At 37.1% G+C, this 57671-nt stretch carries 55 protein-coding genes, 2 tRNA genes and 1 pseudogene (1 of these 58 only partly in view); 24 read left to right on the forward strand and 34 right to left on the reverse strand.

Annotation, left to right across the window (positions count from 1 at the left end):
• Nucleotides 1–236 (forward strand): annotated as a pseudogene (locus ACFSTE_RS14905) (transposase); the annotation flags it as partial.
• A 199-nt stretch (nt 237–435) separates the two neighbouring features.
• Nucleotides 436–903 (forward strand): DUF3592 domain-containing protein, encoded by a 468-nt coding sequence (locus tag ACFSTE_RS14910; RefSeq protein ID WP_378253671.1) that lies wholly within the window; start codon nt 436–438, stop codon nt 901–903.
• A gap of 155 nt (nt 904–1058) precedes the next feature.
• On the opposite strand, the gene ACFSTE_RS14915 is transcribed toward ACFSTE_RS14910, so the two are convergent.
• Nucleotides 1059–1274: a hypothetical protein gene (locus ACFSTE_RS14915; protein ID WP_378253672.1), complete on the reverse strand. Its 216-nt coding sequence runs from the start codon at nt 1272–1274 to the stop codon at nt 1059–1061.
• Nucleotides 1275–1286: 12 nt separating this feature from the next.
• Between ACFSTE_RS14915 and ACFSTE_RS14920 the strand changes: the two genes are divergently transcribed.
• Entirely contained in the window at nt 1287–1409 is a 123-nt protein-coding gene (locus ACFSTE_RS14920) for a hypothetical protein (RefSeq protein ID WP_378253674.1), read from the forward strand.
• Nucleotides 1410–1900: 491 nt separating this feature from the next.
• Entirely contained in the window at nt 1901–2458 is a 558-nt protein-coding gene (locus ACFSTE_RS14925) for an REP-associated tyrosine transposase (RefSeq protein WP_378253676.1), read from the forward strand.
• A 377-nt stretch (nt 2459–2835) separates the two neighbouring features.
• Here ACFSTE_RS14925 and ACFSTE_RS14930 read toward each other — a convergent pair whose 3' ends face one another.
• Complete coding sequence (locus ACFSTE_RS14930; protein ID WP_378253680.1) at nt 2836–4386, reverse strand: hypothetical protein; 1551 nt, start codon at nt 4384–4386, stop codon at nt 2836–2838.
• 466 nt (nt 4387–4852) lie between these two features.
• Between ACFSTE_RS14930 and ACFSTE_RS14935 the strand changes: the two genes are divergently transcribed.
• The 3 genes from ACFSTE_RS14935 to prfA all read left to right on the forward strand — a co-directional run bounded on the left by ACFSTE_RS14935 (nt 4853) and on the right by prfA (nt 8143).
• Complete coding sequence (locus ACFSTE_RS14935; protein WP_378253682.1) at nt 4853–5716, forward strand: hypothetical protein; 864 nt, start codon at nt 4853–4855, stop codon at nt 5714–5716.
• A 176-nt stretch (nt 5717–5892) separates the two neighbouring features.
• Nucleotides 5893–6792 (forward strand): hypothetical protein, encoded by a 900-nt coding sequence (locus tag ACFSTE_RS14940; RefSeq protein ID WP_378253684.1) that lies wholly within the window; start codon nt 5893–5895, stop codon nt 6790–6792.
• 274 nt (nt 6793–7066) lie between these two features.
• Nucleotides 7067–8143, forward strand: a complete 1077-nt coding sequence (prfA, locus tag ACFSTE_RS14945) for a peptide chain release factor 1 (protein ID WP_176027038.1) — start codon at nt 7067–7069, stop codon at nt 8141–8143.
• Nucleotides 8144–8513: 370 nt separating this feature from the next.
• Here prfA and lgt read toward each other — a convergent pair whose 3' ends face one another.
• The 4 genes from lgt to folE form a co-directional block, all read right to left on the reverse strand.
• Nucleotides 8514–9437 (reverse strand): prolipoprotein diacylglyceryl transferase, encoded by a 924-nt coding sequence (lgt, locus tag ACFSTE_RS14950; RefSeq protein WP_176027037.1) that lies wholly within the window; start codon nt 9435–9437, stop codon nt 8514–8516.
• A gap of 68 nt (nt 9438–9505) precedes the next feature.
• Nucleotides 9506–9754 (reverse strand): membrane protein insertion efficiency factor YidD, encoded by a 249-nt coding sequence (yidD, locus tag ACFSTE_RS14955; RefSeq protein WP_176031008.1) that lies wholly within the window; start codon nt 9752–9754, stop codon nt 9506–9508.
• 26 nt (nt 9755–9780) lie between these two features.
• Complete coding sequence (gene cysS, locus ACFSTE_RS14960) at nt 9781–11277, reverse strand: cysteine--tRNA ligase (protein ID WP_176027036.1); 1497 nt, start codon at nt 11275–11277, stop codon at nt 9781–9783.
• 42 nt (nt 11278–11319) lie between these two features.
• Nucleotides 11320–11997 (reverse strand): GTP cyclohydrolase I FolE, encoded by a 678-nt coding sequence (gene folE / locus ACFSTE_RS14965; protein ID WP_176027035.1) that lies wholly within the window; start codon nt 11995–11997, stop codon nt 11320–11322.
• 452 nt (nt 11998–12449) lie between these two features.
• Here folE and ACFSTE_RS14970 point away from each other — a divergent pair, with 452 nt between their 5' ends.
• Nucleotides 12450–13865 (forward strand): T9SS type B sorting domain-containing protein, encoded by a 1416-nt coding sequence (locus tag ACFSTE_RS14970; protein ID WP_176027034.1) that lies wholly within the window; start codon nt 12450–12452, stop codon nt 13863–13865.
• A gap of 64 nt (nt 13866–13929) precedes the next feature.
• Here the strand turns inward: ACFSTE_RS14970 and ACFSTE_RS14975 are convergent, their stop codons facing one another.
• Together ACFSTE_RS14975 and ACFSTE_RS14980 are read right to left on the reverse strand one after the other, a co-directional pair.
• Nucleotides 13930–15438: an OmpP1/FadL family transporter gene (locus tag ACFSTE_RS14975; protein WP_176027033.1), complete on the reverse strand. Its 1509-nt coding sequence runs from the start codon at nt 15436–15438 to the stop codon at nt 13930–13932.
• Nucleotides 15439–15580: 142 nt separating this feature from the next.
• Complete coding sequence (locus ACFSTE_RS14980) at nt 15581–16621, reverse strand: hypothetical protein (RefSeq protein ID WP_176027032.1); 1041 nt, start codon at nt 16619–16621, stop codon at nt 15581–15583.
• A gap of 99 nt (nt 16622–16720) precedes the next feature.
• On the opposite strand from ACFSTE_RS14980, the gene proS reads away from it, so the two are divergent.
• The 5 genes from proS to ACFSTE_RS15005 all read left to right on the forward strand — a co-directional run bounded on the left by proS (nt 16721) and on the right by ACFSTE_RS15005 (nt 19442).
• Nucleotides 16721–18199: a proline--tRNA ligase gene (proS, locus tag ACFSTE_RS14985; RefSeq protein ID WP_378253688.1), complete on the forward strand. Its 1479-nt coding sequence runs from the start codon at nt 16721–16723 to the stop codon at nt 18197–18199.
• An 83-nt stretch (nt 18200–18282) separates the two neighbouring features.
• A tRNA-Glu gene (locus ACFSTE_RS14990) sits at nt 18283–18354 on the forward strand.
• A 69-nt stretch (nt 18355–18423) separates the two neighbouring features.
• Nucleotides 18424–18495: transfer RNA gene (locus ACFSTE_RS14995), tRNA-Glu, on the forward strand.
• 36 nt (nt 18496–18531) lie between these two features.
• Nucleotides 18532–18780: a 30S ribosomal protein S20 gene (gene rpsT / locus ACFSTE_RS15000; protein WP_176027030.1), complete on the forward strand. Its 249-nt coding sequence runs from the start codon at nt 18532–18534 to the stop codon at nt 18778–18780.
• Between the two features lie 194 nt (nt 18781–18974).
• The gene (locus ACFSTE_RS15005) at nt 18975–19442 is read left to right on the forward strand and encodes a hypothetical protein (RefSeq protein ID WP_378253690.1); all 468 of its coding nucleotides are present in this window, start codon (nt 18975–18977) and stop codon (nt 19440–19442) included.
• A 9-nt stretch (nt 19443–19451) separates the two neighbouring features.
• On the opposite strand, the gene ACFSTE_RS15010 is transcribed toward ACFSTE_RS15005, so the two are convergent.
• Both ACFSTE_RS15010 and ACFSTE_RS15015 read right to left on the reverse strand, forming a co-directional pair.
• Nucleotides 19452–20444 (reverse strand): ornithine cyclodeaminase family protein, encoded by a 993-nt coding sequence (locus ACFSTE_RS15010; protein WP_176027028.1) that lies wholly within the window; start codon nt 20442–20444, stop codon nt 19452–19454.
• Entirely contained in the window at nt 20441–21523 is a 1083-nt protein-coding gene (locus ACFSTE_RS15015) for an alanine racemase (RefSeq protein WP_378253693.1), read from the reverse strand. Before ACFSTE_RS15015 ends, ACFSTE_RS15010 begins: the two co-directional genes overlap by 4 nt.
• A gap of 119 nt (nt 21524–21642) precedes the next feature.
• Between ACFSTE_RS15015 and ACFSTE_RS15020 the strand changes: the two genes are divergently transcribed.
• On the forward strand, nt 21643–22158 hold the full coding sequence (locus ACFSTE_RS15020) for a MarR family winged helix-turn-helix transcriptional regulator (RefSeq protein ID WP_378253695.1): 516 nt from the start codon (nt 21643–21645) through the stop codon (nt 22156–22158).
• Here the strand turns inward: ACFSTE_RS15020 and ACFSTE_RS15025 are convergent.
• The 3 genes from ACFSTE_RS15025 to ACFSTE_RS15035 all read right to left on the reverse strand — a co-directional run bounded on the left by ACFSTE_RS15025 (nt 22153) and on the right by ACFSTE_RS15035 (nt 25498).
• Complete coding sequence (locus ACFSTE_RS15025) at nt 22153–23391, reverse strand: glycosyltransferase (protein WP_378253697.1); 1239 nt, start codon at nt 23389–23391, stop codon at nt 22153–22155. The two genes, ACFSTE_RS15020 and ACFSTE_RS15025, sit on opposite strands and share 6 nt — an antisense overlap.
• Before the next feature lie 232 nt (nt 23392–23623).
• Entirely contained in the window at nt 23624–24400 is a 777-nt protein-coding gene (locus ACFSTE_RS15030; protein ID WP_176027024.1) for a zinc ribbon domain-containing protein, read from the reverse strand.
• Nucleotides 24401–24403: 3 nt separating this feature from the next.
• Nucleotides 24404–25498, reverse strand: a complete 1095-nt coding sequence (locus tag ACFSTE_RS15035) for a Nif3-like dinuclear metal center hexameric protein (protein WP_378253699.1) — start codon at nt 25496–25498, stop codon at nt 24404–24406.
• Between the two features lie 154 nt (nt 25499–25652).
• Between ACFSTE_RS15035 and lpxK the strand changes: the two genes are divergently transcribed.
• Complete coding sequence (gene lpxK, locus ACFSTE_RS15040; RefSeq protein WP_378253701.1) at nt 25653–26663, forward strand: tetraacyldisaccharide 4'-kinase; 1011 nt, start codon at nt 25653–25655, stop codon at nt 26661–26663.
• Between the two features lie 105 nt (nt 26664–26768).
• Here lpxK and ACFSTE_RS15045 read toward each other — a convergent pair whose 3' ends face one another.
• From ACFSTE_RS15045 to ACFSTE_RS15075, 7 genes are all read right to left on the reverse strand, one after another.
• Nucleotides 26769–28985: a response regulator gene (locus ACFSTE_RS15045; RefSeq protein ID WP_378253703.1), complete on the reverse strand. Its 2217-nt coding sequence runs from the start codon at nt 28983–28985 to the stop codon at nt 26769–26771.
• A 28-nt stretch (nt 28986–29013) separates the two neighbouring features.
• Nucleotides 29014–30018: a type I glyceraldehyde-3-phosphate dehydrogenase gene (gene gap / locus ACFSTE_RS15050; RefSeq protein WP_378253705.1), complete on the reverse strand. Its 1005-nt coding sequence runs from the start codon at nt 30016–30018 to the stop codon at nt 29014–29016.
• 33 nt (nt 30019–30051) lie between these two features.
• A complete protein-coding gene (gene lipA / locus ACFSTE_RS15055) occupies nt 30052–30924 on the reverse strand; it encodes a lipoyl synthase (RefSeq protein WP_176027019.1) in 873 nt (290 codons plus the stop codon).
• A gap of 192 nt (nt 30925–31116) precedes the next feature.
• Nucleotides 31117–31686 (reverse strand): RNA polymerase sigma factor, encoded by a 570-nt coding sequence (locus ACFSTE_RS15060; protein ID WP_254884068.1) that lies wholly within the window; start codon nt 31684–31686, stop codon nt 31117–31119.
• Between the two features lie 31 nt (nt 31687–31717).
• Nucleotides 31718–31924, reverse strand: a complete 207-nt coding sequence (locus ACFSTE_RS15065) for a membrane or secreted protein (protein WP_176027018.1) — start codon at nt 31922–31924, stop codon at nt 31718–31720.
• Nucleotides 31925–32040: 116 nt separating this feature from the next.
• Nucleotides 32041–33048, reverse strand: coding sequence for a UDP-N-acetylmuramate dehydrogenase (gene murB / locus ACFSTE_RS15070; protein WP_378258880.1), 1008 nt, complete (start codon nt 33046–33048; stop codon nt 32041–32043).
• Nucleotides 33011–34237 (reverse strand): pyridoxal phosphate-dependent aminotransferase, encoded by a 1227-nt coding sequence (locus tag ACFSTE_RS15075; protein ID WP_378253709.1) that lies wholly within the window; start codon nt 34235–34237, stop codon nt 33011–33013. Before ACFSTE_RS15075 ends, murB begins: the two co-directional genes overlap by 38 nt.
• 100 nt (nt 34238–34337) lie before the next feature.
• Here ACFSTE_RS15075 and ACFSTE_RS15080 point away from each other — a divergent pair, with 100 nt between their 5' ends.
• Nucleotides 34338–35711 carry an aspartyl protease family protein gene (locus tag ACFSTE_RS15080; RefSeq protein WP_176027016.1) on the forward strand — a complete coding sequence of 458 codons (1374 nt, stop codon included), beginning with the start codon at nt 34338–34340 and terminating at the stop codon, nt 35709–35711.
• A gap of 88 nt (nt 35712–35799) precedes the next feature.
• Here ACFSTE_RS15080 and ACFSTE_RS15085 read toward each other — a convergent pair whose 3' ends face one another.
• Complete coding sequence (locus ACFSTE_RS15085) at nt 35800–36180, reverse strand: DUF1573 domain-containing protein (RefSeq protein WP_176027015.1); 381 nt, start codon at nt 36178–36180, stop codon at nt 35800–35802.
• A gap of 126 nt (nt 36181–36306) precedes the next feature.
• Between ACFSTE_RS15085 and ACFSTE_RS15090 the strand changes: the two genes are divergently transcribed.
• Entirely contained in the window at nt 36307–38940 is a 2634-nt protein-coding gene (locus ACFSTE_RS15090) for a valine--tRNA ligase (RefSeq protein ID WP_378253711.1), read from the forward strand.
• 362 nt (nt 38941–39302) lie between these two features.
• On the opposite strand, the gene ACFSTE_RS15095 is transcribed toward ACFSTE_RS15090, so the two are convergent.
• The 6 genes from ACFSTE_RS15095 to rsfS form a co-directional block, all read right to left on the reverse strand.
• Nucleotides 39303–39578, reverse strand: a complete 276-nt coding sequence (locus ACFSTE_RS15095) for an acyl-CoA-binding protein (RefSeq protein WP_176027013.1) — start codon at nt 39576–39578, stop codon at nt 39303–39305.
• 5 nt (nt 39579–39583) lie between these two features.
• Nucleotides 39584–40231 (reverse strand): phosphatidylserine decarboxylase family protein, encoded by a 648-nt coding sequence (locus tag ACFSTE_RS15100; protein ID WP_176027012.1) that lies wholly within the window; start codon nt 40229–40231, stop codon nt 39584–39586.
• Entirely contained in the window at nt 40221–41024 is an 804-nt protein-coding gene (locus ACFSTE_RS15105; RefSeq protein WP_176027011.1) for a phosphatidate cytidylyltransferase, read from the reverse strand. Before ACFSTE_RS15105 ends, ACFSTE_RS15100 begins: the two co-directional genes overlap by 11 nt.
• Nucleotide 41025: 1 nt before the next feature.
• Nucleotides 41026–41637, reverse strand: coding sequence for an LUD domain-containing protein (locus tag ACFSTE_RS15110; protein ID WP_176027010.1), 612 nt, complete (start codon nt 41635–41637; stop codon nt 41026–41028).
• Nucleotides 41638–41755: 118 nt separating this feature from the next.
• Nucleotides 41756–43708, reverse strand: coding sequence for an ATP-dependent zinc metalloprotease FtsH (gene ftsH / locus ACFSTE_RS15115; RefSeq protein WP_176027009.1), 1953 nt, complete (start codon nt 43706–43708; stop codon nt 41756–41758).
• A gap of 18 nt (nt 43709–43726) precedes the next feature.
• Nucleotides 43727–44098, reverse strand: coding sequence for a ribosome silencing factor (gene rsfS, locus ACFSTE_RS15120; protein WP_176027008.1), 372 nt, complete (start codon nt 44096–44098; stop codon nt 43727–43729).
• Between the two features lie 90 nt (nt 44099–44188).
• On the opposite strand from rsfS, the gene ACFSTE_RS15125 reads away from it, so the two are divergent.
• A complete protein-coding gene (locus tag ACFSTE_RS15125) occupies nt 44189–44920 on the forward strand; it encodes a biotin--[acetyl-CoA-carboxylase] ligase (RefSeq protein ID WP_378253716.1) in 732 nt (243 codons plus the stop codon).
• Here ACFSTE_RS15125 and ACFSTE_RS15130 read toward each other — a convergent pair whose 3' ends face one another.
• Nucleotides 44921–45313, reverse strand: a complete 393-nt coding sequence (locus ACFSTE_RS15130; protein WP_176027006.1) for an SRPBCC family protein — start codon at nt 45311–45313, stop codon at nt 44921–44923.
• A complete protein-coding gene (gene pyrE / locus ACFSTE_RS15135) occupies nt 45314–45967 on the reverse strand; it encodes an orotate phosphoribosyltransferase (protein ID WP_176027005.1) in 654 nt (217 codons plus the stop codon). It lies immediately after the preceding gene.
• A gap of 7 nt (nt 45968–45974) precedes the next feature.
• On the opposite strand from pyrE, the gene ACFSTE_RS15140 reads away from it, so the two are divergent.
• Nucleotides 45975–46571, forward strand: coding sequence for an NUDIX hydrolase (locus ACFSTE_RS15140; RefSeq protein ID WP_378253719.1), 597 nt, complete (start codon nt 45975–45977; stop codon nt 46569–46571).
• Here the strand turns inward: ACFSTE_RS15140 and ACFSTE_RS15145 are convergent.
• Nucleotides 46563–48326, reverse strand: coding sequence for a M14 family metallopeptidase (locus tag ACFSTE_RS15145; protein ID WP_378253721.1), 1764 nt, complete (start codon nt 48324–48326; stop codon nt 46563–46565). The two genes, ACFSTE_RS15140 and ACFSTE_RS15145, sit on opposite strands and share 9 nt — an antisense overlap.
• A 298-nt stretch (nt 48327–48624) precedes the next feature.
• Here ACFSTE_RS15145 and ACFSTE_RS15150 point away from each other — a divergent pair, with 298 nt between their 5' ends.
• From ACFSTE_RS15150 to ACFSTE_RS15165, 4 genes are read left to right on the forward strand one after another with little or no spacing between them, the layout of a single operon-like run.
• Nucleotides 48625–50493, forward strand: coding sequence for a SulP family inorganic anion transporter (locus tag ACFSTE_RS15150; RefSeq protein WP_176027002.1), 1869 nt, complete (start codon nt 48625–48627; stop codon nt 50491–50493).
• A gap of 28 nt (nt 50494–50521) precedes the next feature.
• Complete coding sequence (locus ACFSTE_RS15155; RefSeq protein WP_378253723.1) at nt 50522–51262, forward strand: prolipoprotein diacylglyceryl transferase; 741 nt, start codon at nt 50522–50524, stop codon at nt 51260–51262.
• Entirely contained in the window at nt 51252–52646 is a 1395-nt protein-coding gene (locus ACFSTE_RS15160) for a radical SAM protein (RefSeq protein ID WP_176027000.1), read from the forward strand. The genes ACFSTE_RS15155 and ACFSTE_RS15160 overlap by 11 nt, the downstream gene beginning before the upstream one ends.
• A complete protein-coding gene (locus tag ACFSTE_RS15165) occupies nt 52643–52846 on the forward strand; it encodes a hypothetical protein (RefSeq protein ID WP_378253725.1) in 204 nt (67 codons plus the stop codon). Before ACFSTE_RS15160 ends, ACFSTE_RS15165 begins: the two co-directional genes overlap by 4 nt.
• An 84-nt stretch (nt 52847–52930) precedes the next feature.
• Here the strand turns inward: ACFSTE_RS15165 and ACFSTE_RS15170 are convergent, their stop codons facing one another.
• The 4 genes from ACFSTE_RS15170 to ACFSTE_RS15185 all read right to left on the reverse strand — a co-directional run bounded on the left by ACFSTE_RS15170 (nt 52931) and on the right by ACFSTE_RS15185 (nt 57063).
• Nucleotides 52931–54205 carry a T9SS type A sorting domain-containing protein gene (locus tag ACFSTE_RS15170; RefSeq protein ID WP_378253727.1) on the reverse strand — a complete coding sequence of 425 codons (1275 nt, stop codon included), beginning with the start codon at nt 54203–54205 and terminating at the stop codon, nt 52931–52933.
• A gap of 418 nt (nt 54206–54623) precedes the next feature.
• Nucleotides 54624–55445 (reverse strand): class I SAM-dependent methyltransferase, encoded by an 822-nt coding sequence (locus ACFSTE_RS15175; protein ID WP_176026997.1) that lies wholly within the window; start codon nt 55443–55445, stop codon nt 54624–54626.
• Between the two features lie 131 nt (nt 55446–55576).
• Nucleotides 55577–56032 carry a pantetheine-phosphate adenylyltransferase gene (gene coaD, locus ACFSTE_RS15180; protein WP_176026996.1) on the reverse strand — a complete coding sequence of 152 codons (456 nt, stop codon included), beginning with the start codon at nt 56030–56032 and terminating at the stop codon, nt 55577–55579.
• 59 nt (nt 56033–56091) lie between these two features.
• Entirely contained in the window at nt 56092–57063 is a 972-nt protein-coding gene (locus tag ACFSTE_RS15185) for a D-alanine--D-alanine ligase (RefSeq protein ID WP_378253730.1), read from the reverse strand.
• A 183-nt stretch (nt 57064–57246) separates the two neighbouring features.
• On the opposite strand from ACFSTE_RS15185, the gene ACFSTE_RS15190 reads away from it, so the two are divergent.
• A protein-coding gene (locus ACFSTE_RS15190; RefSeq protein ID WP_176026994.1) for a PASTA domain-containing protein crosses the window boundary here: on the forward strand, nt 57247–57671 show its 5' portion. It continues 151 nt past the right edge of the window; the window shows 425 of its 576 coding nt (coding positions 1–425); the start codon lies at nt 57247–57249; its stop codon lies off the right edge, out of view.

Raw genomic sequence — 57671 nt, forward strand, 5'->3', positions numbered from 1 at the left:
AACGTGCAGGCAAAAAGAATGCTACCACAAGTAACTATCAATTTTGGCAACATCATAATAAACCTATTGAACTTTGGAGTGAAGCAGTTATAAAGCAAAAAATAGATTATATTCATAATAACCCAATAGAAACTGGTTTTGTTACCGATCCGACACATTGGAAATATAGTAGTGCTAGAAACTTCCATGAAGATCATAACGTATTGAATATTGATCATTCTGGATTTTTAAGGTAAAAATCATATAACAAATGCTAACTCTTGACGCCACTAGCAAATGCTAGCGGTAGCGGGGGAGATGTAAGTAACGCTATATGTAAAAAAATAGAATGCTGAAGAATAGAATTGTGATATGTTTTTTTTGAACAAAAAAACAAGATATTTGTATTAATAGATAGACTATAACACCTAATAAACCACAACAAATATAAAATATATGACACTTTTGCCAGGATATATACTACTAATAGTAGCTGTGATTTTTATGATAGTTGGTATAAGACATTTGAGAAGATTGTATCGTATGATCAAAAAAGGTACAATGGTAGATGCCAAAATCATAGATTATGTAGAGCATTATATGGGAGATGATGACCTTAAGTACTTTCCAAAAGTTACTTTCAAGACTAAGAAAGGAAAAAGCATTACAACACGATTGGAAACTGGATATGGACCTAGTGCACGAAAGAAAGAGATTGGTTCTACCGTAAAAGTATTATATACTATGGATGAGTCAGGACATTACGATGTATTACCCTCGCTTCGAGGATGGAAATGGTTTGGGTATGGTTATATGATCTTTGGGCTTATCTTTTTGATATGGGGGCTTTGGACAGTATATGTAGGAATTTTGGAGTTGGAAGTAATAGAGGAGAGAAGGAGAGATGGGGTAAATTTTTGGTGATTAAAAATCACCTGCAGGCGCTAGTATAAGCTCCCGCTAGTTTTCAAAACTAGTGGCGGTACAGCTTGGCAGCATATCAGTAAGCGATAAGAGTAAGAAAATATAGTAGCAAGAACCACGATTTATTTTTTATAATAGATTGTGGTTTTGTTTTTTTATAAAGTTTTAAGTTTAGCAGCTTTAAGGAAGTTGTCCAGCGCATATAGGATACCGTTTTTATCTTCTATGGGCAGACTATCAATATCCTGTAAACGTTTAAGCATTGTAGGGTCTTTAAGGAGTTCTGCATTTTTGTTTTCTCCAAGTAAATAGCCAACGGTAGTATCTAATAGTTTAGCTAGTTTTACAGCAGCTTCGATACTGGGTGTCATTTTAAGAGACATATGTCCAAAAAAGTGATAGAAGCCATTGAAGCAAATCCACAAGAAAGTAGAAAAGAATGGCTACTGTGGATATTTAGACGTGCAGGCAAAAAGAATGCTACCACAAGTAACTATCAATTTTGACAACATCATAATAAACCTATTGAACTTTGGAGTGAAGCAGTTATAAAGCAAAAAATAGATTATATTCATAATAACCCAATAGAAACTGGTTTTGTTACCGATTCGACATATTGGAAATATAGTAGAGCTAGAAACTTCCATGAAGATCATAATGTATTGAATAGTGATCATTCTGGATTTTTAAGGTAAAAATTGTATAACTAATGTTAACTCTTGACGCCACTAGCAAATGCTAGCGGTAGCGGAGTATTCAAAGGGGGGCTGAAAAAGTAAGGAAGATGAATAAAAAAAGAGCTGAGAACAACTATGTTCTCAGCTCTTTTTATTCCAGTAGATTAAAAGTATAAATGGTATTAGTTTCCCTGATACCGCTAGCATTTGCTAGTGGCGGCAAAGATTGGAAGGGTTTGAGTAAGCAGGTTCAAGTAAAAAATAAAATCAAAAACAGTCATGTTTGTAAAAAATGTGACTGTTTTTTCTATTTTAGACGTATGAGCAGAAACTACAAATTTCATAATAAAAAAGGTTTATACTTTGTCAGTTTTGCTACGGTCAATTGGATAGATGTTTTTACAAGACAGGTCTATTTTGATGTATTGGCAGATAGTGTAAGCTATTGCAGAAAACACAAAGGTTTTGAATTATACTGTTATTGCTTTATGCCGAGCCATATACACTTTATTTTTCGTTCCACAAATGATCAGCCATCAGAGTTACTTAGAGATTTTAAGCGACATACGTCCAAAAAAGTGATAGAAGCCATTGAAGCAAATCCACAAGAAAGTAGAAAAAAATGGCTACTGTGGATGTTTAGACGTGCAGGCAAAAAGAATGCTACCACAAGTAGCTATCAATTTTGGCAACATCATAATAAACCTATTGAACTTTGGAGTGAAGCAGTTATAAAGCAAAAAATAGATTATATTCATAATAACCCAATAGAAACTGGTTTTGTTACCGATCCGACACATTGGAAATATAGTAGTGCTAGAAACTTCCATGAAGATCATAACGTATTGAATATTGATCATTCTGGATTTTTAAGGTAAAAATTATATAACCAATGTTAACTCTTGACGCCACTAGCAAATGCTAGTGATAGCAGGGGGAATTACAATATCTGAGTATAAAACAAAAAAGAGGGTGATGATCAACTATTGTACAATATTTTTTTGAAACCTGTAAAGTAGGAAATGGATTATATAAAAATATAAAAAAGAACCTTTTTTTAGTGGTTTTAGCTCAGAATGAGTGCTGAAATACGTCATAAATCTCCTGTTTTTTTATGGAGAAATAAGGTGGTTTCTGGTCTGTATTCAAAGGGAATTTTCCAGAAAAAGTATATAGAAGTAGCCTTCGAACTCGTTCCGAACAATAGAGAAAGCAATAGAAACCGATTTTGTTTTATGAGGTAAGCATACCAGAATCAAAGTCGTACAACTGCTACTTTTTCTACAGCAATAAGAGAGATTGGGGAAAGATCCGGAATGGTAGGATTATTCATGGTACGGCTATCATCTTCCAGTGTGGTAAATGTATAGACCGGATTTGTTCCCGGGTTGCTATCGATCATATTAATGACGACAGTACTTCTCCCAGAGTAGGTACTACTATTATCCAAGAATTTTTCGCTTCCTTCTCCTATTTGAACACCATTTCTGAATACTCTGACATGAGGTAGTGGCCAGTGATTTCCGGTATTATTGGCTACTGCCATAAGATTGATTTTTACATGATCCGGAGTACCGGTATAAGTAATGGTACTGGGAGCGGCAAAAGTCCACCCTGTATCGCTTCTGGTTTGAGTAACATCCAGGGTAGCATTGCTGTGAATGTCTGCATCATCTACCTGCCCAGCCCAGATAAAAGATTGATCGACCAGTATGGTCGAAGTCGTCGTTACAGTTCCGGTATTTCCGATTTGTTGCCAGTTGGTTCCGTCACTTTGCAACCACAAAATACTGCTTCTTGGAACCGTCGTCTGAGCAGTATTGTTCGCATCCCGATAGCTGCTGATTGCCTGGGTAGTAGCTGTGGTGTTTTTGATTACATAAATACGACCGTTGACAGTATTCGCAGCAGGAAGGGTAGTACTGAGGGTGGTCGTAATAATCACTGTGTGATGATCTTCGGTCAGTGTAATATTGGTTGTAGGAGTGACAATCGAGGTAGCTACGGATCCTGCGACTTGTAGGGTAGAATTAGGCAGCGTTCCTGTATTAATTCCTACCCGGGGTTTGGCAGTGAGGGCATTGGCACTTCCCTGAATGCGCATTAATTCTTTTTTGGTTCTATCCCGGTAATCATACCGCTTAAAAATAAATGGTTCAGCCCCATCATCCCCGATAATAAATTCTAGTTCTCCATTGTTGGATACTCCGTTAGAGCCTACCTCAAAAAAGTCTGTACCGGCAGCACTTCCCTTTAGCCGGAAGTTCCCATCACTATTGGTAAAAAACATAGGTTTGTAAAAAGAAGCTGCATTGGCTTGAAATTGTAAGGCAGAAACACCATTATTCCCTTTTACATACGTAAGATATTGATCGGGATCATCATAGTCTTCAAATGCTTGTTCCAGTCCCAGTGTTTGCCGCCTTCCAAATTCCAGGATGCTGATATTATTGGATCGGATATCCATCGCAATATCATCCTGTGTTCCCAGAAAAGAGGTCGAAGCAATGCCATTATTTCCATCAATTAACCAGTTGTCATTCGTAGTAGATACCCAGTTGGTCCCATCGAATATATAGATCTTTTTGGTTTCTATATTGTACAATAAAGAACCTTCTGCGGCACCAGTAATCCCATTCATTTCCACAGTGGTGGCAGTAGTGGGCAATCCCATAACAGAATTCGCGTCAATTTGCGCAGTTGCCGAAAATGTGTAAAACACAAATACAGCCAGTACATATATTTTTATAGCTGATATAGAGTAATTCCTATTCAAAAATACGGATAAGGAGGAAAGTGATAGCATATGGTTGATTACAAATGGGTTATTGGGTTGATGTTAAGTTACTGAATTCTTCAGACTTTTGAAAATTACGGATTTACCTTTGTATCGTTTTTTTTGTAAAAAAAATGAATTTTTCCCTTTTTCAGCACAGAAAATAAGTCCTCACTGACGATTAATAAGTGAGGGGGGATAGTTTCAGCAGATTGTTGTCTATTTGTATACAACGGTTCCCCGAGTATTAAGCGGTACAGGGCTACCCCTCCGAAAAGGAGATTCATTACATACGTTTTAAAATGCTTCGGCAATCCGTGTCGAATATTTATAATAGTTCCCTTTGGATGCCTCATCAGCTTGCTGCGAGGGAGTTAACTACTTTGTATATCTGTATCGGGATGGATAGGGAATAGTACTGTTGACGAACACAAGAATTGACCGTTTTTGCTATAGCACATTTCGGTTTTATATCAATACTAAACAATAATATATTATGAAGCACTATTACAAACCATCAGGGAAGTTTTCGATTTTGTCGATTCTCTATTTTTTGATACTGTCGGTAACGGCATTTCCGATATTAGGTGTTATATATGCCTACTGTATCCGGTACATTCCATTTGTGTACATCAATTTTTTAATTGCTGCCGGTTTTGGTTTCGGGCTTGGTTTATTGATAAATATTGTGGTGATTAATAAAGGAAAGAACCGAAATCCGGGAGTATCAGCGGTGTTGGGGACACTAGGAGGAGCAGTTGCATTATATGTACATTGGGCGGTATGGGTGCAGTTAGTGATTGCAGATGGAACTCCTGATGCAGGAATGGGGCAATTATTCACTTTGGTAACTGATCCGGGAATGCTGGGAGAATGGATTGCAAAAATAAATGAAGTAGGTACCTGGGGCATTAGAAACAATGCAGTACATGGCACTTTCTTATCAGTTATTTGGGGAATAGAAGCACTGATTGTTATAGGAATTAGTACGTTGATATCATTTCCGAGAGCCAAACAGCCTTTTTGCGAACAGGATGGTGTATGGTTTGAAGAAACTGTATTGCCGACATTGAATTATATAGGCGATGCCCCAAAAATGGTTGCCGAATTGGAAAAAGGGACAGTTACCGCTTTTGATGAGATAAGTCTGGCAGCGACGGAGGAAAAAGATCACAGTGTAATTACGGTGTATGCTTCTAAGCGGGGAGATTGTTATGTAACTGTACTAAATAAGAAAGCAAAAATAACAGATAAAGGAAAGATAGAACATACAGATGAAGCCGTGGTTTCTTATATCAGACTTAATCAATCATTAAAGGAACAGCTATTGAAATTTCAAAGCCATACAACCACTTCCTAATTATTATAGGTAGTCGGGGGAATTATGGCATATATTGGGGGTGAGGTTGAAGCGGGGGAGACCCCGCTTTTTTTATGATTTTTTTAAAAAGATTAACGAAAGTCTAACAGTTCATCGTGTCAGGAGACCGCTTTGCATTGCGTCTAACCGCGGTATTAACCTAAAACGATGTTAGTATGTTACACAAATCAAAACAAAAGTGGCTGGTATTGATGGGAGTTGTTTTTCCATGTATATGCATAGCACAAACAACAATTAGTGGTTTTTTTTCTAAAAAAGAACAACTTACCGTAGCGAGTAGTTACACCTACAAATTTTATGAACGTTATTATAGCGGAACCCGATTGACAGAGAGGAACCCCCCGGGTTTTGACCGGATTTCCTCTACGCTGGTTTCACTATATGGAGAATACGGACTTACGGATTGGTTATCCTTCACGGCTACATTGCCTTATATCAGTATAGGGAGTGAAGGAGGAGCCTTAGACCCTTATCAGCAAAAAGATCGGATAGAAGGGCTCCAGGATCTCGGTTTTTTTGCAAAAGCCAGGGTTGCCAATGTTTATTTTACAAACGGAGCCTCCCTACAGGCAGGAGTAGCTGCCGGAACCTTTCTCCCGGTAGGGGATTATGAAGGAAGAGGATTGTTATCACTGGGGACCAAGGCGACAACTATGGATGGAATAGGAGTGCTACAGTTTACCACCTCCTTTCGCTTATTTGCAGAGGTGCAGGCAGGGTATAGTTATCGTTATCATAAGGAATACACCGTGCCAGATGCCTTCTTGTGGAGTGCAAAACTAGGGTATTACAACCGTTTCTTTTATACCCATGCAAAAATAGGAGTGCAACAATCCGTTTCGGGTTATGATATCGGGTCTCCGCAGTACCAGGAGGCAGGTCCCGATGGATTGCCTGAAACCCGGGTGAATTATACCAATCTCTCCTTCGATCTGTATATACCTGTATATAAACAAATACTGGGGGTCTCCTCAGGATATAGTACGACAATTGATGGTCGGAATATGAATAAAGAACGCTATTTTTCCTTTGGATTGGTCTATAAACAAGGCTAGTGTTTATGTTTAAGGGGGGTAGTGCAAAAGAGATTTGTACAGTAGTAAAGGCATCATAGGTAAGTGTTGTTTCATATCGTAGTAGAAACCATCACGGGGCAAACTCATGAGGCATTCGCTGGAAACAAATTTTTTAATTTCAAGCTTAGCCTAGGGGATTATCCCCTTTAGCGATGCCAATAAAGTGATTGAAGGAGAATCTTGTAAATGCCTGATGTCTTTTTCATAAAAAAGCTTACTTTTGCGTATTCTACGTACAGTATCTAAGTAAACTATGATTGATAAATTAAATATCGTGAAGCAACGGTTCGATGAGGTGAATGATTTAATCATTCAGCCGGATGTGATTGCGGATCAGAAAAGATATATTAAATTAAATAAAGAGTATAAAGATCTTAAAGCCTTGATGGAGGAGCGGGATCGATATATCGAACTTACGGATAACCTGAAAGAGGCAGAGGAAATAATTGATGACGGGAGTGATGCGGAGATGGTGGAAATGGCAAAACTTCAGTTAGAAGAGGCCAAAGAAGAATTACCGGCATTGGAAGAAAAAATCCGGATGATGTTGGTGCCAAAAGACCCTGAGGATGCGAAGAACTGTGTGGTAGAAATTCGTGCAGGTGCCGGAGGAGATGAGGCGAGTATTTTTGCAGGAGATCTATTCCGTATGTATACCAAGTTTTGTGAAAGCAAAGGATGGACAACCAGTGTGGTAGATCTGAATGAAGGAACCAGTGGAGGATATAAGGAGATTATCTTCGAGGTGAATGGAGAAGATGTATATGGAACCCTGAAGTTTGAAGCAGGAGTACACCGGGTACAACGAGTGCCTCAGACAGAAACTCAGGGGCGGGTACATACCAGTGCTGCTTCTGTTATTGTATTGCCAGAAGCCGAAGAGTTTGATGTAGAGCTGGATATGCAGGAAGTACGTATCGAACGTACGACTTCTACCGGTCCAGGAGGGCAGTCGGTAAATACGACATATTCTGCGATTAAATTACACCACGAGCCTACCGGTATGATTGTCAGTTGTCAGGATCAGAAATCCTCACATAAAAACCTGGAAAAAGCCCTGAAAGTACTTCGATCCAGATTGTATGAGATGGAATTAGCAAAGAAACAGGCAGCAGATTCTGAAAAGCGAAAGAGCATGGTTTCTTCCGGAGACCGATCTGCGAAGATCAGAACCTATAACTATCCGCAGGGAAGAGTGACGGAGCACCGTATCGGTCTTACGTTATACGATCTGGGGAATATCATTGATGGAGATATCCATAAGATCATAGAAGAATTGCAATTAGTAGCAAATACAGAAAAATTAAAAGAATCCAGTGATTTGTTCTAATTAATAGCATACCCATTTTCTACAGAAAGAAAATGATATGAGTATATAAAAAACCAATTCTTTTTAGAATTGGTTTTTTTAGTATTGAAGTGGTTTAAACTTTTTTGATTTAAGTGAAAAGTAGTGGTTTTGTGTTCAGATGAAGTAATTTTTTAGCTGTATAGCAGAGCTACGGAAGTCAAAAACTTCATTGTATATAATCTAACCTTGTCGCTGATAGGAACTCCTCTTTAGGTAGCATCTATTAATAGGTTATCAGCCATGAAGTATTCCCTAAGTAAATTTTAAATACTCCCGTACTGGGAAATATATTTATGATCATTTCCTTAGAGCTATTCATATGATCGCAATCACAGGATGGGACTGGAAATTAATCGGTTGCTTTTTGCGGTCTGAAAATAAAGTATAATCCGGCAATAATAAATGGAATACTCAGCCATTGCCCGGTAGATAAGATATCTCCAAAAGCGTCTTCGAATCCTCCCTGACTTTTCTTTACATACTCTACGATAAATCGCACTACCCATATAAGGATGAGGTACATACCAAATAAGAATCCTCGATGGTTTCTTTTGTTGGTTTTCCAGTAAAGATACCATAGGATAAGAGATACAAATATATATCCGAATGCTTCGTATAATTGAGCGGGATGTCGATATGGAATTGCTTCCAGCAGTTCAGCAAACTTAGGGTTTTCTACTACTGCTGCATAGGCTTTATTAATGTGTTTGATACCGGTTTCTCTGACAACTTCATTTTTAGACAATCCGTCCCGAACAAACTTAACACCAAAGGCAGAAGTGGTCGGTTCTCCAATGATCTCCGAATTAAAGAAGTTTCCGATACGAACAAAAATTCCTCCAAAAGCAGCAGGAATCGTTACTCTGTCCAAAATCCATAAGGGATGCTTTTTTAGTACTTTCTTAGCGTAGTAGTACATCGCAATAATAAAGGCGATAGCAGCTCCGTGACTGGCAAGTCCCTGAAAACCGACAAAACTAAAAGAAGGATCAAACCGGAAGGGAAGAAAAATCTCCATAAGATTATTCTTGTAATAATCCCAGTCATAAAAAATCACATGACCTAGTCGTGCACCAATCAGGGTTCCTAATACCGCATAGATAAATACAGCATCCAGTTTTTCCATGCTGATGTTTTCCCGAATGTATATTTTTTTCATCAAATACCATCCGACGGAGAAGGCAACAACAAACATAAGGCTGTAAAATCGTATCATAAAGAAACCGAGGTCGATCCCTTCGGCAGGGTTCCAGATAATTGTAGTAAAGGTCATTTTGGACTAAAAAGTTTTTTCTAAGGGTAAATATACTTATTTATATGTACTCGAATGATAAAATCAAGTTAACACTTTGGTTTATCGTCTTTGGGCTCAGGAACGGGATCATAGCCACTGCCACCCCAGGGATGACAACTAAAAATCCGTTTTACAGAAAGCCAGCTTCCTCTAAAGACACCGTGTTTTTGCAATGCTTCTATAGTGTATTGAGAACAGGTAGGGTGGTACCGACAGGTAGCAGGAGTCAACGGGGAAATAAATTTTTGATAGCCCCTTACCAATACAATGAATGGCAAGGCGGCTATTTTTTTTATGGAAGTCCTGGCAGCCAAAATACAGATTAATTAAGGGAGAAAGTAGTGCCTTCTCTTCCGTCTTTTAACTGGATTCCAATAGCTTGTAATTCGTCCCGGATTTTATCACTGGTCGCAAAGTCCTTATTAGCTCTGGCTTCTGCCCGTAACTGAATTAGTAATTCGACAGCCCCGGATAATTTATCACTGGTATCAGAAGAGGTTTCATTGATATCAGCCAATCCTAATACATCAAAGACAAAATCATGCAGGGTTTTGGTTAGTAAAGCTAAATCAGCGGCACTAATAGTGGCTTTCTGTTCCTTGACCGTATTGATGAATTTAACCGCTTCAAATAATTTGGCAATAAGAATAGGACTGTTAAAATCATCATTCATGGCGTTATAACATTCCTGTCTCCATTCGGAAACATCAAATGTACTGGTCGCCTTGGCAGGGGTGATTCCTTTGAGCGAATGTATTGCGTCAAATAATTTATAGAATCCTTTTTCAGAAGCTTCCAAGGCATCGTTCGAAAAGTCCAGAATACTTCTGTAATGTGCCTGAAGCATAAAAAAGCGTGCTACAGCTGGCGGGAATGTCTTTTTAAGCAAGGGGCTTCCTCCTGCAAAAATCTCCGCAGGAGAAATGATGTTTCCTGTAGATTTTGACATTTTTTTTCCGTTTAGTGTCAGCATATTGGCATGCATCCAGTAATTAACAGGTGATTTTCCGCAAGCGGCTTCTCCCTGGGCAATCTCACATTCGTGGTGTGGGAATTTGAGATCCATTCCTCCTCCGTGAATATCAAATTGCTCTCCCAGATATTTAGAACTCATAACAGTACACTCCAGATGCCATCCCGGGAAACCATCACTCCAGGGAGATGGCCATCGCATGATATGCTCAGGTTCTGCTTTTTTCCACAACGCAAAATCCTGTGGGTTTTTCTTATCAGATTGTGCTGTTAGTTCTCTGGTATTGGCAATCATATCCTCCAGGTTACGACCGCTTAGTTTTCCGTAGTCATTGGTTTCATTGAACTTAACTACATCAAAATAGACAGATCCGTTAGAGACATAGGCATATCCATTGTCTATAATGGTCTTGATAATCTCGATTTGCTCGACAATATGCCCGGTGGCAGTAGGTTCTATACTTGGAGGAACCGTATTGAATTTAGCCAGGATGTTATGAAAGTCCAGCGTATATCGCTGTACAATCTCCATAGGCTCCAATTGTTCCAGCCGCGCTTTTTTGGCGACTTTGTCTTCTCCTACGTCCGCATCGCTCTCCAGATGTCCTGCATCTGTAATATTTCTCACATATCGTACTTTATACTCTAAATGTTTCAGGTATCTGAAAACAAGATCAAAAGAGATAAATGTGCGACAATTACCCAAATGTACATTGCTGTATACTGTAGGACCACAAACATACATTCCTACATATCCTTCTGTAATGGATTGGAATGTTTCTTTCTGACCTGAAAGTGAATTGTAGATCTTTAATTCTTGATTTTTGTACAATGGATGTATTGCCATGATTGATGCGTAATTTTGTGTTTTTACAAGTTAAATATAGTATTAAAAAGTTGTGTCTAATCTGATGTAATCCAAAAATTCCTGACGTACTGCTTTTTCTTTGAACTTACCTCCGAATTCACTAGTTACCGTACTGCTTTCGATATCTCTGATTCCTCTGGAGTTTACGCAGAGATGTTTGGCATCGATTACACAGGCTACATCTTTGGTTCCCAGTACTTCCTGTAAGTCCTGAACAATCTGCATAGTCATTCGCTCCTGTACCTGTGGTCGCTTTGCATAATAATCCACAATGCGATTCATTTTGGATAGACCAACGACAGTACCGTTAGAAATATAAGCCACATGTGCTCTTCCTACGATAGGTAGTAAGTGGTGCTCACAGGTAGAATACACGGTTATATTTTTTTCAACAAGCATTTCCCCATACTTATAGGAATTATCAAAAGTTGAAGCTTTTGGTTTATTCTTAGGATTGAGTCCGGAAAAAATCTCTTTAACGAACATCTTAGCAACCCGCTTGGGAGTTCCCTGAAGGCTGTCATCCGTAAGATCCAATCCCAACGTTTCCATAATGTGTTTTACATCTTTCTGGATAAGGGTAATCTTTTCATCATCACTCAGTTTAAAGGCGTCTTCTCTAAGAGGAGTTGTAGCACTGGTTCCGATATGATCGTCTCCTAATGCATCTATTGCTTCAAGGGCCTTGTCTATTTTCACACGTTTAGATTTTATAATTATAAAATAAAGAACGGCTGATTCATATCATTGTGCCGTTGTTTGATTGTACTCGATTATCGAGATTTAAATGCTTCGAGGCATGCCTCGAAATTAAAATTTAATACCTCATGCACTAGCATCGAGGTAGTTTACCGCTTATGTTTTCTATATAAGGAAATCATAAATCGTAAAAGCTCTTTTTGTTTTCTTTCGCTAAAAAGAATATTTATTCTAATTTGCGCACGTTTAACATCATTCTTATTTTATAGAGAAATATTCTTAAAAAAAAGGACACTTATGTTAAAAGTGGGTGCAAAGATACAATTTTGTCGTTTTAGATAATAAAAGCTATCCAAACATTATTAATAAAGTATTCTTAAATCTATAGAGAATAGTATCTTTACAAATAAGATTCCTATGAATAATAACATTTTTACTTCAGTATATTGATTATGAATAAACTATTGCCTCAAATTTCCCTCTACCTACTCATCGCTTTTATGTCTTGCCTGCATACCTCTTATGGTCAAGACGGACTTCCCTGTACGTTATCTACTCCTTTTTGTTCTGATCAGGCACAGGAACTGACTTTTGACAATACTGTCGGAGTGGAAAGCCTGGGAGAAATAGGTTGTTTGAATACCACTCCTAATCCTGCCTGGTTTTTTTTAAGAGTGGATCAGGGAGGGACGCTGGAATTTGATATTGTACAGTGGGTAGACGAAAACGATAACAGCCGCCTGGATAGAAACGAACGCCAGTTAGATGTGGATTTTATTGCCTGGGGACCGTTTACAACTTCTTTTGTGAATTGTGATGTCTTAGCTACAGGTTGTGATAATAACGGAGATGGAGACGGAAGACCTGCAGAATGTGTAAATAATGTAGACGAACCTTTTTATTATCTGGATAATGAGGATAATACGAACATCGTCGATTGTAGCTATTCCAGGACAGAAGCGGTGGAAAAATTAACTATTCTAAATGCACAGCCCAGAGAATACTACATTATTCTAATTACCAATTTTGCCAATGAATCAGGGAAAATACAACTACAGCAAACCAATCTTGGAGAAGAGAATTCCGGGACTACAGACTGTACAATATTAGAGCCGGGATTGGGACCTGATATCGCTACCTGTGGGGTTGTTCCAGTGATGCTCGAAGGCTTTTTTGAAGGGGCAGTGAGTTATCAGTGGTTTGTTTTTCACGAACCGACAGATTCTTTTCAGCCTGTTCCGGGAGCAACCATTCCTGTGTATGAAGCCCCAGGACCGGGCACATATAGACTCGAAGCCAGAGATGGTAGCGGTGCTGTTGTGGGAACAGATGATATTAATGTGAATGACGTGACCAATGCTTTGATATCTGTGGGGTATTCCATCGCAGAAGAATCTTTTGCCGGGAGTTATACCATTACTGCAGAGCCTCAGGTGACAGTGGGAGAAATAAGTGATTACGAATTTAGTATTAATGGAGGCGAGTACCAGTCATCTCCTGTTTTTACTAATGTGCCTCCGGGAGATCATGTGATTACAGGGCGACATATACAAGGATGTAGTGAAAGGGATTCTGAAACCATTATTATTTTAGGATATCCTAAGTATTTTACACCTAATGGAGATGGGTTTCACGATACCTGGCACTTAATTAATATCGAGGATCAGACCACGGCCTTGATTTATATTTTTGACCGGCATGGGAAATTGCTCAAGCAATTACGACCCAATGGAGCAGGGTGGGATGGTACCTATAATGGAAGCTTGATGCCTTCTTCTGATTATTGGTTCCGGGTAGAATTTAATGAACCCAGAGATCCTAATAATAGAAGGAGAGTGTTTAAATCCAGTTTTTCTCTAATACGATAAAATAAAAAAATCCCTTCCCGAATATACTCAGGAAGGGATTTTTGATATGCGCTGTTTTGTCGTTCTAAATTTTTAAATTCAAACTAACTGTGATATTGTTTCGGTAACTATTGATCTGAGCACTGTTCTGGAAGGCAGATCCAGGATAGAACTGTTCTTCTCTTTCCTGTTCAGAATAATCGTAAGCAACATCCAGTCTTATTTTTCCAAAATTATATCCTGTTCCCAGAGAGAATCCTTTTCGCTCTCCTAATATCTGATCGTTTTTATAAGGGCTTTGTTCTAGGAACATTCCTCCTCTGAAGCTCCAGTTATGATGGCGCATTTCTCCTCCTAATCGTGCAGTAGATGCTCCTTGCAGCATGTTGGAAATTTCGTTATTCTGTTCCCGGTAGTCTACACGGTTGTCAGAACTGAACTTTATAGAGCTGTAATCTTTATAGGAATAGTCAAAACTGAGAAGCCCTTTTTTGCCAAATAATAAGGCAATACTTCCTGTGGCTTTTCCGGGTGTTCTAAGTTCGTATTCCGGATATACATTTATAATATCAGGAGCGACGACGAATCGTCCGTCTGTATCGCTAATAGTAACTACGCGCTGGGTAGTTTCTTCATTAATATTATACCAGGTAGGGGATTGGTATGAAGCCCCTACACGCACCATTTTTGATACTTTGGCAATCCCTCCAAGCTGAAAAGAAATACCGGCGCCGGTAGTCGATAGCTTGTTAGAGAAACTAATGTCGTTAATAAAGCTTCCTGTATTTTGATTTTGCTCTCTGAAATTGGTAAAACGGTCAAAGCTGATAAAATGAGTACTGATATTAGCTCCAAGGAAAAATTTATCATTGATTTGCATTGCTCCGTTAAAAGAAAACTTCCCATTGAGTCCAGTTGTCTCATAGGTAAAATCCTGATCAAAGGTTCCACTGGCTACATTAGAGGAGTACGCAGTGCTATTCGGATCATCCGGGTTATCGGATTCGATAATTAGAGATTCAAAACCTAAAAAAGCTTGTTGTGCACTATAGCTTTCATTTTGTCCCAGGTAGCGATATAGACCGCTAACAGATTCGTTGTTTTGTACTGTAAGGAGATCCAGAGGAAGTCCTTGCGCTTCTGTCAGGAAATACTGATCAATAGAATTGTTGCTCTGACCAGAAACAAAGAACTGGTCAGCATTATCAGCCGTTTGATCATATGCCATCCCAAAGGTGACTTTGTTGATTGGTCCTGAGGCAGTATTATTAAACACAAAAACAGCTCCAATCTGATTGAAATTCAGGTTTTTTTCAGATTCATCTTGTTGTATTCCGTTATAAATGGCTTCGTTGTAGATACGATCAGCTCCAATGGTTAAGCTGGCAGAGGAGTTGAGAAATACCGCTGAAGCAGCCGGGTTTATTTGTAATGATGAGATATCACCTCCCAGAGCTCCAAAAGCGCCGCTCATCGCTCGGAAACGAGCAGTCCCTTTAATATTGTCATTAGAGTATCGGAGTGCATCATTGATGTCCTGAGCGTTCGCTATGGACATAGAAAGGATACTTATGAATAAAAGTAATTTTTTCATATCAATTTATATGCTATTTAAATTTTTAAAACAATTTTTGCTTTCATTGCTCGGGGTAGAAGCAGGTAACGCTTAGGGAATCCCTCAACATGCAGAACACAATATAGGTTTGCATGTTGATGCTCAGCCCTGATAGAGGATATTACCCTCTGGATCTCGATCTGCTTCCTCCTCCAGAACGACCACTGCTGCTTCTCGAAGAAGACCTGGAGTAACTTCTGCTTCCTGAGCTGGATCTGGATCGGGAAGGAGAATATCCTCTGCTGCCACTAGACCTGGATCTGGAAGGCGAATAGCTTCTGCTTCTGGAAGAACCGGAAGAGTAATTTCTGCTTCTGGAGCTGTTACCGCGGGTTCCGTAGTTAGAGGTTCTGGATCTGGTGGATCTTCCGTTATAGTTAGAAGAACGGCTTCTGGAACCACTATAAGTATTACTTCTGCTACGGGTACCGCTATATCTGGAAGTACTTCTACTTCGGTTATACCCTCTGGAGTAGGCATTTCTACCCAAAGCGTTGTATCGTCCTACATAAGCTCCTCTGGCACCTCTGTGAAAAGCGTACCCATATCTGGATCTAAAGAAAGGACGGTAATATGGACCGTAGAATCTGTTATAAGGGAAAAAGTTATAGGAGAAGCCCCAACCCCAGTTCGGACCCCATCCCCAGTTCCATCCCCAATTGTATGGACCGTAGAAAGAGTTCCATCCATATCCATACCAGGGATCGTAAAACCCGATGCCTCCCCAGAATGGATTATAAAACCCACCGGTGTTAATTATGTTTACAGATACATTATCATGTGTGCTGCCCCAGGATGGTTGACTCGCATGATATTGTAGTCCTGTTACTGTTGTATCGATTTCTGTCGTTCCGTTAATGCTGGCATAATCATCCACTTCGGTAAAAATAGCTCCAGGACCGTCTATGTTTTCATACTGCGCAGATTTTGCAGAGAAATAACTGGCATATTTGTTATTAGCGGCTGCGCCAGAAGTCTGGGCAGGAGTCGTGTTTCTGGAAGGGATAGTTTCGGTATTTGTTTGACTTCTTGTGTCATTATAGATACCATCATCATCATAGGATGCATATTGATAAGAACCACAGGATGTCAACATAAGAAGAGCGGCTGCCAGGAAAAACCCTAGCACATGATGTTTCTGAAAATAATTTTTAAGTCGCATATCTCCGTATTTTATTGTTGAACAGTACAAATTTAGTTAGTTTTGTCCTAACTAATTTTTATTTAACACAGGCACAACATTTGTGCCAAATAATAGCATATGGGTAAAAATCTAACAAAACGAAGTGAAGATTATTCAAAATGGTATAATGAACTGGTTGTCAAAGCTGATCTGGCGGAGAATTCAGCTGTACGCGGATGTATGGTTATAAAACCCTACGGGTACGCTATCTGGGAGAAAATGCAAGCAGAGTTAGATAGAAAATTTAAAGAAACCGGGCATCAAAATGCCTATTTTCCTCTTTTTGTACCTAAAAGTCTATTCGAAGCTGAAGAAAAAAATGCGGAAGGTTTTGCCAAAGAATGTGCAGTGGTTACACATTATAGGTTAAAGACAGATCCAGAGGATGCTTCCAAGCTAATTGTAGATCCTAATGCAAAACTGGAAGAGGAATTAATTGTACGTCCTACTTCAGAAGCAATTATATGGAATACCTATAAGGGGTGGATTCAATCTTATAGGGATCTGCCTATATTAGTTAACCAGTGGGCAAATGTTGTTCGATGGGAAATGCGAACGAGATTGTTTTTGAGAACAGCGGAATTTTTATGGCAGGAAGGACATACGGCTCATGAAACACGGGAGGAAGCGATAGCAGAAACAACACAAATGAATGATGTGTATGCAGATTTTGTAGAAAACTTTATGGCGATCCCTGTTGTTAGAGGAAGAAAAACAGAGAGTGAGCGATTTGCAGGGGCAGAAGATACATATTGTATCGAAGCACTTATGCAGGATGGAAAAGCTTTGCAAGCCGGAACTTCTCATTTTCTGGGGCAGAATTTTGCCAAAGCTTTTGATGTAAAATTTACTTCCAAAGAAGGGAAGCAAGATTATGTTTGGGCAACTTCATGGGGAGTGTCGACTCGCTTGATGGGAGCATTGATTATGACACATAGTGATGATAATGGGTTGGTGTTACCACCAAATCTGGCTCCTGTGCAGGTAGTTATCGTACCTATATATAAAGGACAGGAACAATTAGATGAGATATCAACGGTAGTAGATAGTTTAGTGAAAGAACTGAGAGCTAAAGGAATTTCTGTGAAGTTTGATAATCGGGATACGCACAGACCGGGAGCGAAGTTTGCTCAATACGAATTGCAGGGAGTACCTGTACGAATTGCTATCGGACCAAAAGACCTGGAAAAAGGAACAGTAGAGGTCGCCAGAAGAGATACCTTGAGTAAATCTATTGTTGCCAAAGAAGAGGTGGTAGCAACAGTTGCAGATCTGCTGAACGAAATACAGGAGAATTTACATCAAAAAGCTCGTACGTATCGCGATGAACATATAACAGAAGTGGACTCCTTCGAAGCGTTTAAAGAAGTGTTAGAAAACAAAGGAGGATTTGTGTCTGCTCATTGGGATGGGACAATAGAAACCGAGCAAAAAATCAAAGAAATCACAAAGGCAACTATTCGTTGTATTCCTTTTGATGCAAAGGAAGAGGAAGGGATTTGTGTGTATAGTGGAAAAAAATCAAATGTTAGAGTGCTGTTTGCCAAGGCGTACTGATTTTTTTTAGAAAAAAAACAAAATAATACTTGGCGAATTAAAAAATAGTCGTATTTTTGCATCCGCAATTGAGCAAGTATTATGGCCCGTTCGTCTATCGGCTAGGACGCCAGGTTTTCATCCTGGTAAGAGGGGTTCGATTCCCCTACGGGCTACAAGTCATAAAAAGTTGCAAAATTAAATAGAAACCTATAAGTTTGCAGCGAAATTGAAACGGAAATAATGGCCCGTTCGTCTATCGGCTAGGACGCCAGGTTTTCATCCTGGTAAGAGGGGTTCGATTCCCCTACGGGCTACAAATTTTTATAATAAGAAATTTAACGAGAAGAGAGATGGCAAACCATAAGTCAGCATTAAAAAGAATCAGAAATAGCGAAACAAAACGCTTAAGAAATAAATATCAGCATAAAACGACTCGTAATGCAATTAAAAAATTACGTGCAGCTGATAAGAGTGAAGCTGAGAAGTTATTTCCTTCTGTGGTTTCTATGATTGATAAGTTAGCAAAGAGAAATATTATTCATAATAATAAAGCAGCTAACTTAAAATCTCAATTAGCAAAACACGTAGCAGCTCTTTAAGAAAAGTTTCTACATATAATATAAAGAAAACTCTCCTTATTTCAAGGAGAGTTTTTTTATGTTTATTTTTTAACAAAATGGAATCTGTAAGGTGATGAAAATTCTATATATTAGGTTTGTTATTAACTAATAAACCACTTAGGAGGAGTTTCGGAATTACAAAAAGCTTCTCAGAGGATAATTCATACCTGTACATGAAAAAAATAATTGTTGCAGCTTCTTTATTGATACTAGTAGCGTGTAAAAATCAAACAGCAGAGGTTTCTGTAGCGCCTTCGGTAGATGATGTAAAAGAAACAAAAAGCCCTATAGAAGGTACCTGGAAAATGGTGTATGGGGAAATAAGAGAAAAAGATTCACTTCAAATCAAAGATTTATCTAATACGAGTTTTATTAAAATTATTAATGCATCTCATTTTGCTTTTTTTAACCAAAATACCTCAGGGGAGGCTAATTTTTATGGAGGAGGGGGGACATATGAGCTCAATGGGGATGCGTATGCAGAAACCTTGTCGTATACTTCTGTAGATGGTGTCAGGGGGCATCGGTTTCCTTTTACGGTAGAATTTAAAGGGGATACATTGATTCAGTACGGATTGGAAGAGGTAAAAAAGGCAAATATAAAACGTCATATCGTAGAGAAATATATAAGGATTGAGTAGAGGGATCGATTATCCAAAAAAATTAATCGAAGGGATTGTGTCATTGTTTTTTAATTTCTCATAGATATAAGCAGCTGTGGCGATATCTTGTATTGCGGTTCCTGTAGAGTCATAGATGAAAATTTCTTTAGCATTGGTGCGTCCTTTTTTCTTGTTTATTAAAAGTTCTCCTAGCTCGCAATAGATGTCATCCGGAGAGATGATGTTTTGTTGTATTGCGTGTTGTGATTCGCCTACTGTGATTACTTGATTTTTGATATCAGCAACAATTTTTGCAGTTTTCATGAGTTTAGGATCCAGTTCGCTCTTGCCTGGGCTGTCAGCTCCTACTGCTCCAATAAAAGTTCCTGGTTGTATCCACTTTCTGGATATAAAAGGTGTTGTCGAAGGGGTGCAGGTGATGATGATATTACTATTGAGACAAAGGTCTTCTATAGAGGTAGTTGTGATAGGGTGCTGTACTTTGGATTTTAAGGAATCAGCAAATTTAGTCGCCTTTTCAGGATTCCTGCCACTGACCGTTATTGTTTCGACCTTAATATTTTCTATTAACATTAGTAGTTGAGCTGCTGCCTGATTTCCATATCCGATAACTCCGAGATGGATCGGGGCATCTGGTTTTAGGTATTTAGCAGCGATAGTGGTTGCGGCAGCTGTCCTCATTGTGGAAATTGTCGTAGATTCGAAAATGGCCAGGGGGTATGCATTAGAAGCGTTACTGAGGTAGATAATTCCTAAGATGTTAGGAAGGTTGAACTTTTTGGAATTACTAAAGAATCCTCCGTTGCATTTCAGACCGTAGTAAGGTGTCTGGTCTAAAAGCCCTCCTGTTTTTATATGGTATTCCCCTTCAGGAGCATCGGCATGAATCAGATCTGTTTTAATAATGTGATGTGATGCATGTAGGATATGTGCTTTTTCTACCGCCTGTATGTAATCTTGTGAAGTAAGTAGATTTTCGAATGAAGATCGGTTGAATAATAATGTTTTATCTGGTCTCATAATCTTTCGATGGTTTTTTGTGAATTAGTGATGTATTTTTTCATAGAGTTGGCAGTCATACATGCGTGGACAGGTAGGATATGTATAAGTTGTCCGATGTTGTATTGGGAGATATCCTGTTCCGGTACAGCAATGATTCCATGTTCTTGGGATATGCTTTTTAGGTAGGTGTCTGGGATACATCGGGTCGGTGTATTTGTAGTGGGATCGATGATCAGACCGTATATTTTTTTATCCTCTTCGAGAATAAGGTAGTCTTTGGAGAAATGAACGCCTCCACCATAAATGAGAATTTCATTTTTTTCGGGATGAATGGCTACTATAGGGCACACCATGGTTACTGCAATTTCATTGATGGTATTTGACCCTATATAGTGTTGGGTTAGGTCGTAAAAAACAAAGTTGCCAGGTCTGATTTCATCAATACCATTAAAATTATCAGAAACACTACAACTGGGAGTGTCTCCATAGGAGAGAATAAGATCTGGATATAGGGTAGAGAATTGTTTTTTTAATGGAGTGAACAAGGATAGTGCTTTTTCGTGTACGTCGATGATTTCTTGTTTGGACCGGCATTGATAGGTGTGACCTGCATGGGCGAGAAATCCTTTGAATGTTAAAAGAGAAGAGGCGTTGCTGGCCTTGAGAATATTGTTGATTTTATCGGTATGATGTGGTGAAACACCTGTCCTGTTGTATCCGACATCGATTTTTATAAAGAAGTTAACTGGGGATTGTAAGTGTGCTTCCAGAAATGATACGGTATCTATGGATTCTATTAAAATGTTAAGTGTTATTGTACGGGCAAGCTGATTGATTTGTTTTATTTCTAAGATATTGACAGGAAAGGCAACTGTAATATCATTCCAGTCCTTAGAAAAGTACATGGCCATATCAAGGGAGGATACGGTTATTTTTTTTACTCCGAATGCTTTAAACCAGTTTCCTATTTCAATAGATTGGTGTGTTTTGAAATGAGGGCGAAAAATAAGCTGCTGTTTTTCAGCTTTTAATGCCATTTTTCTGATGTTTTTCTGACATTTTTCTTTATCTATTAATAAAGTGGGTTTGGTGATCATGGCATGTGTTTTACGTTAAAATATAAATATCTTAATATTGAGATACTTTATGTCAATAGTAAGCTATTTATCTCAATATTGAAATAAAATGGCTACTTTTATTTTTGAAAACAGAAAATATGAATAAAAAAATAAGGGAGGAGTCTGTCGATTTGTTGGATCGATTGGTGAGTGACTGGAAAAGAGAATGTCCTGAATTGGATGTGGATCCTATGGAGATTGTTGGAAGAATTCTTCATTTGGGGAAAATCTTAGAAAAAAGAGCGGGAGATTCACTGAAGGATAGTGGTGTTTTTTATACAGATTTAGATGTATTAGCGACTTTGAGAAGGTCTGGAGAGCCGTATGAGTTATCTCCGACTGAGCTAAGAAAATCGGTATTGATTACATCAGGAGCGATGACTGCTTTGTTAGATCGATTAGAAAAAAAAGAATTGATATATCGAAGACCTAGTGAAAAAGATGGTCGGGTTTTTATTGCTGGATTGACTAAGGAAGGGGTTGTTGCGATCGAAGAAGTGATTGCGCATCGGTTTGAGGAGGCAAAATCTTCCATTGCAGTATTTGATGAGTCAGAACAAGAGATGTTGGCTGGGTTGTTGAAAAAGATGATGTTGTTTTTGGAGCCTTCATGACTTTGGCTTGTTTTTTTCTTCGATCCATCTGCTCATATATTCGTTGCTTTTCATGGTGTGGTGTAGTAGCATGGCACCAGTGAAGTTTTGGTTTCTATGTGTTTTTATGTCGGCTGCGATTTGGTTGATTTGATTGATAATGGTATGTCTAAATGCACTTTCCTGAAATCGGGTATTGATGATTTCGATACCATTCTGCTGGGATTGCTCCCAGATATTTTTATGGGTGTAAAGATAGATAGCTGCCTGGGCTAATTTTTCAGGGGTATCAGTTATAAACCCATTCCAATCTGCTTCTCCCTGCATTCCTTCGGCTCCGATAACGGTGGTGATACTGGGAGTTCCGTATCGCATTGCATCGATAAGTTTTCCTTTGATACCGGCACCAAATTGTAAAGGGGCCAGGCATACTCTTGCTTTTCCCATGACATCTGCAGCATTTTTTGCCCATCCTTTAATTAGGAAACCAGAAGAGGGATGATGTAATTGTAAGGCTTTTTCAGGAGGGTAGGAGCCGTAAATATGAAGCGCTGCATCTGGTAATTTTGCACGGATAGCGGGCCATATTTTTTCTTTGAGGTAGCGAATGCTGTTCCAGTTTGGGGTATGCCTGAAATTGCCAATCGTTATAAAATGCTTTCTGTGATCATACGATGCCCAGCTGTTTTTTGTCTCCCGGTTAATCTCAGGATATGTTAAAGGGTAGTAGCATAATTGATTTTCAGGAATTAGAAATGTATTTTTTAGTAGATCTATTTCATGTTCTGAAATAATAAGAGAACAGTCGCTTCTGTGGATACTGGCGAGTTCTCGTTTGGTGTATTCACTGGACAGGAGTAATTGTGGTGTGTGTGGGATATTTTTTTTAAAGGCTTCTTCCCTTGTTTTTCTGAGAGAATGCAGGTCTTCTGTATTTAGGATTCGAATAGCATCAGGAGTATGCATTGCTACGCGCCAACCAAATTGTTCTTCTGTCATAAAACGATCGAAGACAACGATGTCTGGTTGAAGATTCTTGATAAAATCATCGAATGAGGTGTCGTTAATAGCAATTTGTTGTTTGGTTACCCCTATGTGATCAAGATCAAACATATACTCACTTTCTGAAGCAGCACTGGCAAAGGTAATGGTGTACTCCTGTTGTAGGTTGTTTATGAGTTGTATCATATGGCTTCCTGCTGCAGAAGAATTAGGCTCGGGCCATACAAATCCAATGATTAGTGCTTTTTTCATATCGTTTAAAGTTGAGCAGATTGTTTATAAGAGCTAAGGGAAAACGTAGTTTTTGTACTATTTTACTCGATAATCGAAATGTAAATACCTAGAGGGATTTAATTAATATAGTGCTTATTTTAAATTTTAAGACTTGATCTGTAAGTGTGGGCTTACGTGACAACTTTTTTAAAGGTTTGTATAAAAAAAGCCTCAGTAAAAACTGAGGCGCTATGATCGTAATGCTGTTGGCTTATAATTTAGCAAATATAGCCTGCATTTTTTCTTTTTCTTCTCTCGCGAGTTCCGGATCTACTAAGATTCTACCACTGTGTTCATCCGTGATGATTTTTTTTCTTGTAGCAATTTCCATTTGCACCTGAGGAGGGATCGTGAAAAAAGATCCACCAGAAGCCCCTCTTTCGATGGGTACTACTGCTAATCCGTTCTTAACATTTTTACGGATTCTGTGATATGCGGTAATAAGTCTTTCTTCTATGTCTCTTTGATAGTCAGAAGACTTAGCGATCAGTGCTTGTTCTTCTTTTTCCGTCTCGGCAAGAATCGCATCTAGTTCTCCTTTTTTATGAGCTAAGTGCGCTTCTCTATCAGTAACTTTTTCTTTTGTTTGCTTGATGATTTCGTTTTTCTGAACGATTTGCGCTTTAAATTCTTTAATGTGCTTTTCTGATAATTGAATTTCTAATTCCTGAAATTCGATTTCCTTACTTAGGGCATTATACTCACGGTTATTTCGAACATTTTTTTGCTGCTCTCCGTATTTTTTTATCAAAGCTTTTGCTTCTTCAATCAGATTTTTCTTGTTCTTGATATTTTCATCAATAGTGTCAAGATCCGTGTTTAGCTTGTCTAGTCTCTTATTTAATCCGGCTACTTCATCCTCAAGATCTTCAACTTCCAATGGTAGTTCACCACGTACGTTACGAATCTCATCCACTCTGGAGTCAATTAATTGCAGGTCATATAGTGCTCTTAATTTTTGCTCAACAGTAATTTCTTTCTTTGCCATGTTTTATAAATATTGAATAGGATTGGTATTTTTATCCGATAAAATGATTGCAAAATTACTGATTTTTTTTCTAAGATAGCTAACAATTAGGTTTTTTGTGTATTGTTCGCTTTCATAATGGCCAATATCAGCAATAATTAATCGATTTTCGGCTTCATAAAATTGATGATATTTCAGATCTGAGGTGATAAAAATATCAGCATTGTTTTGTATTGCATTTTTTATAGCAAAGCTGCCACTTCCTCCCAGAACGGCAACTTTTTTTATGGGTTTTCCTAATAAAGCAGAGTGTTTGATACAGCCTGTTTTAAACGTTTTTTTTATCAGTCGAAGGAATTCTTTTTCTTCCATTTCTTCTTCCAGTTCTCCTATCATTCCCATTCCTATATGTTGATTTGTATTTTCCAGTGTGGTAACCTCATAGGCTACCTCTTCATAAGAATGATGTGTGAATAGCGCTTTTAGAACACGACTTTGAGTATGTTTGGGAAAGGTTACCTGAATTTGTGTTTCGGTTTCTGTGTGGGTTTCTCCTTTTTTGCCAATGGTAGGAGATGCTTTGTCAGAAGGTCTGAAGGTGCCTTTTCCTTCTGTAGAAAAACTGCAATGGTCATAATTCCCGATGCTACCGGCACCTGCTTCAAAAAGTTTGTTGCGTATATGCTGAGCTTCTGCTACTGGAGCAAAAGTAGTCAGTTTCTTTATAGTGTTATGCTGAGGAATAAGAATTTTTCTATTGAGTAAGTTTAATTGCTCACAGATCATATCGTTTACCCCGTGAAAAGAATTGTCCAAAGCAGTATGAATGGCAAAAATGGCAATGTCATGTTTAATAGCTTTCATAACTACCCGCTCTACGTAGGTAGTGCCGTTAAATTTTTTGATTCCTTTGAAGACAATTGGGTGAAAGCTGATAATGAGATTGCAATTGTTTTCGATAGCCTCATCTACAATATGCTCTAAAGTATCCAGAGTGACCAGTATGCCTGTTACAGTTGTGTTTTTATTTCCTACCAGCAGCCCTACATTGTCAAAATCTTCTGCGTACGAAATAGGTGCTAGTTCTTCAAGGTGTTGTATAACCTCTTTTATTTGCATTGATAATTTTTTTAGTGAAAACAATGTAAAAAAACTTTTGTCAATAATCAAAGGTTGTTCGCTTATTTAGTTCTCTGGTATAAAATATTTACTTTCGCTGTAAAGATGCGTATTTGAGTTTATGTGTTTTTGATAATTCTGAGGATCTATAACTATGAATGTATTAAGAAAGTTACTATTGCCGATTGTTCCGTTTTATTATGTTATTACCTGGGTGCGTAATAAATTATATGATATAGGGGTTTTTACTGCTGTTTCCTATGATTTTCCGGTAATAGCTGTAGGGAATCTCAGTGTAGGAGGTACAGGAAAATCACCAATGGTTGAATATCTTGTGGACTTGCTTAAAGATTCATTACAGGTAGCTACCTTGAGTAGAGGGTATAAGCGAAAGACTTCGGGTTTTCAGTTGGTGACTGTAAATGCGACAGCGGAGGAAGTAGGGGATGAGCCATTGCAGTTCAAAACAAAGTTCGAAGAAGTATTGGTTGCTGTTGATGCGGATAGAAGAAATGGTATTTCCAGTTTGAGGAAGATGGATCCAAGACCGGAATTAATTTTGCTGGACGATGCGTATCAGCATAGAAAGGTGAAAGCAGGGTTTTATATTTTATTGACTGCGTATTATGATTTATATCTGGATGATATTGTATTGCCAACAGGAAGCTTACGAGAGCCGATTTCGGGAGTAAACAGAGCAAATATGATTGTTGTGACCAAGTGCCCGAAAGCGCTGACAATTGACGAACAACAAGTAATCGAAAGGCGAATGAGGCTACGACCAGATCAGCAACTTTTCTTTGCGACTATTGCATATCAACATTCGATAGTCTCCGGAGAAAAGTCTGTTTTGCTGGAGGAGTTGAAAGATACATCGTTTACACTAGTTACCGGAATAGCGAATCCTGCACCTCTGGTAGCGCACTATGAGCGTATGGGATTAAAGTTTGTACATAAAAAATTCCCGGATCACCATAATTTTACAGATAAAGAAATAGCTGCCTTAAAACAAGAAACTCTCCTTGTTACTACAGAAAAAGATTATATGCGATTAAAAGGGAGTTTTGAAAAGGGGCAGTTGTGGTATCAGCCAATTCAGATGGAGCTATTGGGAAATAAGGAACATTTTGAAAAAGAGATTATAGACTATGCGAAAAAAAAATGAGACTTTGTTAGAAGTCTCATTTTAGGTGCATTTTTTTGGCTAACTCTAAATCAATAATCATAAAAAGTATTTTCAAAATATACTTCATCAATGATCATGCCATAATTATATTTCTGAATATTTTTTAGAGAGCGCTTTGTTTATTTTTATAAAGAATTCATCCGTTTTGTAAGGTTTAGGAATGATATCATTAAACCCATTAGTGAAGAACTCATCGAGATTATCGTCTAATGTTACAGCTGTAAGTGCAATGATCGGAATATCTTTATTAAAGGTTCTTATCTTTTTTGTTGCTTCTATTCCGCTAATCCCCGGCATATGAATATCCATCAGAATAAGATCAAAATCAGATTTGATTGTCTTCTCTATAGCGAGATGTCCGTTATCGGCAACATCGCATTTTATTTGATGTTTTTCTAATATTTTTCGGGTAATAAGCTGGTTAATTTTATTGTCTTCTACGATTAAAATGTGCTTGTTAGCCATTTTGTTGTAGTCAATTTGTTTGGCTTCTTCTTTATGGGTGTTTGAGAGTTTTTGCAAGGCTTCAAACTCCAGGTTAAAAGAGAATTTAGACCCTTTGTTTAATTCGCTTTCTAATTTAATATCGCTATTGAGCAGGTTGAGCAGGTTTTTTACAATAGGAAGCCCGAGTCCTGTACCTCCGAACTTTCTGTTGATCTGGATAGATCCCTGAGTAAAGTTTTCGAATATGCTATGTTGTTTTTTCTCAGAGATTCCTACTCCGTTATCTTCCACTTCGAAATGAAGAAATACTTTATTTTTTAGTTTGTTAAGTAGCTTTACGCGGATCCAGATATCTCCATTATGTGTAAATTTAATAGAGTTACCTATCAGATTGATCAGTATTTGTGATACTTTTAGAGGGTCTCCTTTTAATCGGGCAGGAATTTGCTCATCAAACTGATAGTGCAAGGTGTTTTTTCTGTCTTTAGCGGATTTCCCTAATGCAATTAGGACGTCGTTGATTCTCTTTTTGAGATTAAACGAGATGTTTTCTATTTCTACTTTATTAGCTTCTAATTTGTTTAGGTCGAGTATGTTGTTGATCAGCGATAGGAGGTATTCTCCTGAGAACTTTAATGAGTTGAGATGTTCTTTCTGATTTGGGGTTGGACTCTCTTCTAATAGTAAATGTGTCAATCCGGTTACCGCATATAATGGAGTCCGCAATTCATGAGTTATGGTTGATAAAAACTGAACTTTAGCTTCACTGGCTCGTTCTGCATTCTCTTTGGCAAGTAGTAATTCTGCATTTTTGTTTTGCAGTAATTCATTCGCTCTTGCTCTAAGGTTGTTGTTTTTATAAAGAGAGAGTGTTAGAAGTGATAAGATAGTGATAAGAGCAATGCTCAAAATAGTAGTTAGTCGCCCCAGTTTTAATGTTCGTTGTTGTTGTATGTTTTCTTCTGTAAGTTCTTCTATCGTTATATTATTATCATTAAGACTGAGATGTGTACTGATCTCATTGGTGATAAAATTGTTCTTTAGAGTGCTTAAGGAATCTGAGATTTGTAAATATGATTTTAGATGTGCTAGGGAGGTTATGGAGTCTCCTTGTAGCTCGTGTAAAATACTAAATGTTTTATGAGCGTAAGCTGCCAGTTCTTTCCAATCTGATTTTTTACTAATTTCTAATGCTGCCGTATTGGTAAGAAAGGCACTGTCTAATTGGTTTAGATCAATCTCAGTGAGTGCTTTGTTTAGTAGTAGCAGATTTTTATTGTAATCCTCTGTGGTACTTATTGCGATTCCTTCATTGAAATGCTTGAGTGCTTCGGGAGTATTTTTTCTTTTTCGGGCGAGCAACCCTGAATTGAGATATATCGCAGACCGCAGTAATGGATTGGAATGTTTATTTTCTAACTCAGATGCTTTGTTTAACATTTTTTTAGCATCTTCATATTCTTGTAAGGTAATATGAAGTGATGCGTAGGTATTATATGACACAGCTAATGCGGGTTCGTCTTTTTCTTTTTCCTGTATTTTTATAGCAGTGAGTACTTGCTCTTCTGCTTTCTGATAATTACCCAGCCGATAATATAGTTGTCCCAGAACGTGATTTATTTTTGCGAATGATTTTCTGTCCTGATCTCTGATAGCTAGTTTTTTAGCAGATATAATATAGGAGATCGCTTGGTCAGCTCTTGTTCTGTTTATGGAATAAGATGCGTTTTTTAGATGTAAATCTAAGGAGTCTTTTATCTTATTATTAGCCAGATTATCCTTACAAAAGGAAGGGGTTTTGGGGCAGAATAATAGAACGATAATAAAGACAAAATGTTTAGTTAAGACAGGCATTTTTCTTTGAATAACTCAACTAATATAGTTAATTCTTGTTAATCTTTAGAATTAAATCGATGATTCTGTTGCTATATCCTATTTCATTATCGTACCATCCGATGATTTTTACCATGTTGTCAATAACAGAGGTCATCTGTGAATCAAACACGCAAGAATGTGAGTTTCCTATGATATCAATAGATACAATAGGGTCTTCTGTGTAATCGAGAATTCCTTTCAGGTATGTTTTGGAAGCTTTTTTAAAAGCGTCATTAATTTCTTCTATAGAAATTTCTTTTTTTACATTAAAGGTGATATCGGTAAGAGATCCGTCCGGGACAGGGACTCTGATTCCACAGCCTCCGATAACACTGCTCAAATCCGGAAAAATTTTAGTTAATGCTTTTGCGGCTCCCGTAGTAGTAGGGACAATAGATTGTCCAGCAGCTCTGGCACGTCTTAAGTCTTTGTGTGGCTGATCGTGTAGGCTTTGATCTGTAGTGTAACTGTGAACAGTGGTGATATACGCTTGCTCTATTCCGCATAATTCTTTTATTACCCGGATCATAGGGGCAGCATTGTTAGTGGTACAAGAAGCATTGGATATAATTGTTTCCGTACCGTCTAATATATGATCATTGACACCAAGAGCAACAGTCTTAATACTATCATCAATAGGTGGGGCAGAAAGAATTACTTTTTTAGCGCCGGCAAGTAGGTGCTTCTCTGCTTGTTGCTTGTTTTTGAACTTCCCGGTGGCTTCGATGACAATATCAACATCGTATTTCTTCCAGTTACAGGAAGCTGGTTCTTTTTCGTTTAATAAAGGAAAAGCATGGTCATTTACTACAATAGTATTTTCTGTATGCGATATAGTGCCGGGTAAGATACCGTGAATACTATCGTATTTTAATAGGTGACTAAGTGTTTTAGTGTCGGCTAAGTCATTAATGGCTACTACCTGAATAGTAGGGTGGTCTAAAAGAAGTCGGAATAAATTTCTACCAATTCTACCGAATCCATTAATTGCAATTCGTATGGAAGTACTCATGGTATCGCGATGTGATTTTTTTTCGAAAAAGAATTATGTCAGGTGCTTTTGTGCTCTGTAAGATGAGCGAACCAAGGCGCTGCTTTCTACATGTCTGAACCCCATTTTTAATCCAATTTCTTCGTATTTCTTAAACTGATCTGGTGTAATGAATTGCTTAACAGGAAGGTGTTTTTTACTAGGTTGTAAATACTGACCAATAGTAACAATATCCAGGTTTACAGCCCTTAAGTCTTCTAATGTTTGGATAACTTCTTCTTCTTTCTCTCCTAATCCAAGCATGATTCCGCTCTTGGTTCTGTTGATTCCGCTATCTTTTAAGTATTTTAAAACTGCTAAACTTTGTTCGTATTTTGCTTGTATTCGAACCTCTCTGGTAAGTCGTTTTACGGTTTCCATATTATGAGAAACAACTTCGGGTTTTACAGCAATAATTCGATTTATGTTTTTGTGTTTTCCTTGAAAATCCGGGATTAATGTTTCTAATGTTGTATTGGGATTCATTCTTCGGATTGCCTGAATTGTTTCTGCCCAGATAATGGATCCTCCATCAGCAAGATCATCTCTGTCTACAGAGGTAATCACTGCATGTTTGATATTCATCAGCTTTATAGATCGGGCTACTTTTTCCGGTTCTTCCCAATCAACAGTTTCAGGTCTTCCGGTTTTTACTCCGCAAAAACCACAGGAACGAGTACATATATTTCCCAGGATCATGAATGTGGCTGTCCCTTCACTCCAGCACTCTCCCATATTCGGGCAACTACCGGAAGTACAGATGGTGTGAAGCTTGTATTTGTCCACCAAACCACGGAGCTCTGTGTATTTCTTTCCTGTAGGAAGTTTAACACGTAGCCATTTAGGTTTTCCTTTAGGTGGTTTCACTGAAGTAACAGCTGTATTCATATAAGCAATTATTTTTTACAAAAATACAAAGATCGCATGGATTTATAGAGTGCTATTGGTCATCCATCGCTTTTTTATCTGTTTTTTTCTTTTTTTTATAATGATTCTTAATATGTAAGAATTTGATATTTCGATGTTTTGTGATCTGGGGTATGTTAATAAGTGACTGATAAAAAGAGTAGCAGGGAAGGGTTATTTTTTTGGAGATTTAATGATTTCGGCCAATAATTTTCTTGCTCTGAGAAGTTTTACCTTAACATTGTTAATTGGTTCATTTAATGTGCTTGAAATCTCTTTGTAGCTCAGCTCCTGAAAATAGCGCAAATTAATAACTTGTTGGTAATGAGGTTTTAGTTGTTTGATGTATAGTAGTAGTTGTGCCAGGTTTTGTTCTGTGATTAATTTATCTTCAGGGGTAGGGGTGTCATCTGCAATTTTATAGACTGCTTCTCCTACTTCATTCGTTGTTTTGGTCTGAATGGAGGCATTTTTTTTGCGAAGCAAATCAATATGAATGTTCTTGCTAATCTGAATTAACCAGGTTTTAAAACTATACTCCTCTTTAAAAGTGTGAATTTTATCAAAAGCTCTGGAGAAACTCTGGATAGAGATATCTTCTGCTTCGTATTCATTCCTTACTCGTTGTAACTGGAAATTGTATACATCGTTCCAAAAAGTATCCAACAAATAATTAAAAGATGTTTGTTTTCCTTCTTTGGCTTTTTGTATGTGATCTAACAGTGTTAAGGATTCTTTTTTCAATGATCTGTGTTTCAGAAATATTTTTTGCGGATTATTTGCTGTGACCAGCATCATCACAAGAGGCGTATTGATCCGGAGTTTTACCACATAAAGAACAGGATTCTCCTTCTTTGTTTAAAAACGGGCTTTGACTAGCGCATGTTCCTGCAAATTTCCCATCTTTTTTAGCCCAGATTTTTATAGCAATTCCAGCAAAGGCAATTAGTAAGATCCCAATGGTAAGAAAAAGTAATTTCATTTAATAAAGTAATAACAATAAGTGCAAAGATACAAAGAATATGTACGATGTTCTATATCACGACTGAAATTAACGCTTTCAGGGATACAATTTTAAACACAGAAAGTGGAGCTGATTTATATAATATTGACTTCTGTTTCCAGAACGATATTAAACTTGTCAGCTACTTCTTTTTGAATGGAGCGGGAAATTTCTACTATTTCTTTTCCAGTAGCATTTCCGTAGTTGACCAATACCAGTGCCTGATTTTTATGAATTCCGGCATCTCCCCATCGCTTGCCTTTAAAACCACATTGTTCTATAAGCCATCCAGCAGGAACTTTGGTGGTTTGATCATCGACAGGGTAGGATGGGATTTCAGGATATTGTGCTTTGATCTCTGTAAAAAGTTTGGTTGGGATAACAGGGTTTTTAAAGAAACTGCCGCTGTTCCCAATTTCTTTTGGGTCCGGAAGCTTGCTTTTGCGAATAGCGATAACGGCATTGGCGATATCTCTAATCGTGGGCTGCTTGATCTCATTTTTTGACAGTTCTTTTTCGATGGCACCGTAACTAGTATTTATCGTATGGGTTTTGTGGGTTAGTTCAAAGGTAACACTAGTGATAATATACTGTCCTTTTATATCGTTTTTGAAAATGGAATTTCGGTATCCGAACATACATTCTTCTTTAGTGAATATACGTTTTTCTCTTGTTTTGATATGAATAGCGGAACAGCGTATAAATGAATCTTTGAGTTCTACTCCATAAGCACCTATATTCTGAATAGGAGCACTCCCTACACAACCGGGGATTAAGGAAAGGTTTTCCAATCCTCCATAATCGTTGGTTACGCAATACTGTACAAAATCATGCCAGTTCTCTCCTGCCATGGCTTTAATTTGTACACTAGTGTCAGAAGTGTTTTCTACAGAAATACCCTTATTGTTCATGTGAATAACCAGGGCTTCAATATTTTTTGTAAGTAACATATTACTGCCTCCACTTAAGACAAAAAATGGTTTTTGTAGCTTAAGTACTTCGATGAGTTCTCCTTCTGATTGTATTGAGATGAATTCAGAAGCTGTAACGTCGATACCAAAAGTATTATACTTTTTGAGGGACTTCTTGTATTCTATATTCATCATTTTGATATTTTTCTAAAGCTAACTGTAATATTTTGGTAGCTTGTGATAAGTCTCTTCTGTTGAGTACATAGGCTATTCGTACCTGGTTTTTCCCCTTGTCTCTACTGGAATAAAACCCGGCAGCTGGAGCGAGCATAACAGTTTGGTTGTCAATATGGAATTTATCTAATAGCCATTTAGAGAAATGTTCAGCATCTTCTACAGGTAATTCTGCAATGCAATAGAAGGCACCGTCAGGAATACTTACCTTAACCCCGGGAATGTTTTGCAATCCTTCTACAAGAGTATCTCTTCTCGCTTTGTATTTTGCAATGGTTTCCGTGTAATAAGACGCTGGGGCATCCAGTGCGGCCTCACTTGCTATTTGCGCAAATGTCGGAGGGCTTAATCGTGCCTGAGCAAACTTCATAGCCGTGTCAATTACATCTTTGTTTTTACTGATCAGGCAACCGATTCTAGCTCCGCACATACTGTATCTTTTGGAAACGGAATCGACTACAATTGCATGTTGCGCTAGTCGATTGTCTTGTAATATAGAGTAGTGTTTAGAATCGTCATATACAAATTCCCTGTATACTTCATCGGAGATCAAAAACAGATCGTACTTTATGGCTAAGTCTGCTAATTTTTTGATTTCTTCTTTACTGTATAGGTATCCTGTTGGATTTCCGGGATTACAGATTAAGATTGCTTTTGTTTTTGGAGTAATTAACTTTTCGAATTCTTCTATATCAGGAAGGTTAAACCCATTCTCTAAAGAGGAAATAACAGGAACTACTGTTACAGAGGACTGTGTAGAAAAGCTGTAGTAATTAGCATAAAAAGGTTCGGGGACAATGATTTCATCTCCGGGATCAGTAATGCTTCCCATAGTAAATATAAGGGCTTCACTTCCTCCTGTTGTGATCAGTACATTATCAGCAGTGATCGCGATCTGGTGTTTGGAGTAATAAGCAGCCAGTTTTTCTCTGAAACTTCTAAACCCGGCCGAATGACTATAGCTAAGAACCTCTACTGTATGATTTCGTACAGCGTTTAATGCTTCTATGGGGGTTTTAATGTCTGGTTGTCCGATGTTCAACCTAAAAATATGCTTGCCTTCTTTTTCTGCCTTTTCGGCAAAAGGAACCAATTTTCGAATTGGCGACTCCGGCATTGCTTTTCCTTTACTCGATACTATTGGCATTGGTCTTATCTAAAAATAAATAGCCGCTAATTTCTTAAAATTTTTAAAAAATAGCGCACTATTGTGCTAAAAATTGAAGTAAATTATTATATTCATTGTAATGAATACGATGCCCAAAGAAAATTATCAATTTTTGACCTATAAATTACTGACTCTTTTTTTCTTTTTTACATCTCTCCTTTTTTCACAAAGAGGTTTTTTGCTTGATTCGGAGTTAACAAAAGACAAGATAAAATTTGAACTTGCTAATAATTTGATTGTGATTCCTGTAGAGCTAAATGGAGAGAAATTATCTTTTGTATTGGATACAGGAGTAGGAACGACTATTATTTTTAGTCTGGAAAACAAAAAATATTTAGAACTGAAAAATATTTCTAAAATTAAACTTAGAGGATTGGGAGGGGGAGATGCTCTGGAAGGGATCAAATCGGTGAATAATCAATTAAAAATAGGGAATTCTCTAAGTCGAAATCATACGGTTTATATGGTGTTTGATGATAGTATTGATTTATCTTCTAGAATGGGGTTTCCTGTGCATGGTATTATAGGATATGACTTTTTTAAAAATTTTGTGATAGAGGTTAATTATGCCTCAAAAATATTGAAAGTATACAATCCGGAGTCCTATACATATAAAAAGTGTAAAAAATGCTATGATACTGTTTTGGACTTTAATAATGGTAAACGACCATATGTCAAAGCACGATATGAATCATCGACGGGACTGGTGGATCTTAATTTATTGATGGATTCCGGTTCGGGCTCTGCACTTTGGTTGTTTGAGAATGCAAAAAAAAACATCAGAATTCCTCAAAATTCTTTTGTTGATTTCCTGGGAAAAGGGTTTAACGGAGATATCTATGGGAAGAAAACAAAGGTAGAAGGATTGCGTATCGGGGATTTTAAAATTAAAAATGTAACGACATCTTTTCCTGATTCCTTATATATTCGGGGAGTTTCTAAACTTAGAAGACAGGGGTCTCTGGGGGGAGGTGTGTTGAAAAGATTTAATGTTGTTGTTAATTACCCGGATAAGAAAATCAGGTTCAAAAAGAATAAGTATTTCAAAAGACCATTTTACTATAATATGAGTGGTCTGACGATACAGCATACCGGTGTTCGGGTACAAAAACAGCTGAGAAATTCTAAATCGGCGGTTTCTTTTAGCTTTGAAACAAGAGGTGGAAAAGAAGAAGGAGATATGGTGAGTTTTACAGAATACAAATCTAATTTTCATTATAGCCTGGCAAAACAATATGAAGTGGTTGATGTGCGGAAAGGTTCTTCAGCAGCAGCAGTTGGTTTGAAGAAGGGGGATGTCTTACTGGCGATTAACGGTAAAAATGCAGATGAGTATAAGTTATCGGACCTTAATGATCTGTTTTATTCCAAAGAAGGGAAGAAAATTCGGTTAAGAATAGAACGATTAGGAGTGGAGCTGACATATACATTTCGTCTTAAAAAAGTAATATAGCAATAAAAAAAAGCACCGATAAAATCGGTGCTTTTTTTTATAAGAACTGATAGGTTCTTCTCTTCTTTATGTTTTCTTAAAAATAATTTTATTTCTTAGCGAGTACAGTTCCTTTTATTTTTATAGCTTTTGTGGATTCTTCTGCATTAGAATAAACCGTAATAGTCTTTCTGATAGGACCTACTCTTTTTGTGTCGTATTTTACTTTGATGACACCATTGTCTCCAGGAGCGATAGGGTCCTTTGGTTTTTCAGGAATAGTACAACCACAACTAGAGTATACTCTGGAGATAATAAGAGGAGCGCTTCCTGTATTTGTGAATTCAAATTCGCGAATACCATCGCTTCCAGCTTCTATTTCACCATAATCGATAACATCTGTTTTGAATTTTATTTGCGCTTTGGCTTCTTGTGCATTTATTGTTGTACCTAATAAAGCAACAAATAAAATCATCATTATATTTTTCATAGTGTAGGTTTTTATTGTTTGTAAATGTAGTTACTTTTTATGCAACTTCAAAACCTAAAAAGGCTTTCCTGTTGTCGTTTATAATAATTACTTTTGCACTTTAAAAATCAAAAATCAGACCAAAGTATGGCTTCATCAGGCAAATATGACTCAAAATCAGTAGAAGATAAATGGTATAACTATTGGATGGAAAATAATTATTTTCATTCAGAAGTTGATGATAGAGAGGCGTATACGATAGTCATTCCTCCTCCGAATGTCACGGGAGTGCTACATATGGGGCATATGCTTAATAATACAATTCAGGATGTTCTTATCAGGCGTGCGCGTCTGAAAGGGTATAATGCGTGCTGGGTTCCGGGGACTGATCATGCTTCTATTGCTACAGAAGCAAAAGTGGTAGCTAAGCTGAAAGAAGAAGGGATTAATAAAAGCGACCTGACCAGAGAAGAATTCTTGAAACATGCCTGGGAGTGGACGCATAAACATGGAGGAATTATATTAGAACAGCTAAAAAAACTGGGAGCTTCATGTGATTGGGAGCGAACGGCTTTTACTATGGATGATAATTTATCCGCTTCTGTTATAAAAGTTTTTGTAGACTTATATAATAAAGGATTGATTTATAGAGGATATCGAATGGTGAATTGGGATCCACAGGCCAAGACCACCTTGTCGGATGAAGAAGTGATTTATGAAGAAAAACAAGGGAATTTATATTATTTGAAATACAAGCTGGAAGGGAGTGAAGAAACGTTGACAATTGCGACTACTCGTCCAGAGACTATCATGGGAGATACAGCTATATGTATCAATCCTAACGATGAGCGATTTGCACACCTAAAAGGAAAGAAGGCGATTATTCCAGTTGTAGGAAGAGCAATTCCTGTTATAGAAGATGAATATGTAGATATGGAGTTTGGTACAGGGTGTCTGAAAGTGACTCCTGCTCATGATCAGAATGATAAGGTACTGGGAGATAAGCATCAGTTAGAAGTGATCGATATTTTTAATGATGATGCGACACTCAATGCGAATGGACTGCATTATGAAGGAAAAGATCGTTTTGTAGTTCGCAAAGAGATTGTAAAGGAGCTGGAAGCAATCGGAGCACTGGAAAAAGTAGAAACACACCTTAATAAAGTAGGGACAAGTGAGCGTACCAAGGCAGTAATCGAACCTAAGTTAAGTGATCAGTGGTTCTTAAAAATGAAAGATCTGGCAGCACCAGCACTTACTGCAGTATTGGATAAAGAGGTAAACCTGGTTCCTGAGAAGTTCGTCAATACATATCGTTACTGGATGGAGAATGTGCGGGATTGGAATATTTCGAGACAATTGTGGTGGGGACATCAGATTCCTGCATATTACTTCGGAACAGGGAAAGAGGATTTTGTAGTAGCAGAAACCAGAGAGGAAGCGTTAAAGTTGGCAAAAGAAAAATCAGGAAATAATGATTTGTCAGATGCAGACTTAACTCAGGATCCTGATGCATTAGATACTTGGTTCTCTTCATGGTTATGGCCAATGAGTGTATTTAATGGAATACTGGAACCGGATAATGAAGAAATTAAGTATTACTATCCGACGAATGATTTGGTTACAGCTCCAGAGATTTTGTTTTTCTGGGTAGCAAGAATGATTATAGCGGGGTATGAATATCGAAAAGAAAAACCATTTACCAATGTTTACCTGACTGGGATTGTTAGGGATAAGAAGAGACGTAAAATGTCTAAATCCTTAGGGAATTCTCCGGATCCGTTAGATTTGATTGATCGTTATGGAGCAGATGGTATTCGCGTAGGGATGTTATTGAGTTCTCCGGCAGGAAATGACCTGATGTTTGATGAAGAGTTGTGTAAGCAGGGAAGTGGTTTTGTAAATAAAATATGGAATGCTTTTAGGTTGATAAAGGGATGGGAGATAGATGAAACGATTCCTCAGCCAGAAGCTTCAGGAATAGCACTTGAGTGGTATCGTTCCAGATTCCAGCAAGCCTTAAGGGAATTAGAGGATAGTTATGCTAAGTATCGTATCAGTGATGCGCTGATGACTACGTATAAGTTAGTATGGGATGATTTCTGTAGTTGGTTACTGGAAATGATTAAACCGGCATATGGTAGTCCAATCGACGGGAAAACATATAAGGAAGTTATTGCAGTGTTAGAGGAAAACCTAAAAATACTTCACCCATTTGTGCCATTTATTTCAGAAGAATTATGGCATCAAATCTCGGATAGAACCAAAGAAGAGGCGTTAATTATAGCAGAATGGCCTAAAGAAAGGGCTGTTAATAAGGAATTGATTGCGCAATTTGAAATCGCAGCAGCTGTAGTGTCAGAAATTCGGACAATAAGAAAGGAAAAGAATATTTCTTTTAAAGAGCAGATTGAGATGTCAGTATTGAATCATGAGAAGTTTAGTACGGCATTTGATGCGGTTATTGCTAAACTGGGGAATATTTCTGCGATATCTTATGTAGATGATAAGGTAGAGAAAGCACTTTCTTTCCGAGTAAAATCTAATGAGTATTTTGTACCCATGTCAGGAGCGATTAATGTAGATGAAGAAATAAAGAAGTTGAGCGAAGAATTGGCGTATACTGAAGGGTTTTTGAAATCTGTACAAAAGAAGTTACAGAATGAACGATTCGTTAATAATGCACCTGAAAAAGTAATTGAAGTTGAGCGTAAGAAACAGGCGGATGCAGAAGCTAAAATAGAAACACTGAAATCGAGTTTAGCTAGCCTAAAGAGCTAATAGAGTAACATAAAATGATTATATAAAGTTCGGAAAGTATTTGCTTTTCGAACTTTTTTGTTTAAAAAATGTTAAAGCTTGACTGGGAATTTAACCAATATATAACAGCAAAAATTCTATTGTAAGATAGGGTGGGTTGTATATTTGTAACAGAATGTTTTATAAAGGTTTATAATCTTTTACGCCAGTTTTTTTGGTTAAAACATTATTAGGATAAAATAAGAAAATCTATACGAGAAGCTTTAATAGCTCTCGGGATAATCTTTGTTTTCAAATACTTTTTTTAGTATGTCTTCGACAAATTGATTGATTGTAAGAGACTGAAGTGTGTTGTATTCAGTCTCTTTTTTTATGCTTTTAAATCAGTCAATGATGTATTTATTGACTAATTCTATATATTTTAATTTTGCTTCTTTTACGCTGAGGTGTTTTACCTGAAATAACGCATTTAATTTAAAGGCATTTCTCAGTTCGCTGTTACCAGAAGGGGAGTGCATGCCCATGCCCTGTGATAAGCTTGCTTGTTTGTAATATGCATAAAAGTGAAGCATGATATCAGGCGGTAATTGTATTTTTGTGTTTGATGCCCTTCTGAATGCTTCTTTGAATTCAATATCTATTTTCTCTTCTTCCGTCATATAAATTATAAACTAGCGATAATACTCTCGCCCCCTCTTACTTTTTCATTGAGTGATACATTGAGTTTGGTGCCTATGGGCAGATATAAATCTACTCTGGAGCCAAATTTAATGAAACCACTGTCGCTACCTTGTGTGACTTTTTCTCCTTCTACAGCATAGTTGACAATACGTTTGGCTAGTGCTCCGGCAATCTGACGATATAAAACATCAATATGATCGTTTTTTACAACTACTGTAGTTCGCTCATTTTCTTCAGAAGCTTTAGGGTGCCATGCAACTAAGTATTTTCCTGGATGATACTTGCTGAATAAAACGTCTCCGTTAATAGGGTGTCGGGTAACATGGACATTGATTGGCGACATAAAAACAGAGACTTGAAGTCTTTTTTCCTGAAAATACTCTTTTTCAAAAACTTCTTCGATAACAACTACTTTTCCATCAACAGGAGATACAACAGAAAGGTCATTTACTTTTGTTGTTCTTTTTGGATTTCTAAAAAATTGAAGAATTAGAAATAAAAATATCAATGTAACAATCAGGATCGCTACTTGCCATTCTCTTATTTGTAATGCTACATATGATGCAAGATTAATTCCTAAGAATAAGACAATTGATATGGATATGATTTTATAGCCTTCTTTATGAAACATAATTTAGAATTTGTAAAAACAAGTATAAAAAAGGACTGGCGAATATAATGCTGTCCAGACGATCAAACATCCCTCCATGTCCCGGCATAATTGCTCCGCTGTCTTTTACTCCAGCCTGTCTTTTGAACTTAGACTGAATCAGATCTCCAAGAGAACCAAAAATACTCATAATTACACTTATAATCAACCAAATTCCGGTTGATAATGTTTCTGTAAAGGTAGCAATTAAATATCCTGCCAGTAGAGAGAAGACAAGCCCACCAATAAAACCTTCTATTGTTTTTTTAGGGGAAATGCGTTCCAGTAATTTGTGTTTTCCAAAGTTTTTACCGACTAAATATGCGAATGTATCATTGGTCCAGATCAAAAAGAAAGAGCCCGCCATAATCATGGGTTCATACTTGTTGTTATAGATTGGTATTTGGGTTAAAAATATAATTGAGGTTATTAGATAAAATATACTTGTTAGGTATTTCTTTTTTTCGAACATCGGAATAATCCGTATGCTTATTAAGTCCCTGATCAATAAAATTTCAGTAGCTATTGTCAGTAATAGTATAGTGAGTACTACATAATCAGGAAGGGTAATGCTGTTGAATAGCAACATTAAAAAAGCAAATAGAAAATAGAGCCATATTTTATTATAGCGAATCAGTTTCTGGAATTCGTATAAGCTTAAAATTCCAAAAATAAAAAATACGCCTATAAAGGTGTATCTAGAGATAAAAATGGATAGGAGCAATATAAGGATATACAAAAACCCAGATAAAGACCTTGTTATTATTTCCTTCATGTTATAAGTCTTCCAGCAGGAGCAAATATAGATTTTTTGATGTACTTCCGTAGCTTAAGAAGTCTTTTTCTTTTTGGGTTTCAAAGTTTTTGATGGTAGTGATATTGGTTGGTATGGCATTCTTGTTTTTTTCTTTTATTCCTTTTAATCCTTCGCCTATATTTTGTACAAGCTGGCTTGTTCCGGCAAGGATAACAAAATTGTCAGGAAGTTCGGTTATTTTCTTTTCTCCGAGCTGATTGGAAGAAAACAGGATAGCACCAGTGTCGGCAATCAAGTATTCGCAAGTAGCTAGGAAAAAAGAGGATGAGGTGTTTTTTGTAAATTCTAAATTATACCCTGAAAATTTTTGTTCCAATCCTTTTTCTATACAAAATACTTTTTTTTCATACCAATCATTCTCTAATAGGATATTGTCAAAAGAATCCAGAATCTCATTTTCATTATCGCAATAAAGAAACTTACCTCCATTCTTCCTGAAATTAAGCATAAAGCTCTCATCTACAGGTAGGTCGATTTCGGGCATGTATTTACTGCGATCATCAATTTGCTGATCTTTCTTCTTCTGGTCTGATTTAGATTTTGAGGAAAATAATCTTCTAAATAGACTCATTTTTATTGGGGTTGCTTACTTTGATTTTACAAAACGTTCAAAGATAAAAAAATCTTAACCTAATATTCTTGTTAGGTTAAGATTTTTTTAATTAAAACGATAAAACAAGTAAAAACTTCTATGAAGGGTCTTCAGTTGTTTCTTCTTTTTCCTTTTCGAAAGGGCGTTTTCCGAAGATTTCTTCCAGGTTATCTTTAAAAATTACTTCTTTTTCTAGTAGTACTTCTGCTAATTCTGTTAGCTTGTCTTTGTGTTCTTCTAACAGTTTTATTGCACGTTGATACTGTTCTTCAATGATATTGGAGATTTCTTTATCGATAAGCTCACTGGTCTGTTCGCTATAAGGTTTAGTAAATCCGTATTCATTTTGACCCGAAGAATCGTAATAGGTGATATTTCCTATCTTATCATTTAGTCCATATATAGTAACCATTGCTCTTGCTTGTTTGGTTACTTTTTCCAGGTCGCTTAATGCTCCGGTAGATATCTTATTAAAGATGACTTTTTCTGCAGCACGTCCTCCCAGTGTTGCGCACATCTCATCCAGCATTTGACCTGGTCGTACAATAAGACGTTCTTCTGGTAAGTACCAGGCAGCTCCTAATGATTGTCCTCTAGGTACAATAGTTACTTTTACCAGGGGAGCAGCATGTTCTAACATCCAGCTAACAGTGGCATGACCTGCTTCGTGAAAAGCAATGGCTTTTTTCTCCTCTGGGGTAATGATTTTGTTTTTCTTTTCTAGACCACCAACAATTCTGTCCACAGCATCTAAGAAATCTTGTTTTCCTACGGCTGTGTTTCCTTTTCTGGCAGCAATAAGTGCTGCTTCATTACAAACATTAGCAATATCAGCTCCTGAGAATCCAGGGGTCTGCTTGGCCATGAAATCGGTATCTAATTCATTTTCTACCTTTTTTAAAGGTTTTAGGTGAACTTCGAAAATTTCTTTTCGTTCTCTGATATCAGGCAGGTCTACAAATATTTGTCTGTCAAAACGTCCAGCTCTCATCAGGGCTTTGTCTAATACATCAGCTCTGTTAGTAGCAGCAATTACAATTACATTGGTATTCGTGCCAAAACCGTCCATTTCAGTTAGGAGCTGATTCAGGGTGTTTTCTCGTTCGTCATTTGATCCGGAGAAATTACTTTTTCCACGAGCCCTACCAATGGCATCAATCTCATCGATAAATATTATGGCTGGGGATTTTTCCTTGGCTTGTTTGAAAAGGTCTCTAACACGAGAGGCTCCAACTCCCACAAACATTTCTACAAAATCAGATCCTGAAAGAGAGAAGAAAGGTACTTTGGCTTCTCCTGCTACTGCTTTTGCTAATAAGGTTTTTCCGGTTCCTGGAGGGCCTACAAGAAGAGCCCCCTTAGGGATTTTACCTCCTAATGAGGTGTATTTTTCAGGGTTTTTAAGAAAATCTACGATTTCTTGTACTTCTTCTTTAGCACCTTCTAGTCCGGCTACATTCTCAAAAGAAACTTTGACATCTGTATTTTGATCAAAAAGTTTTGCTTTTGATTTCCCAATATTGAAAATCTGCCCTCCGGCACCACCTCCAGCACCACCACTCATTCTACGCATGATAAATACCCATACTCCAATGATAAGTGCAAAGGGAAGTAGTGTTACTAAAATGTCTCCCCATACATTGCTTTCGGTGTCGTAAATTACTTGAGTCGATAATCCGTTTTCTGTTTTAATTCGCTGGATTTCATTTTCGAAATTTTGAAGATCTCCAAATTCGAATTGATAATCAGGCTCATTTAATCCGGATGATAATAAAGATTTACTTCTTTTTTTAGTGTGTTTTTCTTGTGCTTTTGCTTCGTTGGTAAGGAATACCTTTGCTTCTCTTCGGTTGAGAATAACAACTCGTTCTACTTCTCCATTGCTGAGGTATTTCTGAAAATCGGAAGGAGTGGTTTTTGGGGCAGCTCCCCAACCGTTACTTCCTAAAAAATTCAATGCTAAAAATCCAACAATGATAATAGCATATATCCAGTAAGCATTAAACTTAGGTTTTTTGTTTGGTTCTAGTTTTTTACTCTCTTTAGCCATTTACCGCTCTTTCTTTTTTTAAAAATTTGTATTTATTGTAGTAGTCTTCGCATCTCCCCATAATCCCTCTATGTCATAGAACTCTCTAATGTGTTTTTGAAAAACATGAACCACTACATTGACGTAATCAATTAAAACCCACTCCGCATTATCACTACCCTCTACATGCCAAGGTTTATCTTTTAAAGATTTGCTTACTGTTTTTTGTACAGAGTTCACAATGGCATTAACCTGGGTGTTCGAAGTACCGTTGCAGATGATAAAATATTCACAAACAGTGTTTTCTATTTCTCGTAAATCTAAAATGCTAATATCACTTCCTTTAACTTCTTCAATCCCTTTAATGATTTGAGTTATTAATTGGTCAGTACTAATTTCTTTTTTAATCATGCATTTTTTTAATTTGTGTAAAGTTATTATTTTTTTCGTTTTTACCTGTCTGTATTGGCAGACAATTATAAAACTTTACACTATTTTTTTATGCATATAATCAAAGTTGATGCCATTGATTCTACAAATTCATTTCTAAGAGGGTTAAATAGAGAGGACAAATTAGTGGAAAAAGTCTGTGTATTAGCCAGGGAGCAAACGGCAGGGAAAGGACAGTTAGGAGCTTCATGGGTGAGTAATCCCGGTGAAAATCTTACCTGTAGCGTTTTTATGCCGATTCAGAAAATAGAAGCTTCGGATCAATTTTATATCTCAATGCTAGTATCATTATCGGTGTTTGATGCGTTGCAAACATTCATGATACCTAAATTGTCAATCAAATGGCCAAACGACATTCTGTCAGATAAATATAAAATATGTGGTATTTTAATAGAAAATATTGTTAATAATGGCAGGTTAACTGGTGTTATTATCGGAGTAGGGATTAATGTGAATCAGAAAAATTTCGAAAATCTTCCAAGGGCAGCTTCTTTATCGATGTTGTCAGGTAGAAATTTTAATGTAGAAGAGGTATTACATTCTTTTTTGTATGCTTTAGAAAAACGCTTCGCTGCATTTGATGTGTCAGGTTTTATGTCGTTGAAACAAGAATATGAAAAATGTTTGTTTAGAAAAAACAAACCCTCTATGTTCAAAGACAGAGAGGGAGATTCTTTTGTTGGAATTATCCAGAGTGTTACACAACAAGGAAAACTACAGGTGCTCTTGGAAGATGAAATTATAGGAGAATTTGACCTTAAAGAGCTTCAATTATTATATTGATTACAATTTACCCAGGTTCTCACTAAGTGTGTTGATAAAGTTCTGGATCGGATTCTTTATCATCATTGCCATCATGGCATTGAATTTTCCTTCGAAGGTTAGTTTAGTACTGCTTTTTCCGTCTTCCAAAGGAGTGATATCAGCTGTAAGAGTAAAAGGAAGCTTATCGCTTGCCGCACCAAGTACTACTTGCGAAGAAGGGGTACTTTCTTTTTGTTCTAAAACAATTTCCGGCATTCCTTTTAATTGAAAAAGAAATCTGGAATCGTTTATTTTTTCAAAATTTTGTTTGCTCTCAGGCATGATTTGCTCAAAGTTTTCAACCTTAGTCAAAAATTCAAAAACCTCTTCCGGAGATTTATTTATAGTAATAGTATTGCTTTCTAGATTCATTTAAATTTTGATTTGTGGTTCCCATTCAGAAGGGTTAGTTCTCCATCCTTGCAGGGTGTTTAATTGTTCCTCTGTGATGTAATTGGTATCCAGTGCCTGTTCCAGAAGGTTCTCATAGTTGCTTAGTGTATGAAGCGGCAGAGATGCTTCTTCGAAGTTCTGATTAGCAATTTCAAAACCATAGTTAAAAATGGCGATCATTCCTTTTACATTGGCATTTACTTCTTTCAACGCCTTGACTGCATTAAGACTGCTTTTTCCTGTACTAATTAAATCTTCCACCACCACTACATTTTTTCCTTCGGGAACGATCCCTTCGATCTGGTTTTTGCGACCGTGTTTTTTAGCTTCTGGTCTCACATAGATAAAAGGAAGGTTTAGTTGTTCCGCGACTAACATTCCGATACCAATCGCCCCGGTAGCAACTCCGGCGATTACATCAGGCTTTCCATACTCGTCTTCGATAAACTTAGCGAGATGCTCTCTCAGATAGTTTCTGATAATAGGGTATGAAAGTGTTATACGATTGTCGCAATAAATAGGAGATTTCCAACCAGAAGCCCATGTAAAAGGTTCTTGCGGTTGTAATTTAATTGCATTAATTTGCAGCAATAATTCAGCTGTTTTTTTTGCTGTATTTTTATCAAAAATCATAGTGCAAATGTATAAAGTTTTTGTGAATAACGCCCCAATTATTCTATCTACTAAAAAGTCTGTAGCAGATTGTCAGACGTTTCCTATAAAAGAAGTGGATTTTTTAAAGATCATTGAAGATCTTATCCAAAATCCAGATAAGAAATATCATTTATATCATAAAAAAGAAGAACGCCTGCTGGCACATTTGTATACCAAATTACCTGTAGTCTATGCAGGAGGAGGCAAAGTGTATAATGCTAAGAATGAGGTTCTTTTTATTCATCGCAATGGTAAATGGGATTTGCCTAAAGGAAAAGCAGAACGAAAAGAAGATATAGAAACGGCTGCTATCAGAGAAGTGGAAGAAGAAACTGGTGTGACCGGATTAGAGGTAACTAAGTTTTTATACAAAACATTTCATGTTTTTAAACGAAATGGAGAATTCCGATTAAAAGTTACTTATTGGTTTGAGATGAAAACAGCTTTTAATGGTACATTAACTCCTCAGATAGAAGAGGACATCCATAAAGTAAAGTGGAAAAATAGAAAAAAGACAAAAAAAGCATTAAAAGATTCATATGCGAACATTAAAATGCTTTTTTCTCAGGATTATTTATCGTAAAATACGATATATAGGATACTTCATATGTGCTTTTTCATAGTTGCTAGATTGTTTATGAAGCCAGTCTAGCTGACGATAACTGTTTTTTCTAAAAGAAGTGTCTTTTTGTTTTTCAATAAATCGCGCTTTTAGTTCAGGATGTTTTTCTAATAGTTCGATAGCTTTGTCTTCCCAAACATAAGGAGAGAATCCTTCTTTTTGTTGGAGAATCGTATCCAGGTAGTTCCAATTAAAAAATGAATCAGGAGCTTCAGGTTCTAATACCTCTATGATATATCTTATGGCTTTTTGAGCTGTAGGAATCAGATAATCTCCTTTTCTAAAAGTCATGGTGTTTTCTTTTTTGCTTACCTGAGTGTCATAATGAAGGTAATGTCCTTCATAGGGAGAATTCCGTGTTTTATAAGATTGTATCTTATAGGTTTCTACAGTTATGGTAGTATCTTTGGAAAGACGTTGGTACGCAACCTGATTTCTCTTTAGAGCATCCGTTATTCTCCACCATCCCTGAGGAATGACATAAAATGCAGGAATGGTTACTTGTTTGGAAGGGATAAAGTAATCGCGATATGTTATTTCTTTTTGATAGGGTTGCTCTCGGTAATATTTTAATCGAGTACCTTGTGTAAGTGTGCTGGGAATTCGTTTTCCTTCATAGCCTTTGAACAGAAATGTACTATGACGGGTCGTATCTATTTTCCATTGGATAGGGTAAGTAGTCTGTTTGTCAAAGTACGAAAAAGCCTGTTCTCGTAATTGTTTGATTTTTTTAGGATCGTTTTCTATGATATCAATCATCGACTTCATCAATTCATAAGTACCTTCTACACGTTGTTTATAGGGTTTAAGCATATGGGTTTCGATCATCATTCCCAATGTATTCCATAAAGTGGTATAACCTGTAGAATATCTCGGATGATCCATAAACTGGGTAAACCCCTTGTCTGGAGTTTGTCCCCATACATTGACATAAGGAGTGATGTCCCATTTTTTTTCTTCCAGTAGGGACGTTAGTGTAGGTTGTATTTCTTGATGTAGATAGGTGCCTAATGGACCTCCCAATTTATTGTGTTGTGTGAACAGGTGAGTGAGGGTGTATTGGTAATCAGCCCCGTTACTCACGTGATTGTCAATAAAAACATCCGGTTGTACCAGGTGAAATACTTCGCTAAAAGCCTGTGAGTTCTTAGTGTCATTTTTGATAAAATCCCTATTGAGATCAAAATTTCTGGCATTACCTCTGAACCCATAGGATTTAGGACCGTTTTGATTCGTACGGGAGGTAGAATTTCTGTTCAGAGACCCCCCTATATTATAAATAGGAATGGTAACTAAGGCGGTATGCTTAGGAAATGGAATTTTTCCCTGAACAATGTCTCTGTATAGCAGTATGGTAGCATCGATTCCATCACTCTCTCCAGGATGAATTCCATTATTGATAAGTAGAATTCTTTTCGTTTTTCGTAACTGGTCAAAACGAGTTTCGTTACTATCGTGAAGACTAATTACATGAAGTGGAAAACCACTATCGGTCATTCCGATTTCTTGCAGGTGAATTTGTGGATACGCATCGGCTAATTTCTTATAATATGAAATGACTTCTTGATATGTTGGAGTTTCTGTTCCTTTGCTTTTCTCAAAAGTAGTTGTAAAATCAATATCTTTTTTTTCTGAATTTGTAGTCGTTGTACAGGATGTAAGAAGTAACAGTATTAAAAGCGTCGTATACTGGAAAAATGTAAAAGTATATTTCATCAGTTTGTTTTTAGTGTTTTTTTACAATCCCCGATGGAATTCGTCTAAATTCGTTTTATAGGGTATGTTTTTACCCATACATAAGAAGAGTTGCCATCCTTGCAATATTTCTGATATTCGTATCATAGATCTCCCCTTATATTTTATAGGTATTTGGTATCCCGGCTAATATAAAAAGTTTTTGATGGGATCTTGTTTTATTAACATTTTCATAAGAATTAAACATTAGATAGCGTCATATTTCCTTGTAAGACGATAAAATAGCTGTATTTTTGCTGCCTTAAAAAAAAATGCAACCATGACTGAATTTGTGAGAAAAAGAATGGCAAATGCCAAAAATGATATCTTATCAGGGTTAACAGTGGCCTTAGCCTTAGTGCCTGAGGCAGTAGCATTTGCTTTTGTAGCAGGAGTAGATCCATTAGTAGGATTGTATGCTGCTTTTATGATTGGGTTTATTACAGCAGTAGCAGGAGGAAGACCTGGAATGATCTCAGGAGCAACCGGTGCCTTAGCTGTTGTAATGGTAACCTTGGTGGCTAAAGGAAATGCAATGGGGGCTCCGGGAGAGGAACTAGGGTTGTATTATCTTTTTGCGACAGTTATTTTAATGGGAGGTATTCAGATGCTGGCCGGTCTTTTCAAACTAGGGAAGTTTGTTAGATTAATCCCACATCCGGTAATGATGGGATTTGTAAACGGATTGGCTATTGTGATTTTTCTGTCTCAGTTAGGAATGTTTAAAGAAGGAAGTAAAGACCTTTTTGGTAATGATAAGTATGTAACAACTTCAGTAGAGAAACGTTTTGAAGTTCGAGAAGATAATAAGGTATACGAAGTACTTACGGATAAAGTATTGTTTGCCTTTAATAAAAATAGATTAGAAGATCTGCAAACGAAAGAAAGTAAGTATATCATTGTTCCAGAAGAAGGGAAAGATGTTTTTCAGGTATATGATGCTACAAGCAAAGAGGTCGCATTTAATTATAATACCAAAGAAAAAGGTCTGTATAGTGTCAAAAAGAAAGGAAAAGCCAAAAAATGGCTTCCTGCTGAGGAGTTATTATGGATGTTAGGATTGGTATTGCTAACCATGCTTATTATGTGGGGACTTCCTAAGATAACGACTAAACTTCCTGAAGCGCTGATCGCAATATTGGTAGTTTCTTCGATTGTAATTTTTGGAAAAATGGAAGACATCGCCACTGTAGGTAGTTTTATCAGAGATGGAGGGGGAGAAGGATTAAAAGGAGGACTGCCTCAATTTCAATCAGCGATATTTACAAAAGTTCCGATGACATTAGAGACATTGTGGTTTATCGGTCCTTATGCTTTGATTCTGGCAGCAATTGGATTGATTGAGTCACTGATGACACTGAATCTGATTGATGAGTTGACAGAAACCAGAGGAAACTCTAATAGAGAATGTCTGGCACAAGGAGGAGCTAATATCATCACAGGACTTTTTGGAGGAATGGGAGGTTGCGCCATGATTGGACAATCAATTATTAATATCAAAGGAGGAGGACGCACAAGGCTGTCAGGGATTGTAGCAGCCGTAACCTTGTTGCTATTTATTTTATTTGCTTCTTCTCTGATAGAGAGAGTACCAATTGCAGCTCTGGTAGGAGTAATGTTTATGGTCGTCATAGGGACATTTGCCTGGTCTAGTTTTAGAATCCTTAATAAGATCCCATTGGCAGATGCCATTGTATTGATCGCAGTATCTTTATTAACTGTTTTATTTGATTTGGCGATAGCTGTAATTGCTGGAGTTATAATATCTGCGTTGGTATTTGCATGGGAGAATGCTAAAAAGATCCGAGCTAGAAAACATGTCAAAGACGATGGAACAAAGGTATATGAAATTTGGGGACCTTTGTTTTTTGGAAGTATTCAGGCATTTAATAGTAAATTTGATGTGTCGAATGATCCGGAACATATAGAAATTGATTTTATGGAATCCAGAGTGAGTGATCATTCTGCTTTAGAAGCAATTTTTAATCTGGTAGGGAAGTATGAGCAGGCAGGTAAAAAAGTAAAAGTAAAACACCTTAGTGAGGACTGCCAGGCACTTATGATTAAAGCTTCACCAAGATTAGCAGGTGTTATAGAACACAATATTGATGATCCGCGCTATCATGTGATGGCTAGTATTGAAGAGTAATAACTTACCAAAAATAAAAATATAAACGATGGATATTCCTTTTGAACCTGTAGTACTGGGGTATAAAGTGAATATCCATCTTGTTTTAGAATATCTCGCTTTCTTTGTCGGGTTTCGATATTATGTGTATCTAAAGAAAAAGCACAAAGATCATATTTCCTCATCAAATCGATTGACAATTATCATAGGCGCCGTTTTTGGGGCATTTATCGGTTCTCGAGTTATCGGTTTTTTAGAAAACCCAGTATCCGTATCTTCTATAGAACAAGTACTTCAATTATTAAATACCAAAACCATTATGGGAGGGCTTTTTGGTGGGCTATTAGGGGTAGAACTAATAAAAAAAATTATAGGAGAACGATCTTCTTCCGGGGATTTATTTACTTTTCCTCTGATTCTTGGAATAGCTATCGGAAGAGTCGGGTGTTTTTTATACGGAATACATGAATTTACGTACGGGAAGCCGACAACTTTCTTTACCGGAATGGATTTGGGAGATGGGGTGTTGCGACATCCGCTGGCATTATATGAATTGGTGTTTCTGGGAGTTTTGTGGAAGGTGTTGCAAGCGATTGCCAAAAGAAAAGATTCGGTCTCAGGGATTGTTTTTAAATATTTTATGATCGCATATTTTTCGTTTCGATTTGTTATAGAATTCTTAAAACCTAATGTGTTTTTAGTCTTCGGGTTAAGTAGTATTCAGTATTTATGTATATTATGCACAATTTACTACAGAACTACGATCCGAAAACTATTATATGCCGACTAGAAAATACACGTACTATGACTACACGCTAAGCCTTTGTACTTCTTGTTTGAAAAGAATTGATGCTAAAATCGTCTTCGAGGATGAAAAAGTATATATGCTAAAACACTGCCCTGAGCACGGAAGATCCAAAGTGCTAATTGCAGATGATATTGAATATTATAAAAACATCCGAAATTATAACAAAGCTTCCGAATTTCCTTATCGTTTTAATACCAGTACGCATTATGGTTGTCCTTATGATTGCGGACTTTGTCCGGATCACGAGCAGCATTCTTGTTTATCAATTGTAGAAGTGACAGATCGATGCAATCTGACATGCCCTACCTGTTATGCTTCTTCTTCACCACATTACGGAAGACACAGAACACTGGATGAAATTAAGAAGATGCTGGATACCATTGTAGCTAATGAAAAAGAACCTGATGTGGTGCAAATTAGTGGAGGGGAACCGACAATTCACCCTCAGTTTTTTGAAATACTGGATTATGCCAAAACACTACCGATTAGACACTTAATGGTAAATACCAATGGAGTGAGAATTGCAAAGGATAAGAAGTTTGCTGAAAAGTTAGCAGGGTATATGCCTGATTTCGAGATTTATTTGCAGTTTGATTCATTAGAAGCTGAGGTATTAGAAAAATTAAGAGGAGAAGATTTAACAGCGGTACGCAAACAGGCAATTGCACATCTGAATGTGTTTAACTTATCAACTACTTTGGTCGTTACCTTACAGAAAGGATTGAACGATCATGAAATCGGTGATGTGATTTCATATGCGATTAAACAAAAATGTGTAAGAGGGGTCACTTTTCAGCCAACTCAGATAGCGGGACGCCTGGAAGATTTTAATGAAGAAACAGATCGAATTACCCTGACAGAAGTGCGGAGAAAAATACTGGAACAGTACCCGGCTTTCGAACCGGATGATTTAATACCGGTACCGTGTAACCCTGATGCATTGGTGATGGGATATGCTTTTAAAGATGAATCAGGAATTATTCCGCTTACTCGATATATAAATCCGGCAGATTTACTGAATAATGGAAAGAATACGATTGTCTATGAGCAAGATGAAGAACTGCATGAGCGGATGTTACAGTTGTTTAGTACTGGAAATTCGGTAGATGTAGCTTCTCAGAATCTTCAATCCATCATGTGTTGCTTGCCAGATATAAAAGCTCCGGAATTAGGGTATGAAAACTTATTCCGGATTATTATTATGCAATTTATAGATGCGCATAATTTTGATGTCAGAGCCATAAAGAAATCCTGTGTCCATATTGTAGATAAAGATTATAAAATAATCCCTTTTGAAACGATGAATCTTTTTTATAGAGATGATAAAAAAGCATATCTGGAAAAACTAAAAAAAGAAAGTATATGATTCTATTAGAGCCAAACTTAGACGGATTAGTCATTTTTATTGTAATGATTATGTTAGCACCTCCGGTGATATTATTAATTATAGGATTACTGTTGCGTAAGTATAATTATCCGGTGGCCGGGAAGGTATTCATGATTTTATCCGGAATTTATCTGATCACTGGTTTGGGAACCTGTGGAGCTTTGATGATGGGGTTTTGATGTTGTGTCAAAACAAAAGCACCTTTTTAAAAAAATGATAAAAAGATGCTTTGTTATACTTCTGCTTAATATTATTAATACTGTTTAGTTTTTTATAAAGGTCTTTTGCGTAGTGAAAGTATCCGTTTTTATTTGAATAAAATACATCCCGGGCTGTAGGTCTTCTATGGTAATTTCAGGGGCGTTATTTATTCCTTTTCTAACCATTTTTCCCTGAGGATTAAAGATGCTGTAAGAAGTATTTTTACTATCACCTGATAGATGTAACCTATTTGAAGCCGGGTTCGGGTATACAGTAATTTCATTAGTAGATGTTTCTTTGTCGAATTCGTGCACATCAAAAGCTTTGGATCTTCGGGATGAAGCAAAGAATACTTTTCTTACATTTCGGGCTTTGTATGCACCTGCAGAGTGACCATATCCACGGGCTACTAACAATTTTTTATTGTCATTTCTCATATAATACCTGCGTACATAATTGGTGTAGATGCGAGCACGTTGGTATCGATTATCGCCTTGTAATTTGGCACCACATCGGACATCCAGATAACGGGTTCCTGTATCTCGCTCTCCGATCATTTGGTATACCGTTCTATTGGTTAAATTTCTTTTGATAGCAGTTGCTCCGGTAGCTCTCATATATGAATTTAGGTTCCCATTGATTCCAAATTCATATTTGTTGTAATTACTACAATTGGTAGAAGGCGTTCTAAATCTGTTTTCAGATCCGGAAATTCGACGTCTACTGTCGGGATATAGGTAGATAGAAGGCGCATAAGAAACATATTGTACTTTAACATTGGAAGGAATAGAAGCGCGACTTCCGGCTGCATATCGATTGATCATTTGTCCCCCGGCAGAAAAACCAGTAATTGTCAGTGTTTTTAGATTAGGGTTATTTCTAAGTAATATTTCGACAATTTTATCAATGACCGTAAAAGAGCTAACCCGGTTACTGTTTTGAGACAGATCTCCAAATTTCCACCTCCTGGTCCAATAAGCGTATGTGTTTTTATCCAGGTTGTGATAATTCATATGATCGAGTTCCATCATAATAGGAGAAACAATAAGGGAGTTGTTTAATTGTCCTTCAGAAATAGCTGCGGATCTTAAATTATCATACACGGATTTTCCGTATTGATTTACCCCGTGAAAAGCAATAATAGCATTAGTGATATTCGTTCTTCGGGTGCCAATAGCCAGGTTTCGCCAATATGGAATATATACTGTTTTGTTATTTACTTTAAAAGAAATTCTGGAAGGCGGTAGTCCTTCTGGCAAAGGATTAGATTGTGCAATTACATGTGCGCTAAGTCCAAACATAATGAAGCAAAGCCAGATAGTTAGTTGTTTTTTCATGATTTGTGTTTTTGTGAGTTACTCGATAATCGAGATTTAAATGCTTCGAGGAAAAACTCGAAAATAAAGTTGATTTCCCGTGATGCCCTATGTGTTGGCAATTAGGGAGTTAATTAGCGGGAAGTCTCTGTTCCATAAAAATAATATTAAGTTGAGTGAGTATAAATATATAGGGAACTAGTAGGTAAATGAAACAGAAGTTTACCAACTGTTTAATTTATTACATATAGCCCTTCATATTGTAAACGAAGTAAAGAAATGCAGTTTTTTATTTGAAAGAAAGTGTGCAGTAAGTAATTAACAGTCAGTTAATTTTGTTTGTGATAATTTTAAGAGGAATCTTAGCATATATATGCTTTCAAACGTAGATTGAACTGATTTTTGTTATGAACTAAAAAAAAGATTTCAATAGTAAATGTTATCTTCTTTTTAGGATATACAAGCTTTCATTGAGGATAGCCTCTTTGATCAGTATATTTTCCTCTGGAGCATAAGTAGCTGCGAGCGTGAACTCATCTATTTCTTTCTCTACTGTATATCCATTGATAGAATGATAAAAAGAAGAAGGAATCGTCTGGTGAGCAAATAGTTCATTCGTCTGATTATTGCGATCAAAATAGTGTAGTAACCGGTTGTATACTTCAGTACTGGCTACTTCGGGTTGATAAGATACGCTTCCGATTTGATCCCCTGGTTTTTGTAATAAAGAAAAAACTTCAAACAGTTTGTTTGTAGTCGTAGTATCCAGAAAAAATAAGACACCTTCTAACAGTACAAAAGTAGGAGTATGTTGGATATACGGAGCTATTTTAGCAACGATCTCTTTTGTCGTATTTGTAGCAAAATCCACAGCGTGATAGTCGATTACCCGTGGAGGCAAGGTTCCATCTTTAATCCATTGACCAATTTGAGATTTCTTATATTCAATGATAGGTTGTTTGTCAATTTCGATTGTATGTATATGAGCAGGTAGTATAAATTGATACATGCTAAATCCTGCTCCAAAATTAATGAGTGTTCCCGTTGGGTGATGTTTGAAGAAAGCGGTAAGCTCTTCCAGAAAAAAACGATTTCTTATTGCATGTAGGATGGCTTCTTTAGAAGAAATTTGTTGAAATATTTCCGGAAGCAGAGAATTGGTCTTATCATTGTTCCACAATCTGGCATAGGGATCTTTACTAATCGTTTCGTGAAGAGATCTATAAGTAGAGACAATGAATGCTGTTTCGTGAACTTTCATGATACCCGAATTTTAAAAGAGAATAAACAAGAATGCTAATGTAGTAAATTAACAGCTTGATAAGACATAAAAAAGCTTCCTGAATACATATCCGGGAAGCTTTTTTTAGTATATAAAGAATGTGAATGTGTTTATTGTACGCGCACCGTATCAGGTACAAGCCCTGTATAATCTCCTCCATTGCGGATCACATCTCTGACAATAGAAGACGAGATATAACTTTTTCCAGAAGAGGTCAGAAGGAAAACAGTTTCTATTTCAGACATTTTCCTATTCGTGTGAGCAATTGCTTTTTCGAATTCAAAATCCCCTGGATTACGCAATCCTCTGAGGATAAAATTGGCTTGTTGTTTTTTGCAAAAATCAACAGTTAATCCCTCGTAAGTCATTACTTTAATTTTTGGAACATCTTTAAAAGATTCCTCGATAAATCGCTTTCTTTCTTCCAGTGAAAACATGTATTTTTTATCGGCATTCACTCCAATTGCAAGAATAATTTCATCGAATAGCGTGAGTCCTCGTTCGATGATATCGTAATGCCCTAAGGTAATAGGATCAAAAGACCCCGGAAAAACAGCTCTTCTCATATGTTGTGTACTTGATCTATGATGTGCTACAAATATAGAAAACTAAATGAATTAGCATGTTACAGGCACATTTCTATCGCATTACTAAATAGTTCTGTAAGGCTGATACCTGCTTTTTGTGCTTGCTGAGGCAAGATACTTGCTTCACTTAATCCTGGATTTGTATTCATTTCTATAAAATGAGGAATCCCATTGTGGAAGATATATTCACTTCTGGAGAATCCGGACATTTTTAAAATCTGGTAGACTTTTAGTGCAATCTCTTCTACTTTCTTTCTATCTTCTTCTGATAATCTTGCCGGAGTAATCTCCTGGGATTTTCCTTCATACTTAGCTGCATAATCAAAGAATTCATTCTCCGAGACGATTTCGGTAATCGGGAGTACGATGTCTTTTCCTTTATAGTGAATAACACCTACAGACACTTCTGTTCCGCTCAGAAAAGATTCGATAATAATCTCATCATCCTCTTTATAGGCAACTTCAATGGCTGGAAGCATTTCTTCAGCGGTTTTGACTTTAGAAACCCCATAACTACTTCCGGATTTATTTGCTTTTACAAAACAAGGAAGTCCTACCTGATTAATAATCTCTTTTACATGAACCTGATCTCCCTTATTGAGGTAATAATTAGTAGCACAGGGAATTCCGTATGGTTTGACTGCACTGATGCAATCTCTTTTGTTAAAGGTTAAGGCAGCCTGATAAAAATCACAGGCAGTTTGTGGGATTCCGAGGAGCTCAAAATATGCTTGTAATAAACCATCTTCTCCCGGAGTGCCATGAACAGTATTAAAGGCTGCGTCAAAAGTAATTTTATCCCCATTGAGATGGAAAGAGAAATCACTTCGGTCAATAGGATGTCGCGCCTCTTCTTCATCCAGGTAGTACCAATCTTCCTTACTAATGATGACCCGATAAGGAGTATATTTGCTTTTATCCAGGTGTTTATAGACAACATGACCGCTATTGACAGAAATGTCGAATTCACTGGAGTATCCTCCCATAAGAATGGCTATATTTTTTTTCATGTGTATTACATATTATTTTTAGATACCATCAGGAGTATCAAAACCTCCTTCTTTTACAGTATAACGATTGCAATGACTCGTTTTGTTTTCTAGAGCTTGTGAAAACAAAAATATCATTTATCTGTGAACAAAAGCCTAAAACTTTCGGTTTTCATATCTTTGTCCAAATTATCAAATCAATCTATGAAATTACTCAAGTTTATATTCAGTAAAATGTTCCTTATCCAATTAGTAATTGCTGTGGCAATGGTGGCTATTTTATGCTTTGTGGGCCTACGTTGGTTGGATAGTACTACCAATCACGATCAGCGAATAGTAGTACCCAGTTTAAGCAAGAAAACACTTGATGAGGTAAAACTAATTTTGGAAGAACATTCATTGAGATTTGAGGTACAGGATTCAGCAAATTTTAATCCTGAGTATCCCAGGTTTTCTGTAATAGAACAAAACCCTGCGGCAGGAAATATGGTAAAAGAAAACAGAAAGATATATGTAACCCTGAACCCATCAGGATATAAGAAAGTAGAAGTCCCTAGAGTTGTACAGAAAACATTGCGTCAGGCAAAACCCCAACTATTGGCTTTAGGGTTTAAAATAGGTACCGTAAC

It is taken from the genome of Aquimarina hainanensis, assembly GCF_042684685.1.
GTDB lineage: Bacteria > Bacteroidota > Bacteroidia > Flavobacteriales > Flavobacteriaceae > Aquimarina > Aquimarina hainanensis.

What these genes read in the sequence shown, in the direction of transcription:
- ACFSTE_RS14980 (WP_176027032.1), bottom strand. Translation starts at nt 16,621, where the DNA reads ATGCGACTTAAAAATTATTTTCAGAAACATCATGTGCTAGGGTTTTTC.
- ACFSTE_RS15095 (WP_176027013.1), bottom strand. Translation starts at nt 39,578, where the DNA reads ATGACGGAAGAAGAGAAAATAGATATTGAATTCAAAGAAGCATTCAGA.
- lgt (WP_176027037.1), bottom strand. Translation starts at nt 9,437, where the DNA reads ATGACCTTTACTACAATTATCTGGAACCCTGCCGAAGGGATCGACCTC.
- ACFSTE_RS15005 (WP_378253690.1), top strand. Translation starts at nt 18,975, where the DNA reads ATGAAAAAAATAATTGTTGCAGCTTCTTTATTGATACTAGTAGCGTGT.
- rsfS (WP_176027008.1), bottom strand. Translation starts at nt 44,098, where the DNA reads ATGATTAAAAAAGAAATTAGTACTGACCAATTAATAACTCAAATCATT.
- ftsH (WP_176027009.1), bottom strand. Translation starts at nt 43,708, where the DNA reads ATGGCTAAAGAGAGTAAAAAACTAGAACCAAACAAAAAACCTAAGTTT.
- ACFSTE_RS15035 (WP_378253699.1), bottom strand. Translation starts at nt 25,498, where the DNA reads ATGCAAATAAAAGAGGTTATACAACACCTTGAAGAACTAGCACCTATT.
- ACFSTE_RS14920 (WP_378253674.1), top strand. Translation starts at nt 1,287, where the DNA reads ATGTCCAAAAAAGTGATAGAAGCCATTGAAGCAAATCCACAAGAAAGT.
- lpxK (WP_378253701.1), top strand. Translation starts at nt 25,653, where the DNA reads ATGAATGTATTAAGAAAGTTACTATTGCCGATTGTTCCGTTTTATTAT.
- lipA (WP_176027019.1), bottom strand. Translation starts at nt 30,924, where the DNA reads ATGAATACAGCTGTTACTTCAGTGAAACCACCTAAAGGAAAACCTAAA.
- pyrE (WP_176027005.1), bottom strand. Translation starts at nt 45,967, where the DNA reads ATGATTTTTGATAAAAATACAGCAAAAAAAACAGCTGAATTATTGCTG.
- ACFSTE_RS15080 (WP_176027016.1), top strand. Translation starts at nt 34,338, where the DNA reads ATGAATACGATGCCCAAAGAAAATTATCAATTTTTGACCTATAAATTA.
- proS (WP_378253688.1), top strand. Translation starts at nt 16,721, where the DNA reads ATGGGTAAAAATCTAACAAAACGAAGTGAAGATTATTCAAAATGGTAT.
- ACFSTE_RS15130 (WP_176027006.1), bottom strand. Translation starts at nt 45,313, where the DNA reads ATGAATCTAGAAAGCAATACTATTACTATAAATAAATCTCCGGAAGAG.
- murB (WP_378258880.1), bottom strand. Translation starts at nt 33,048, where the DNA reads ATGAATATAGAATACAAGAAGTCCCTCAAAAAGTATAATACTTTTGGT.
- ACFSTE_RS15100 (WP_176027012.1), bottom strand. Translation starts at nt 40,231, where the DNA reads ATGTTTCATAAAGAAGGCTATAAAATCATATCCATATCAATTGTCTTA.
- ACFSTE_RS15105 (WP_176027011.1), bottom strand. Translation starts at nt 41,024, where the DNA reads ATGAAGGAAATAATAACAAGGTCTTTATCTGGGTTTTTGTATATCCTT.
- ACFSTE_RS15020 (WP_378253695.1), top strand. Translation starts at nt 21,643, where the DNA reads ATGAATAAAAAAATAAGGGAGGAGTCTGTCGATTTGTTGGATCGATTG.
- ACFSTE_RS14940 (WP_378253684.1), top strand. Translation starts at nt 5,893, where the DNA reads ATGTTACACAAATCAAAACAAAAGTGGCTGGTATTGATGGGAGTTGTT.
- rpsT (WP_176027030.1), top strand. Translation starts at nt 18,532, where the DNA reads ATGGCAAACCATAAGTCAGCATTAAAAAGAATCAGAAATAGCGAAACA.
- ACFSTE_RS15125 (WP_378253716.1), top strand. Translation starts at nt 44,189, where the DNA reads ATGCATATAATCAAAGTTGATGCCATTGATTCTACAAATTCATTTCTA.
- ACFSTE_RS14910 (WP_378253671.1), top strand. Translation starts at nt 436, where the DNA reads ATGACACTTTTGCCAGGATATATACTACTAATAGTAGCTGTGATTTTT.
- ACFSTE_RS14930 (WP_378253680.1), bottom strand. Translation starts at nt 4,386, where the DNA reads ATGCTATCACTTTCCTCCTTATCCGTATTTTTGAATAGGAATTACTCT.
- ACFSTE_RS15175 (WP_176026997.1), bottom strand. Translation starts at nt 55,445, where the DNA reads ATGAAAGTTCACGAAACAGCATTCATTGTCTCTACTTATAGATCTCTT.
- coaD (WP_176026996.1), bottom strand. Translation starts at nt 56,032, where the DNA reads ATGAGAAGAGCTGTTTTTCCGGGGTCTTTTGATCCTATTACCTTAGGG.
- ACFSTE_RS14915 (WP_378253672.1), bottom strand. Translation starts at nt 1,274, where the DNA reads ATGACACCCAGTATCGAAGCTGCTGTAAAACTAGCTAAACTATTAGAT.
- ACFSTE_RS15160 (WP_176027000.1), top strand. Translation starts at nt 51,252, where the DNA reads ATGCCGACTAGAAAATACACGTACTATGACTACACGCTAAGCCTTTGT.
- gap (WP_378253705.1), bottom strand. Translation starts at nt 30,018, where the DNA reads ATGAGTACTTCCATACGAATTGCAATTAATGGATTCGGTAGAATTGGT.
- cysS (WP_176027036.1), bottom strand. Translation starts at nt 11,277, where the DNA reads ATGGCAATACATCCATTGTACAAAAATCAAGAATTAAAGATCTACAAT.
- ACFSTE_RS15010 (WP_176027028.1), bottom strand. Translation starts at nt 20,444, where the DNA reads ATGAGACCAGATAAAACATTATTATTCAACCGATCTTCATTCGAAAAT.
- ACFSTE_RS15045 (WP_378253703.1), bottom strand. Translation starts at nt 28,985, where the DNA reads ATGCCTGTCTTAACTAAACATTTTGTCTTTATTATCGTTCTATTATTC.
- ACFSTE_RS15065 (WP_176027018.1), bottom strand. Translation starts at nt 31,924, where the DNA reads ATGAAATTACTTTTTCTTACCATTGGGATCTTACTAATTGCCTTTGCT.
- ACFSTE_RS15185 (WP_378253730.1), bottom strand. Translation starts at nt 57,063, where the DNA reads ATGAAAAAAAATATAGCCATTCTTATGGGAGGATACTCCAGTGAATTC.
- ACFSTE_RS15015 (WP_378253693.1), bottom strand. Translation starts at nt 21,523, where the DNA reads ATGATCACCAAACCCACTTTATTAATAGATAAAGAAAAATGTCAGAAA.
- ACFSTE_RS15085 (WP_176027015.1), bottom strand. Translation starts at nt 36,180, where the DNA reads ATGAAAAATATAATGATGATTTTATTTGTTGCTTTATTAGGTACAACA.
- ACFSTE_RS15140 (WP_378253719.1), top strand. Translation starts at nt 45,975, where the DNA reads ATGTATAAAGTTTTTGTGAATAACGCCCCAATTATTCTATCTACTAAA.
- ACFSTE_RS14935 (WP_378253682.1), top strand. Translation starts at nt 4,853, where the DNA reads ATGAAGCACTATTACAAACCATCAGGGAAGTTTTCGATTTTGTCGATT.
- ACFSTE_RS15090 (WP_378253711.1), top strand. Translation starts at nt 36,307, where the DNA reads ATGGCTTCATCAGGCAAATATGACTCAAAATCAGTAGAAGATAAATGG.
- ACFSTE_RS15165 (WP_378253725.1), top strand. Translation starts at nt 52,643, where the DNA reads ATGATTCTATTAGAGCCAAACTTAGACGGATTAGTCATTTTTATTGTA.
- ACFSTE_RS15150 (WP_176027002.1), top strand. Translation starts at nt 48,625, where the DNA reads ATGACTGAATTTGTGAGAAAAAGAATGGCAAATGCCAAAAATGATATC.
- ACFSTE_RS15075 (WP_378253709.1), bottom strand. Translation starts at nt 34,237, where the DNA reads ATGCCAATAGTATCGAGTAAAGGAAAAGCAATGCCGGAGTCGCCAATT.
- prfA (WP_176027038.1), top strand. Translation starts at nt 7,067, where the DNA reads ATGATTGATAAATTAAATATCGTGAAGCAACGGTTCGATGAGGTGAAT.
- ACFSTE_RS14975 (WP_176027033.1), bottom strand. Translation starts at nt 15,438, where the DNA reads ATGAAAAAATTACTTTTATTCATAAGTATCCTTTCTATGTCCATAGCG.
- ACFSTE_RS15145 (WP_378253721.1), bottom strand. Translation starts at nt 48,326, where the DNA reads ATGAAATATACTTTTACATTTTTCCAGTATACGACGCTTTTAATACTG.
- ACFSTE_RS15025 (WP_378253697.1), bottom strand. Translation starts at nt 23,391, where the DNA reads ATGAAAAAAGCACTAATCATTGGATTTGTATGGCCCGAGCCTAATTCT.
- ACFSTE_RS15030 (WP_176027024.1), bottom strand. Translation starts at nt 24,400, where the DNA reads ATGGCAAAGAAAGAAATTACTGTTGAGCAAAAATTAAGAGCACTATAT.
- ACFSTE_RS15155 (WP_378253723.1), top strand. Translation starts at nt 50,522, where the DNA reads ATGGATATTCCTTTTGAACCTGTAGTACTGGGGTATAAAGTGAATATC.
- ACFSTE_RS15170 (WP_378253727.1), bottom strand. Translation starts at nt 54,205, where the DNA reads ATGAAAAAACAACTAACTATCTGGCTTTGCTTCATTATGTTTGGACTT.
- ACFSTE_RS14925 (WP_378253676.1), top strand. Translation starts at nt 1,901, where the DNA reads ATGAGCAGAAACTACAAATTTCATAATAAAAAAGGTTTATACTTTGTC.
- ACFSTE_RS14970 (WP_176027034.1), top strand. Translation starts at nt 12,450, where the DNA reads ATGAATAAACTATTGCCTCAAATTTCCCTCTACCTACTCATCGCTTTT.
- ACFSTE_RS15110 (WP_176027010.1), bottom strand. Translation starts at nt 41,637, where the DNA reads ATGAGTCTATTTAGAAGATTATTTTCCTCAAAATCTAAATCAGACCAG.